We start from the raw sequence: 56,631 nt of genomic DNA on the forward strand, positions 1-56,631 counted from the left end.
TGCTGAGCATCAAAGGCGATACTATAGCCCCGAGCTAAAGTAGCCAGAGGGCTGACCGTATGCAGTTGTTTACTCAGTTGTATTAAATTGAATTTATGCTGTTTTAGTTGCTGCAACTGCGCCTGCTGTAAACGCTTTGCCAGCTGCTGTAACTGCAGTTGTTGCTGCTTAATGGCCTTGGCCGGCGATAAATGCTGCAAGCTTTGTTGTAAATAACTGTGTTGCCGCCGCGCGGTTTGCAGGTGTTGCTGCATCCGCCGTTGCAAACGCAGCTGCAATTCATCCAGCCGCTGCTGCTGTTGCTCCAGCCGCCGCTGTGGATGCAGTTGCTGCAGCCGTTGTTGGAGTTGCATTAAACGTGGTTGCTGCTGCGCCAGTTGCCGGCGTACAGCACGGCTAAGGCGTTGCTGCAGCTGTGTTAACGCCACCAGATACTGGCTTTGGTCCGGTGACACCAGCTCTGCCGCGGCCGATGGCGTGGCGGCCCGCACATCGGCGACAAAATCGGTTAGCGCAAAATCAATTTCATGGCCCACTGCACTGACAATCGGGATCGGACAGTCGGCCACGGCACGGGCCAGGGCTTCATCATTAAAACACCAGAGATCTTCAATCGAGCCACCGCCACGGCCGATAATTAAGACATCGACTTCGTTGCGTCTTATCGCGGTACTGAGCATATTTCGAAGCTGGGCAGCGGCGGTTTCCCCCTGCACCTGACAAGGATAAATAATCAGCTCAATGCCCGGCGCCCGGCGCGCCAGCACGGTAATAATATCGCGGACGGCGGCACCGGTAGGCGAGGTAATCACCCCTACACGCCGCGGATTGGCAGGTAACGGCCTTTTCCGTTCAGGGGCAAATAAGCCCTCGGCTGCCAGTTTGGCTTTAAGTTGTTCAAACTGTTGTTTTAACAGGCCAGCACCGGCCGGTTCAATAAATTCGGCCAGCAACTGATATTCACCACGCGGCTCATAAACACTAATCCGGGCCCGGATCAGCACTTGCTGACCATTTTGCGGCCTGACAGTGGCATAGCGGTTGGCTTGCTTAAACATCGCTACCTTAACCTGTGCCGCCTGATCTTTGAGGCTGAAATACCAGTGGCCGGAGGCGGCCGCGACAAAGTTTGATACTTCGCCAACCAGCCATAGTTGCTGAAACTGCAACTCCAGCGTCAGTCGTACTTCAGAATTCAGGCGTGATACCGTATAAATATCCGGGTTTTGCATAGCGTAATTCATTCAGGTAATCAGGCCCCTAGTGTACCCAGAGTGGCACCGTCTGACAAAAAGAAAAAAAGCCTTTGTCCTAAAGCCCGCTTTGCGCTAAAATTGCACCGCAACATTCCCTATCATTTCACCCAGAAAGCGAGATTGTTGCAATGCTCAGGATCATCAAAGAAGCCCTTACTTTTGACGACGTGTTATTAGTACCGGCACACTCTAGTGTTTTACCCCACACTGCGGACTTACGCACTAAACTTACCGCCTCAATCACGCTGAATATTCCGATGGTATCCGCTTCTATGGATACGGTTACCGAAGCCCGGCTGGCCATTGCGCTGGCGCAGGAAGGCGGTATCGGTTTTATTCATAAAAATATGACCATTGAAGAGCAGGCTGCCAACGTACGCAAAGTGAAAAAGTATGAAAGCGGTGTGGTATCTGATCCGGTAACAGCCTCAGCTGAGATGACGGTACGCGACGTGCAGGCACTGGCGCAGCAGCATGGTTTCTCCGGCTTTCCGGTACTGGATAAACAGGGTGAATTAGTCGGCATCGTTACCGGCCGGGATATGAGCTTTGAAGCCAATCTGCAGGCGAAAGTGACCGATGTCATGACGCCGCGTGAGCGTCTGGTGACGGTAAATGAAAATGCCCCACGCGAACAGGCACTGAAGCTGATGCATCAACACCGTATCGAGAAGGTACTGGTGGTGGATGATCACTTTAAACTGAAAGGCCTGATCACCGTGCGTGACTACTACAAAGCCGCCAGTAAGCCCAATGCCTGTAAAGATGAATTAGGCCGGTTACGGGTCGGTGCGGCAGTGGGTGTAGGCCCCGGCACTGACGAGCGCATCGCCGCCCTGGTGGAAGCCGGTGTTGATATTCTGCTGATTGATACCTCACATGGCCACTCGCAAGGTGTCATTGACCGCGTTAAACAAACCCGCGCCCAGTATCCGGATTTGCAAATTGTTGCCGGTAATGTGGCAACGGCAGAAGGCGCTAAGGCGCTGGCCGAAGCCGGTGCCAATGCGGTTAAAGTGGGTATCGGCCCGGGTTCAATCTGTACCACCCGTATTGTTACCGGCTGTGGTGTACCGCAAATTACGGCCATTTCTGATGCAGTAGAAGGTGTAAAAGGCACCGACGTTTGCATTATCGCCGATGGCGGCATCCGTTTCTCTGGTGACATTGCCAAAGCCTTAGTGGCTGGCGCTAACTGTGTAATGGTGGGCTCGATGTTTGCCGGTACTGAAGAAGCGCCGGGCGAAGTTGAACTCTATCAGGGCCGCTACTACAAATCTTACCGCGGTATGGGTTCGTTAGGTGCGATGGCGCAGCGTAACGGTTCCTCTGACCGCTATTTCCAGGGCAGCAACAACGCGGAAAAACTGGTACCGGAAGGCATTGAAGGCCGTGTTGCCTATAAAGGCCCGATTGAAACCATTATCCACCAGCAAATGGGTGGCCTGCGCTCTGCGATGGGCTTAACCGGTTCACCGGATATCGATACCCTGCGCACCAAGCCCAGCTTTGTCAAAGTGACGGCCGCCGGTATGGGCGAGTCGCATGTGCATGATGTGCAGATCACCAAAGAAGCACCGAACTACCGTTTGGGTTAAGTTGGCGGTTAGGTAAATTTAGCGTTTAGGCTAGCTTGGCGTTTTCGTTAAGCCAATACCCGAATCCGGCTGGCGCAAGCCAGCCGTCTGAGCATACAAGGTTACTATGAACAAAAATATTCATCATCATCGTATTCTGATCCTCGACTTTGGTTCGCAATATACCCAGCTGATTGCCCGGCGGGTGCGCGAAATCGGCGTTTACTGCGAGCTGTGGGCCTGGGATGTGACCGAAGCCCAAATCCGCGATTTTATTCCAACCGGTATTATCTTATCCGGCGGCCCGGAAAGCGTTACCGAGGCTGGCTCACCACGGGCACCGGCTTATGTATTCGAAGCGGGCGTACCGGTACTGGGCGTTTGCTACGGTATGCAAACCATGGCAGAGCAGCTGGGCGGTAAGGTGCAGGGCTCAGAGGAGCGTGAGTTTGGTTATGCCCAGGTTGAAGTGCTGGCGCCAAATGAACTGTTCGCCAAAATTGAAGACCATATCGGCGCCAACGGCAATGCCTTGTTAGATGTGTGGATGAGCCACGGCGATAAAGTGGTACAGATCCCAGCCGGTTTTACCACTATTGCCCAAACCCCAACCTGCCCGCATGCCGCCATGGCGGACGAAGCGCGGCAGTTCTACGGTGTGCAGTTCCACCCGGAAGTCACCCATACCCGCCAGGGTCTGCGGATGCTGGAGCATTTTGTGGTGGATATCTGTGGCTGTGACAAGCTGTGGACGCCAGCCTCGATTATTGAAGATGCCATCGTACGCTTAAAACAGCAAATCGGTGATGATCAGGTGATCCTGGGCTTATCCGGTGGTGTCGACAGCTCCGTGGTTGCCATGCTGCTGCACCGCGCTATCGGTAAAAACCTGACCTGTGTTTTTGTTGATAACGGCTTGCTGCGCCTTAACGAAGGCAAGCAGGTCATGGATATGTTTGGCGATCACTTTGGTTTAAATATTATCAAAGTCGATGCCGAACAGCGTTTTCTATCGGCTTTAGCCGGCGTGGATGAACCTGAAGCGAAGCGGAAAATTATCGGCCGCGTCTTTGTCGAAGTGTTCGACGAACAAGCGCAAAAGCTGAGCAATGCCAAATGGCTGGCACAGGGCACTATCTATCCGGATGTGATTGAATCAGCAGGTTCAGCAACCGGTAAAGCTCATGTGATTAAATCGCACCATAACGTCGGCGGCTTGCCGGAGCATATGAAGCTGGGCTTAGTCGAGCCACTGCGCGAACTGTTTAAAGACGAAGTGCGCAAGGTCGGTTTAGAGCTGGGCTTACCGTACGATATGCTGTACCGTCACCCGTTCCCGGGACCAGGTTTAGGGGTGCGGGTACTGGGCGAAATCAAAAAAGAATACTGCGACTTACTGCGCCGTGCCGATGCGATCTTTATCGAAGAGCTGCATAAAGCCGATCTTTACAATAAAGTCAGCCAGGCGTTCGCGGTGTTCCTGCCGGTTAAATCAGTGGGTGTAATGGGCGATGCCCGTAAGTACGACTGGGTGATCTCGCTACGCGCGGTAGAAACCATCGACTTTATGACCGCACACTGGGCACACCTGCCATATGAGTTACTGGGTAAGGTGTCAAACCGGATTATTAACGAGATTAATGGTATTAGCCGCGTAGTTTACGATATCTCAGGCAAGCCACCAGCGACCATCGAATGGGAATAATTTTGGCGTTGTCTTTGTCACTGTAGCGGCATTTTCTTCGCTGTTCACCCCGGTCACATACTGTATGTATGCTCCCGGGGCTGAACAGCTCGACGGCTTTGCTACAGCAACAAATCCTTAGCCAAAACCCGTGTAAATTAAGGCGTTATTTTTATTACTGTAGCGCCATTCTAAACGCTACTTCAACCCCAGGACTCCGGTATGCTTGTCGTACCGGAGTCCATCCTGCGATAGTGATAGCAGCACCAATCTAAACGCTACCCCAAACACAGGACTCCGGTACGCTCGCCGTACCGGAGTCCATTCTGCGATAGTAATAACAGCGCCAATCTCAACGCTACCGCAAACCTAGGACTCCGGTATGCTCGCCGTACCGGAGTCAATTCTGCGATAGTGATAGCAGCACTAATCTCAACGCTACCCCGATCCGGGACTCCGGTATGCTTGCCGTACCGGAGTCCATCCTGCGATAGTGGCAGCAGCACCAATCTCATCGTTACCGCAAATCCAGGACTCCGGTACGCTCGCCGTACCGGAGTCCATCCTGCGATAGTGGTAGCAGCACCAATCTCATCGTTACCTCAACCCTAGAACTCCGGTATGTTTGCCGTACCGGAGCCCACTCTGCGAAAAGCAGAAATTCACCCTATCACTATAACGCACATGCGAATGTCGGCTTTACTGCAAAACAGGGATTTTGTTCATCAGCTCACAGTTTTGTTAGCGGCTTACCCCTGACAAAACATTACAATTTTGCCCTTGCCATATAATAGTAATCGTTTAATGTATTAATTTAACAAGATAAACGGTCATCTCCCTACAGAGGGCTTAGACCTTATTAGTCATACCCATGCTGGGCGTAGACAAGGCCAAACTCGGCAACGGCTTGTCCGTTGGGGCTTTACCTTAACTACAAAAGCTACGATTGCTGACTGTTTTATTCAAAAGGTAATAGTTATATGCGGAGAATGAATTCTATATTTTTAATGGTCTCTCTTGCTTTGTCAGGTTGCGGTCAAGCCATAAATAAATTATCAATCGATGACGCAAAAGCGGCAGGATTTGAGAAAGACCAGCAGAAAATCTTCCAGATTGTTGGTGCAAATGACGGATGGAGTGGTGAGTGGGCTGGAGATAGAGTCGAATTATACTTGTTTAGTGACCAAGACTCCGTAAACCGTGAAGCCTTCCAAGCATCAGTGCAACCAAACAATATTTCCGGGTGGGTTGAAATGTGTGTGGAAAAAAATCTCTTGATGCTAAGCAAGGGTGAGAATGCTTGTCGAGAATTGAATAGGCTGGCTGAATGAAACGTGATTTCGAGCTTTTTCGAGAAATTCTGCTTTTGTTAGAAAAGCTGGAGAGTTTTGACGATCCTGTAATTCCAAATATACCTGATCGGACCAAGCACGAGGTTGTTTACCATATTAAGCTATTGTCCGAGGCTGGGCTTATAGAGGCACAGAATTGGTCAACAGATGATGGTCCAGAATGGGTGGCGACCTCATTGACATCCTCAGGGCACGACTTTCTGGATGCGGCAAGAAACAACACTATTTGGAAAAAGGCCATGAGTATTGTCGTAGCTCAAGGAGCTGCATTGACGATCGAGACACTAAAAGCCGCACTTTCGAAAGTGGTTCGGGATATGTTGCAGTAATCTTAGGCGTAACGATGTTTCATAGCCGACAGCGTTACCGCTGCTATCTGAAGGCAAGCATTAGGAATTAGTATTAAGCTCATGACCAAAAAGCGATCCCCACGAAAGAAAAAAGCTTTGCCTCCAGTATCATTGGGAGGGGTCTGCGTTGAAGAAGGGTTGCCTTATCCTATAGTCCATTACCCGAACCACTATGGCGCTTTTTTTGCATTTTCAGAATCATATGGAGCGGAAGCATGCCTTTGTGACTGTAGCCGTTCCGCATTCGAGAACCTTATAGAGCTAAACAAGAATTTTCGTTCTCATAGTAATTCAAACCCACTACGTGAAACTGTAGTTGATAGCTTCAATGCTCCAGATGTGTTGGCGAAGATCAGTTTAGAAGCTGACGGTGATGTCAACCTTCAAAACTTTCGCTTCAAGCCAAAGCTCTGTCACAGATGCAACTTAACACCACCAACGCAGAGATTCTGTCATGAGATGTACGGCGGGCAGTTTAAACAAAGCTTTGGCTGGTACATTCAACAAGCCTATTTACGCCTCGGTATCAGTACAACCAGCCTGGAATATTTGGAAGATACATGTCCACCAGAATACAAAGAACTCATTCATGAAATTGAGCAAGCGCAGCTAAAGTACCAGGAGGAGCATTCTCGAATAAACGAGATTGTATTCGGACCTGACCGCGAAGACATTGCTAGCAATGAAGTAACATATTGGCATAATGTCAGAAAAGAGGAAGCTGAGCCGCTATTAAAACTGAGAAAAGAGCATCAGAGACTTAGAACACAGCTGAAGAACAATGTTGAAGATATTGTTCGCCAAGAGTTTGGCTTTAAAAAAGTCGGAGAAGGCTGGGTGAGTGAAACTCTACTTTACCAAATTATTGTACTCATTTTTCCCGATCACGAAATTAGCAGGCACCAAAGACCAGACTGGCTTGAAGGGCTAGAGCTTGATATCTACATTCCAAGTCTAAAACTAGGTATCGAATATCAGGGTCAGCAACATTACCAGCCCACATCAATTTGGGGCGGAAAAGACGCTTTAATCGCATTGCAAGAGCGCGATGAAAGGAAAAGAAAACTATGCAAGGCGCTAGAAATTACCCTGATGGAGGTAGACTTTACTGAGCCACTTACTAACGAACACATAAGAAATCGCCTCAAAGAGCTCAAAATTTTATAGTGCAACCAAGAAATTACTTAAAAATCAAATGTATATCGCTATAGGTGTTCTGCTAATAACTAAAAGCTGACTTTGATTACAATGTAATGGTAGGTCGGCAATTGGCACAAATCGCAGATTGTGACTCCGGTACGACAAGCATACCGGAGTCAGGCGCAGTAGCGGCAAAGCCGGAACGAAAAAGCTGTCGCTATCCTTGGTCTTGTTAGGGCTCTTGACATATACTTGTACGGAAAGTCCGTACATCAAGGTGCCGTTATGGATACGATTAGCGTAAACAAATTTAGAGACAACATGAAAAGTGTTGTAGAAGAAGTGATTAACAGACACGAACCGCTCAAGGTAACAAGAAGGGCCGGAGATGCGTTCGTTGTGATTAGTGCCGATGACTGGGAGCGCGAGCAAGAAACGCTTTATATACTGCAGAACCAAAATCTGATGCAACAGATTGCTAGGTCCCTTGAAACTCACAACAGTGGTAAAGGCTATATTCCGACCGAAGAGCAAATGAATGAGATCACTGGTCTTTGAAGGCAACACTTGGGAAGCGTATGAAGCTATGCGCGAGAAAGATAAACAATTGCACAAGGCATTGTGCAAATTACTGAGGGAAATGCTGCGTTCAAACAATCCCGCTGCAGGTTTAGGAAAGCCAGAACCACTCAAGCATAATCTCTCCGGCCTCTGGTCAAAACGGATATCTCAGAAAGATCGTTTGGTATATCGGTTCGACGAAAAAGCTATTTATATCTTCGCTATTGGTGGTCACTACGATCAGACCTAGCCTAACGGCAAGCATACCGGAGTCAGGCGCAGTAGCCAGGGCTGTTGCAAAGGCTTGGTGCCATATCCCTAAAATAGATCCGCGCTCTACACCGCAGCACCAGCAAAACGACGACATTGGTTTTCTGCTCCAGATCGCAGGTGTGACTCCGGTACGACAAGCATACCGGAGTCAGGTGGAGTAGCGAGGGCTGTTGCAGAGGCTTGGTGCAATCTCCCCCTAAATCAAATCCGTGTTCCATACTGCGGCATCGGTAAAACGACGACAGTGGTTTTCTGCTCCAGATCGCAGGTGTGACTCCGGTACGGCAAGCATACCGGAGTCAGGCGCAGTAGCTGGGTTTGCGTAAGCCTACCGTTTCGCAGAGTACTCTGTGGTTGCGCCGTTAATCTTGCGCTAAGATTCCCATGCCGGTAGTGGTATGCTACTTTTACTGCTGACAATAATAACAACAGGAAGCTTTCTGCCATGCGCAACGTCAAAGTTATTCAGCATAGTATTGTGATCCAGGCGCCGGTGGCGCAGCTTTGGCAACGGATGTTTGACCCACAGCTTTATCGCGAGTGGATTTCGGCTTTTTGTGAGGGCTCTTACTATCAAGGGCATTGGCAGCAGGGTGAAACCATCCGCTTTCTGGATCCAAATGGCAATGGTATGGTGGCAAAGATTGTCGAGTACCGGCCGCTGGAGTTTATCTCGGTCAGCCATCTGGGTTTTGTTTATGCCGGCCAGGATGATTTGGATAGTGCCGAAGTAACAAGTTGGGCGCCAGCCTACGAGAACTTCTATTTTACCTCTCGCGGTGACAGTACCGAGCTGCGGATTGAGCAGGAAATTGCGCCAGCGTATGAGGAATATATGCAGCAAGCCTGGCCTAACGCTTTGCAGAAACTAAAGACTCTAGCTGAACGTTAATCGCGTTGTTATAAACGAAATGAATCAAGCCAAGTTAATCCTGCTTAAGCAGCAGCCTGAGCTGATCCCGATGCTGGCGCATTGGCATTATCTGGAGTGGGGCGCGCTGTTTCCGGAAAAAACCGAAGCCGACTTTGCCGCCGATCTGGCCGCCAGTTTAAATGAACAGCAATTGCCGATCAGTTGGGTGGTGGTGTATGAACATCAGGTGGTAGGCACCGCCTCGCTGTTACTGCACGATATGCAAACCAATCGTGAGTTATCGCCCTGGCTGGCCAATATTTATCTGGCACCTTCGGTAAGAGGTAAAGGGCTTGGCAAATGGCTGGTGCAGCAAGTGATGACAGAAGCCCGGCAGCTGGGACTGACGCAACTGTATTTATTTACCGAAGATCAGGCGGCGTTTTATCAACGCCTGGGCTGGCAGGTACTCAAGCAGGAGCTGTATCAGGGCAAGGTAGTGACCATTATGAGCTGGTGCTGTCAGGCAGTACCAGCTCAAGCTGAGGCCATCGCCGGTTAGCTTTGAAACACCGGCTCCAGCAGGCGGAAGGTGCCGGCGTCGGCATCCATTTCTGCCATAGCACCAACCGGCACAATAAACTGCTTTGGAATATGGCCAATCATGGCGCCGCGGTAAGCCGGAATACCAAGCGGTTTAATAAAGTCCGCAAAGATTTCATCTAAGGTTAAACTGCCCCAGCCGTTGCCCGGGGTACAGCGGTTACAGTCACCAAAAATAAAGCCCTTAATTTTATCCAGCGCGCCCATTAGCTTTAAAGTGCTCATCATGCGGTCGATACGGTATGGCTGCTCTTCAATATCTTCGAGGAATAAAATCTTATCCTGAAAATCCGGCAGATAAGGCGTGCCTGCCAGTGCCGTTAATACCGTCAGATTGCCACCGATCAGCTGGCCCTGTGCTTTGCCGCCGGTAATGACCCGGGTACGGTTTTCGCGCTGCACCAGCTCACCTTTCAGATCCTGCTCGTTCTGGTATTGCATCAGCTCTTGGTTAAAGAACAGCCGCTCAAACTGATCGACATTAAAGGCATTCCAGCTGCCAATGCCATTCGGGCCATGAAAACTGACCAGACCGCACTGTGCCAGCAAGGCATTATGCAGGGCGGTGATATCGGAATAACCGAGCAATGGCTTAGGATTACGGCGGATCATCTGATAATCCAGTAGCGGTAAAATTCGGGCTGCGCCAGAGCCACCCCGGGCACAGATCACGGCTTTAACCTCTGGATCGGCAAACATCGCGTTCAGATCCGCGGCGCGATCTTCATCTCTGCCGGCTAAATGGCCACGACGTTCGTTATAAAAGCGGCCGCTTTTTACGTTAAAACCCAGGGCTTGCAGGGTTTCGCGCGCGATGACCAGATCTTCAAGATCGGCGACGGCAGCCGATGAGGCGATTAAGCCCACGGTATCGCCCCTGCGCAGCGGTTTTGGCAGAATACGGCCAGTAGCTTGCGGCCTGGTCGTGGCTGCGCCAGCCGGTACAGCGCAGGCGGTAAGCGGAAGCAGGCTTAAGGCCAGCGCACTGTGTTTTAGAAATTGTCGTTTGTCCATCAGCGGCACCATGCTTATCAGTAATAATTTATTCCTATTGGTAGCATAACTTTGGAATAAATGCAGCAGCTATGGCGGAAAATCAGGCGTTTTTTCGAAGGGAAGCCCGGCGCAGAGCGCGGCCGGGCTGGATAATGGCAAGTGACAAAGCTTACTTTTTGGCTTTCGGTGCCAGCTTTTTCGCAGCAACCCGGCCCGGTTTTTTCTTTTTCTTGGTGACCTTGGCTTCTTTATGTTTTGGTCGCAGCTCGTCGATAACCCGGCGCTTTAGCGGCTGCTCGGTATAACGCTCAACCTTGCCAACCACCGCCATATCATGGGCTTCGACCAGCGAAATCGCGGTACCTTTTTTACCGGCGCGGCCGGTGCGGCCAATACGGTGCACATACACATCGGCGCTACGCGGCATATCATAGTTAATCACATGGCTGATATCGTCGATATCCAGCCCGCGCGCGGCGACGTCGGTAGCTACCAAAATCCGTACCTGATTATTGGTAAAACGTGCCAGCGCCTGTAAGCGTTTATCCTGCGGCATTTCGCCCTGCAGCCAGCAGCACTTAATACCGGCGGTTTCCAGCTGACCGGTTAGCGTTGCCAGGCGCTCGCGGGTTTTGACAAACACTATGGCTTTATTCACGTCGGGCTGTTTCAGAATATGGGTGAGCAGCGCCAGCTTATGGTTGGCATCATCGGCCAGATGGCACCACTGCAAAATTTTGGCTTTTTCTTTACGCGATGGGTTGGCTTCGACATGCTCCGGCTCTTTGAGTGCCTTCTCGGCAAAGCGCTCTAACGAAGCGCCTTCCAGCGTGGCAGAGAACAGGAACGTCTGGCGGCGACGGCGCGCTTCCAGCACAATACGGTTCATCTCACCGATAAAGCCCATATCCAGCATGCGGTCAGCTTCATCGAGGATCAGCAATTCTACTTCATCGGCCTGAAAGCTCTCGGCATCCAGATATTCAATTAAGCGGCCCGGGGTGGCAACCAGAATATCGTTGTTCTTTTCCAGCGTATCTTTATGGCTACCGTAATTGATACCGCCGGTGATCAAACCAACATTGAGCGTGGTGAACTGGCTGAATTGTTTAAAGGTATCGTAAACCTGATACGCCAGCTCGCGGGTCGGTGTCATCACCAGAACCCGGGCAAAGCCCGGATCGCGGCGCGGGAAATCCAGCAGATACTGAATCGCCGGTAACACAAAAGCCAGGGTTTTGCCGGTACCGGTGGGGGCACTGGCTAACAGATCACGGCCTTCCAGCGCCGGCGGAATCGCCAGTTGCTGTATTTGGGTAGGCTGATCAAAACCGGCACTTTCCAGCGCCTGATTTAAGGCGTCATCCAGTTGGAACTCGGCAAAACTCATGTTATTTCCTTAAGCTGTTATATTGTGACATTAGCGGCTGGCGCGTTACACTCCGCGCCGGAGGGCTTATGTCAGCAGGTTTTCAGTGTAAACAATTTTATATCGGCCATCAGCACTGCGCGATGAAAGTCGGCACCGATGCGCTGTTATTGGGCGCCTGGGCGGCTTTGCCCACCGCGTTACAGGCGACACCCGCCATGCTGGATATTGGCTGTGGCAGTGGCATTTTAAGTTTAATGCTGGCACAGCGCACCGGGGGCCAAATTCCGATCACGGCAGTGGAGCTGGATACCCATGCCGCTACCCAGGCTGCCGCTAATGTGGCAGCAAGCCCCTGGCCTGACGCTATTCGCGTGGTAAAGGGCGATATTCTAACCTATAGCACCGCCGAGCGTTACGCTTTAATTATTTCTAACCCGCCTTTTTTTCAGCATGCGCTGCCAAGTCAGGATGCCACGCGGCAACAGGCCAGGCATACCGATAGCTTGCCCTTTGCTGCGTTGTTACAGAAAGCGGCGCAATGTTTGGCGCCTGGCGGAGAGTTTTGTTTAATTTTACCGGCCAGCAGTCAGGCGGCTTTTGCGCAAGCCGCGCTAGAGCAAGGTTGGCAGTGTCGGGCCCGCTGCGCTGTACAAAGCAAGGCCGGCAAGCCGGTGAGTCGCTATTTACAAAGCTGGGTTAAAGCTGACACTGAACTTGACACTGAGATCAGTCAGCTGCTGATCCATGATAGCAGCGGCGGCTATTCGGCAGCGTACCGGCAACTGCTGCAGGCATTTTACCTAAACTTCTGAATCGGCAATTTCCAGCAAAATTTGCTCTACCCATTGCGCCAGCCGCGCATCGGTTTGCTCGTATTGGTTTTCATCATCCAGTGCCAGGCCATAAAACCACTCGCCATCCGGTGTGACGGCTTTTGAGGCGATAAAGTCATAGCCCTGATTTGGCCAAAAACCAACCCGTTTTACCTGCTGTTTGGCGATTTCATGATGCAGCATACCGAGTGCATCCTGAAACCATTCGGCATAGCCCAGCTGATCGCCCATGCCATACAGCGCGATGGTTTTACCGCTCAGATCCACCTGATTAATCTCGGGCCAGTGCGCTTCCCAGTCTTCCTGAATTTCACCAAAGTCCCAGGTCGACAAGCCGAGGATCAGAATGTCATAGTCGGCCATCGCAGTTAACGGCGTATCTTTTAAGTTATGCAGCGCCACATATTCCGGGCCAATCAGCGCCTGAATTTTTTCTGCCACCATTTCGGTGTAACAGGTGGTTGAGCCGTAAAACAAGCCAATCTTCATCTGGCAGACCTTTTTTATCGAGAGTGTTGTTGCATGCTAAAAACGGGCGGTAGTTTAGCATAGTGTGCGCCTTGCGCCCATCAGCAAGCTGGAGTAGTTGACGTCTGGCTGCAGATCAGCACCCTTGTTCCCCAAGGGGGGCCTCCGGTACACTAGTCGTACTCAGTTAAGAAAGAAGTGCCATGTCAACACCACCGCTGTCCGCCGAAAATCTGCAGCTGATCCAACAATTTCAGGAACAACTGGAACTGGAGCAGGCCGCCAGCGTGCATACGCTAAGTGCTTATGGCACGGATCTGAAACATTTCGCCCGTTTTTGTCAGCAGCAGGGGCAACCGCATCTTACGGCAGTGAGCAGCGATCTGATTAACCGCTATCTGGCGAAACGCTACGACGAGGGTTTTAACCCGCGCAGCACTTCGCGGCTACTAAGCAGCCTGCGCCGTTTTTATCGTTATCTGGTGCAACAACAGCAGCTTGCGCAAGACCCAACCACTGAGCTGATTAACCCGAAAATTGGTAGCAGCTTACCGAAAACGCTGTCGGAGCCGGATGTCGAAGCCCTGCTGGCCGCGCCGGATATCAGTGAACTGATCCAGTTTCGCGATAAAGCCATGTTGGAGCTGTTATATGCCACCGGCATCCGGGTAACCGAGCTGGTGACGCTATCGATGCAACAACTGTATTTGCAGCAGGGCATAGTGCGGGTAATCGGCAAAGGGCGTAAAGAGCGCCTGGTGCCAATGGGCGAGGAGGCGCAGTACTGGCTTAGTCGCTATTTAAAAGAAGCACGGCCGGCGCTGCAAAGCCAGCTTAGCGATGTGGTGTTTCCCAGTAGCCGGCAACAGCTGATGACACGGCAAACCTTCTGGCATCGGATTAAGTTTTATGCGAAAGTAGCCGGCATTCGGGCTACCTTGTCGCCCCATACGGTTCGGCATGCCTTTGCCACGCATTTGCTGAATCATGGTGCGGATTTACGGGTGGTGCAGATGTTGCTGGGGCACAGTGATCTCTCTACCACACAAATTTACACCCATGTCGCGCAGGCGCGCTTACAGCAATTGCATCAACAACATCATCCGCGTGGTTAGCGGAGAGGGAAGCATTATGAAAAAGTCAGTTAAAACCCTGTTATCGGTACTTGTTGCCAGCATGCTGCCACTCACGGCAGTGGCCAATGAGAAAATCAGCCAGGCGTTGTCAGAAGTCGGTTTGACGGTGCAGGAGGTTAAGGCCTCACCGATGACCGGTGTCTCTCAGGTGATCACGGACCAGGGGCTGTTTTTTATGTCGGATGATGGCCGTTATCTGATTGCCGGTAATGTGCTGGATCTGCAGCAATGGCAAACCATTCGTGGCCAAAAGGTGCCGACCAATTTAAAAGATCAGCTGATGGCGCCGATTATCGTGCAAAAACTGGCGGAGCAAAAAGATCAGGTTATCGAATACAAGTCGCCGAAAGAAAAGTATGTGGTGCATGTGTTTACTGACCCCAGTTGTGCCTATTGCCGCAAGTTACATCAGGAAATGAAAGATTATCTGAATGCGGGTATTACCGTGCGCTATCTGGCGTTTCCGCGGGCCGGTGTCGCGTCGGAAACCGGATTACAAATGCAGCATATCTGGTGCGCCAAAGATAAAAATGGCGCCATGGATAATGCTAAGGCTGATAAAACGGTAGCAAAAGCCATGTGTCAGAATCCGGTCGCCAGTCAGTATGCATTGGCGCAGTTCTTTGGCATTAATGGTACCCCAGCGGTGATACTGCCAGATGGCAGCCTGATCCCGGGCTATATGCCGGTAGCGGCGATGCTGCAACAACTGAACACCGGAGAGTAACACCTTGCAGGTAAAACAGATCAGCCGCCGGACACTGCCGGCGCAATCTGCATCAATACTGGATCCGGCACTGCACCCGGTGCTCAGTCGTCTGTATCTGAGCCGTGGCGTCAGCTGTGCCAGTGAGCTACAACGTCAGGCTTCAGCGTTACTGCCTTTTACGCAACTAAAAGATATCGACCGCGCCAGCGCCCTGCTGGTGGAGGCGTTGACCAGCCAGCAACGTATCGTGATTGTTGGCGACTTTGATGCCGATGGTGCGACCAGCACTACTGTGTTGATGAGTGGCTTAAAAGCCTTTGGCTTTAAGTATCTGGAATATCTGGTACCAAACCGCTTTGAATACGGCTATGGCTTAACGCCGGAGCTGGCCGAAATTGTCGTAGCGCAGGGCGCTGAGCTGATTATTACCGTCGATAACGGCATTTCCGCTATCGAAGGCGTGGCACTGGCAAAACGTGCCGGTGTCAAAGTGCTGGTCACTGACCATCACTTACCGGGCAATACGCTGCCGGATGCCGATGCTATCGTTAACCCGAATCAGCCTGGCTGTAACTTCCCAAGTAAGGCGCTGGCCGGTGTCGGTGTGGCGTTTTACTTATTGCTGGCATTACGTTCGACCTTACGTGACCAGGGCTATTTTGCCGCACAGGGGCTAACCGAGCCGAATGTGGCGGAATTGCTCGACCTGGTAGCCCTGGGTACCGTCGCCGATGTGGTGCCGCTGGATGCCAATAACCGCATCCTGGTACATCAGGGCTTAATGCGTATTCGCGCCGGTAAATGCCGGCCCGGTATTCAGGCGCTGATTGATGTCGCCAATCGGGATGCGGCCAAACTGACCGCCAGTGATTTTGGCTTTGCACTGGGGCCGCGACTGAATGCCGCTGGCCGGCTGGATGATATGTCGCTTGGCATCAGTTGTTTACTGGCGCCAAACTTAGGTTTAGCGCGCCAATATGCCGCCGAGCTGGATAACCTGAACGCCGAGCGGCGCAGTATCGAACAAAGTATGCAGCAGGAAGCGCAGGCACTGCTGAGCCAACTCTCTTTTGATGGCAGCAACTTACCGGAAACTCTGTGTTTATACCGGCACGACTGGCATCAGGGCGTAATTGGTATTCTGGCCGGTCGCATTAAAGAGCAGTTTCACCGGCCGACCATCGCTTTTGCCAAGGGCGATAACGGCGAGTTAAAAGGCTCTGCGCGTTCAATTACTGGCTTTCATATCCGCGATGTACTGGATGAAATCGCGACCCAATATCCGGGGTTGATTAAAAAATTTGGCGGCCATGCGATGGCGGCCGGCTTAACCATTAGTGAAGACAAGCTCGAGACCTTTGCGCTGGCATTTAACCTGACGGCAAAAAAATACCTGACAGCGGAGCAACTGACCGCCATGGTGTTAACCGACGGCGAGCTGGAAGCAGAGTGTTTTGAGCTCAGTTTTGCTCAGTTGCTGCAAAATGCCGGGCCCTGGGGGCAGGCCTTTCCGGAGCCGGTATTTGATGGCGAATTTCAGCTGTTAAGCCAGAAAATGCTGGCCGATCGGCATTTAAAAATGCTGCTAAAAGGCCCCGGCGGTAAGCTGGTAGATGCGATCTGGTTTAATGCCGATAACAAAGCCTGGCCCAATGTGAATATTCAGCGGGTACGGCTGGCCTATCAGCTGGATATTAACGAATATCGCGAACAGCAAAGCCTGCAACTGATTGTGCGTTATATGGAAGGCTTGTAAGCAAACCTCAACAAGCTCTGGTTGAAGATTGCTGTTAAAAACTGCCCGTAGCGGCAGTTTTTTTGTTATAATCCGCGCCAATTTTTTATCGCCCAACAGGTCGGTTTAACCCATGTTTGAAGTGAATCCGGTAAATAACAGCATCAAAGATCTGACTGAACGCACCAATGTGCTTCGGGGGTATCTTTGACTACGATGGCAAAAAAGAACGCTTAGAAGAAGTCTCGCGCGAGTTAGAAGACCCAGCGATCTGGAATACCCCTGATAAAGCCCAGGCGCTGGGTAAAGAGCGCTCGGCGCTGGAGCAGGTGGTGGGCACTATCGACAAGCTGGACCAGGGCCTGGAAGATGTGCAGGGCTTGCTGGAGCTGGCCGTCGAAGCTGAAGACGAAGCGACTTTTGAAGAAGCCAAAGCTGAGCTGGCCGATTTGGAAAAACAGCTGGCGCAGCTGGAATTCCGCCGTATGTTCTCGGGCAAACATGATCAAAACGACTGTTATCTGGATATACAGGCTGGCTCTGGCGGTACTGAAGCTCAGGACTGGGCCAGCATGCTGATGCGGATGTATCTGCGCTGGGGTGAAGCTAAAGGCTTTAAACCCGAGCTGTACGAAGTGACTGACGGTGATGTCGCCGGTATTAAAGGCTGTACCATTAAATTTACCGGCGAATACGCTTATGGCTGGTTACGCACCGAAACCGGTGTGCACCGTCTGGTGCGCAAGAGCCCGTTTGACTCCGGTAACCGCCGCCATACGTCTTTTTCATCCGTTTTTGTATCGCCGGAAATCGATGACGATATCGAAATCGAAATTAACCCGGCAGATTTGCGCATTGATACCTACCGCGCCTCGGGTGCTGGTGGTCAGCACGTTAACCGGACCGATTCAGCGGTGCGGATCACGCACTTACCAACCAACATCGTAGTGCAGTGTCAGAATGACCGCTCGCAGCATAAAAACCGCGACAATGCCTATAAGCAACTGCGCGCCAAGCTGTACGAGTTTGAGCTGCAAAAGCAAAATGCCGAAAAGCAGGCGCTGGAAGATACCAAGTCGGATATCGGCTGGGGCAGCCAGATCCGCTCTTATGTACTGGACGACTCGCGCATTAAAGACTTGCGTACCGGGGTAGAAACCCGCAATACCCAGTCGGTGCTGGATGGCGATCTGGACAAATTTATCGAAGCCAGCTTAAAAGCCGGTTTGTAATTTTTTAACTCACTCAGGAATCAACAAATGTCTGAACAGCATAACCAACATGAAGAAATTCAGGATGTTAACAAACTGATTGCTGAGCGAAAACATAAGCTGGCGGCGATTCGCGAGCAGGGCATTGCCTTCCCGAATGATTTTCGCCGGGCGCATATCTCTGATGAAATTCATGCCAAGTACGATGCGTTAAGCAAAGAAGAGCTGGAAGCCAACAAGGTAGAAGTGAGCCTGGGTGGCCGGATGATGACCCGCCGTATTATGGGTAAAGCCAGCTTCTGTACGCTGCAGGATATGGGCGGCAAGTTTCAGGTGTATGTGGCGCGCGACAGCCTGCCGGAAGGCCTGTATAACGACCAGTTTAAAAAATGGGACCTGGGCGATATCCTCGGCGTAAAGGGTTACTTGTTTAAAACCCAAACCGGTGAGCTGACGGTATGGGCGACGGAAATCCGCTTATTAACCAAAGCACTGCGCCCACTGCCAGACAAATTCCACGGTTTAACTGATAACGAAGCGCGTTACCGCCAGCGTTATCTGGATCTGATCTCAAACGAGCAATCTCGCAAAACCTTTTTGGTACGCAGCAAAACTGTGGCCTATATCCGCCGTTTCTTTAACGAGCATGGCTTTTTAGAAGTCGAAACGCCAATGCTGCAAGCCATTCCGGGCGGTGCCTCGGCACGGCCGTTTGAAACCCACCACAATGCGCTGGATATGCAAATGTTCCTGCGTATTGCCCCTGAGCTGTACTTAAAGCGGTTGGTGGTTGGCGGTTTCGAGAAGGTGTTTGAGTTAAACCGTAACTTTCGTAACGAAGGCGTCTCGACCCGGCATAACCCAGAATTCACTATGCTGGAATTCTACTGGGCCTATGCCGACTATAACGACTTAATGGACTTAACTGAAAAGTTATTCCGTGGCTTAGCGCTGGACGTACTGGGCAGCACGGAAGTGCCATATCAGGGCGAGGTGTTTGACTTCGGTAAGCCGTTTGCGCGGATGTCGGTGACAGAATCGATTCTGCATTACAACCCGTCGATCACCAAAGAGCAGCTGGCGACCCGTGAGTCGGTGGCTGAGCTGGCAAAATCACTGGGCATTGAAGTGAAAGCCAACTATGGCCATGGTCGTATTTTGATGGAAGTGTTTGACGAGCTGGTAGAAACCAAGCTGCGCCATCCGACCTTTATTACCGAGTACCCGGCTGAGGTATCACCGCTGGCGCGGCGTAACGACGATAACCCGGAGATCACCGACCGCTTTGAATTCTTTATCGGTGGCCGTGAACTCGGTAACGGTTTTAGCGAGCTGAACGATGCTGAAGATCAGGCCGAGCGCTTCCGCGAGCAGGTCGCGCAAAAAGACGCTGGTGATGATGAAGCCATGTTCTACGATGAAGACTTTGTTACCGCGCTGGAGCACGGTTTACCGCCAACAGCAGGTCAGGGTATCGGTATCGACCGCTTAGTGATGTTGCTGGCCGACGCGGCCTCGATCCGCGATGTGATCCTGTTCCCACATATGCGTTTGCATCACGATAAGTAAGCCTTAGGCGCCCAGGCGCGCTATCTGGTCTTCGGCACAGTGGCTGTCGAAGACCGTTCTCCTTCCTTGCAGCTTAGTTTTAATTAGTCTAATCTCAGTCAGTTAGCGTTCAGCAGCTTAGTGTAATGTTAGTTTTTGCTGTTGCAGATTCTGTTATTAACTACAAGGATATCGAAATGCAAAATAAGCTAATTACAGCGGCGTTACTCGCCAGCAGCCTGACGTTGGGTTTGGGTCAGGTATCGGCAGGTGTGGTCAGCTCTGAGCAAATGCTTGCCAGCCAGCAACACCACTACAACAAGCAGCAGGTATTGTCGTTTTTGGATACGGCCGAAGTGCAGCAAAAACTGGTGCAGCTGGGTGTTAGCCAGCAAGACGCAGAGCAACGTATCGCCAATATGACCGATGCGGAGTTGGCAGCGCTGAATAGCCAGTTACATGAAATGCCGGCGGGTGGTGTTGTGGGTACGATTGTCACCGTTTTAGTGGTGATCGCGGTGTTAGACCTACTGGGTGTCACGGACGTTTATCCGTTTATTCGGCCAATTCGATTTCAATAATGTTCGCTAAAGCGAAATCGGCCAACATTCTGGTTGGCCTTTTATTGCTGCTGTTGCTTACCGCTTGTCAAAGCCCACCGCAAAGCCGGCAACTGTTGGCTGAGCCACCGGCCATTAGCCGGCAGGCCTTGCTGAGCGCTGTACCATTTTATCCACAGCAAGAGTATTTTTGTGGCCCAACCACGCTCTCTGAAGTGGCTGCCTACTATGGGGTGGAGCACAGCGCTGAGAGTATTGCCGGTCTTACTTTTACGCCAGGGCTGCAGGGCAGCCTGCAAATTGAAATGGCCGCTGCCAGCCGCCAACTGGGCTTTGTGGCTTATGAACAACGCGGCAGTTTAAGCCAGCTATTGCAGCTGGTTGCTGAAGAAATTCCGGTTATTGTATTACAAAACAATGGTTTGAGCTGGTTGCCCAGATGGCACTATGCTGTGGTTATTGGCTATGATTTAGATCGGCGCGAGATGATTTTGCATAGCGGTCTCAGCGCCGAGTACCGGCTTCCGCTGGCGACCTTTGAGCGCACCTGGCACAGAGCCAATTATTGGCTACTGGCGATGTTGCCGCCCGCGCGCACCAGCGCACTGCTGGACCCCTTTCTTTATACCCGAGCCTGTCAGGATCTATTGCAAACCCGGCAAACTGAAGCTGGTGTTACGGCGCTAATCAGCGCCACCAAACAGTGGCCGGATTACTGGCTACCGTATTTTTTACTCGGTAATCACTTTTTAGCCCGAGCACCGGCCGAGGCCGCCATTTGGTTTGCGAAGGGATTGCCGCTGGCCAAACAGCAACCGGCCTATTTAAATAATTATGCTTTGGTATTGAGTGAGCTGGGCTGCAAAGCGCAGGCGCTGGAACTGATCAAAGCTGCGCGGCAGCTGGCGCCTGACGATGCCAATATTATGGATAGTGAGCAACAAATTAACGCTCAGACGACAACAACGAGCTGTAGTGTGACTCACTAGCTACCACATCATCGCGGTCAATTGCCATCGACCGCCGCCTGCAGGCTACTGGTCGCAGTAGGGCAGAGCAGATTGAACCGGCAGGCACAGTACTGCGATTATTGCGCTAATATTGCCTTACTATTGTGCACTAGCGAATAACCTATCCAGGGAAAGCTCTATGCCCCGTTTAACCGCCGCCGACTTTAGCCCGGAATTACTTGAGCTGTATGATTTTTATGTGCATGGCAAATTAAGCCGGCGTGATTTTTTAGAGCGGGCGGCTAAATTTGCTGTTGGCTCCATGACGGCGGTTGCGCTTTTGTCCGCACTAACCCCGAATTATGCACTGGCACAGCAGATCTCCTTTAACGATCCTGAGATTATTGCCAGCTATATCCGTTATCCATCACCCAATGGGCATGGTGAGGTGCGCGCCTACCTGGTGCGGCCGGCCAAGCTGGAGCAGCCTGCGCCAGCCGTGCTGGTGGTGCATGAAAACCGAGGTCTGAACCCTTATATCGAAGATGTGGCGCGGCGGGTAGCCAAAGCCGGCTATGTGGCGCTGGCGCCGGATGGTTTAAGCTCGGTCGGCGGTTATCCGGGCAATGATGACGAGGGCAGGGCCTTGCAGCGTCAGGTTGATCCACAAAAACTGTTAAACGATTTCTTTGCTGCGCTTGAATTTTTACTGGCCGGTGAGCTTACCACCGATAAAGTCGGCATGACCGGTTTTTGTTATGGCGGCGGTGTCTGTAATGCGGCGGCTGTTGCTTATCCGGAACTGGCCTGTGCGGTACCTTTTTATGGCCGGCAGGCCGATCCGGAGGCGGTAGCGCCAATCAAGGCGCCGTTGCAGTATCATTTTGCGGAGAACGACCCCAGAGTCAACGAAACCTGGCCGGCGGTAGAAGCAGTACTTAAAGCCGCTAATAAAACCTTCGAAGCCCATTTTTATCCCGGCACTTACCATGGCTTTCATAACGACTCGACACCCCGTTACGATGAAGCCGCTGCTAAACTCGCCTGGCAACGCACCCTGGATTGGTTTGCCCGCTATCTAAAAACCTAGCCCAGCACCACGACTCCGGTACGCTTGCCGTACCGGAGTCGGTCCTGCGATGGTAAGAAAACCCCCTAACCCAAAGCTACACCACACCACGACTCCGGTATGCTTGTCGTACCAGAGTCGGTCCTGCGATAGTAAGAAGAACCCCAAGCTCAAGGCTACACTGCACCACGACTCCGGTATGCTTGCCGTACCGGAGTCGATCCTGCGATAGTCAGAAAAACACCAAACCCAAAGCTACACCAGACCACGACTCCGGTATGCTTGTCGTACCGGAGTCGCTCCTGCGATAGTAAGAAGAACCCCAAACTCAAGGCTACACCACACCACGACTCCGGTATGCCTGTCGTACCGGAGTCGGTCCTGCGATAGCGAGAAAAACACCAAACGCAAGGCTACACCGCATCACGACTCCGGTATGCTTGTCGTACCGGAGTCGCTCCTGCGATAGTGACAGGAACACCAAACCTAAGGGGCAACACCCGAAGCGGTATAAGCCTCTGTCCCCCACAGTGGTACCGTTGATAAGCCATGCTTAAAGCTGCCCGAGGTTTCCTTGGTTGAATAAGACAGATACATCAGGGTTTGATTCTGCGCATCGTAGATGCGGCGGATTTTCATACTTTTAAAAAATACGCTTTTCGATTTAGTGAACAGCACTTCACCGTTTTTGCTTTTATCGATTTTAGCGATCATCTCAGCGGTAATGGGGCCGGTTTGCCGGCAAGAGATGGCGCTGTCAGAAGGATCCGAAAAATCCAGATTAGCCTCAATACTGGATACGTGGCAGGTTACGCCGCTAACGATAGGATCAGTAAAAGCATCCAGTTTGATATCCTTGGTGGTAAAGAGCCCCAACGATACATCTCCCACTTCATTTCTGTTACAACCCGTCAGGGTCAGTGTTAGTAGCAATAAAACGCAACCTGATATACGCATTCTGGACTCCTTGGTGTGATTTGCCGGCTGCTGCCAGCTGGGTGCTTTGTGGCAATAATAGCGCAATTGGTGGATTTGCAGCAGACCGCCCAGGCCCCTAGTGGCGACAACAGCCGTTTGTTATAGCTCGGCTATGTGTGACAACGTTTCTGGATGACGCTGTACTAACTTTAAAAGGGTAACAGCTTGACCATTTGGCACACTACGACCTTGTTCCCAGTTTTCTAATGTGCGCGAAGACGTATGAAGTAGCCTCGCGAAGACGCCACGGGACATATTAAACTGCTCTCGAATACTCACGATTTCATCTGGTGAGATATTCAACTCACCCGTATCATTCACATGATGTGTTTTTAGGGTCAACTTACCTTCTGAATGCTGTTTAGCCTCAACAAGAGCTGAGCTTAACTCTGCAAATAAATCACGAGTGCTCATTGCGCCACGCCTCCATAAAAGCCATTAATTGTTTTCTTTGAATTGCATTTAAATCGGACATTTCATTTTTGCCGTAAATGGTTAGCAAATAAAAACGCCTTTTTTCATCGAGAAAGTAATAGATAATCCGTGAACCACCGCGTTTTCCTTTACCTTTGCTGGCAACCCGAATTTTGCGCAAACCGCCAGTACCTTGAATCACATCACCCAAATGTGGGTTTAACATTAATTCAGCTTGAAAGAGCCTATACTCATCATCACTGAGGTATTCATCTCGGTGCTTTTCAAAAATTGTTGATTCGATAAATACACTTTTCATAAAAAAAGTGTACGCAAATAACGTACAGATGGCAAGTGTCAGGTTGCGACTCCGGTACGGCAAGCATACCGGAGTCGGGGGCCGAGCATAGCGGAGTTGGGGCCGGGAGTTGCATTGGATTCAGCGTATTAAGCTATCTGAAGATCCGTGCATCAAAACTAAATTCAAGTTTTTCGGCTTTGGCGAGGATAGCAGGTAGCAGCGGATGCCGTGGATTGATCAGGTAGTTACGATCTCGCGGCGAAATACTTGAGGGGACCTGGAGTGCGGCGAACTCGGGGTTTTCGGCGTTAAGAAATTGATCGCCAATCAGTTGCGTCTGTTCCGGCGCCGGTATTGCCCGCCAGTTAGGTGGCAGAACTGAATTGTCCAACGGGATAATCAGCTCGTCGGGTAACTCAATGCGGTAAAGATCGTATTGCTGAATCACCTCAGGGTCGTGATTAAGGTGTACAAAAACTTCCAGGATACAAAGCGATTCAGATGCAGCGAAATACAGCGCCGCTGTGCCTTTTGAGTTCCAGCGCCCGCCAAATAATTTTGCGCCTTGCGGATTGAAGGGCGCCTCGGCGAACTTTTTTTGGGTCAGCCGGTACAGTTGCATCAAGAAAACACGCCGTGTTCGAGCCGGCCGATTAACTCTTTAACCGTTTCAAAATCGACAGTGGTCGCAATCATATCTAAGGGCCGCTTGCCATTCAGGCCATACACACTTTCACGTAACCAGGCGAGAGCGCGTTGTTCATTGCCAAAAAGCTCGGTCGCTAGTTTGATCAGCAGCGCCAGGCGGTACATAACGTCACTCTCTTGAGTGTTGAAACGTTCTCCATTTTTCAGGCGGCGCTTAATCGTGCTGATTGGGATCAGGGTAACATGGTGAAACTCAGTTTGTGACAACCGGGCTTTCGCCAGAATGTTACGATAGACCTCTGGTTTAAAGCCTTGATGAATAGCGGCATTTTTTGATGTTGTCTCATCTTCTATACCAAGGCTATACCAAAAATTCGGTTGGTACAGCGGTGTGGGTTTAAAGCTTTTCACTGCGCTGACAGTCATCATTGAGCCCTTTTTGGTTCATATGGCCTATTAAAAATAGCCCATATGGGCCAGTAGTGCAATTTTTAATGATTATCCCCCTTGCTTTTATACTGTGCGCCACCTAGTATAAGTAGCTGTGTGGCGCACAGTATGCGATACACAGTATCAGGAGCAAAAGATGACGCAATCGCAACTGGACAAAATTCGGCTGGAACTGCGCCGCGGGGTGTTGGTTTTGGCGGTGCTGGCGTCGCTGAAAGAAGCGCATTATGGCTATTCGCTGCGCAAACAACTTAACGACAACGGTATTGAGATTGATGAAGGCACCCTGTATCCCCTGATCCGCCGTCTGGCAGAGCAGGGGTTACTTGACAGTGAATGGCAGCAAGGCGAAGGGCGGGAGCGGCGTTATTACCAGCTGTCTGCCAGCGGCCACAGCTTGCTTGGGCAATTAACCGATGAATGGCAACAGCTTAATGGCGCCCTGAGTAACTTACTGGGTGTAAAGCCAGAGGAGACAGCATAATGGATTTAGTCACACGTTATATTGCTGCGGTGCAGCGCGAGCTACCTGAGAATAAACGCGATGAAATTGGCCGTGAACTGAATGCCAATATCCGGGATCAGTTGGATGCGCTGACGGAGCAAAAAGGTGAGCTTAGCGACGACGACAGTGCTGCCGTGCTGCTACAAATGGGGCATCCACGTGATGTAGCCCAGCAATTTGTGCCGCCGCAGCCGTTAATCAGCTTAAGTTATATGCCGGTGTACCGCTATACCCTGTATATGGTGCTGGGGATTTTGTTTGTCCTGCAAATTATCGCCAGTACCAGCGCCTGGTTATACAGTCAGTTTGGTTTGCTGCTGTATCTGAAAAGCATTGCCAGTGGCTTTATCGGCGATGCCTGTCTGGCGTTTACTGCGATTACTGTGACCTATATGTTGTTATCGCGGGAGCCGACTGCAGCGGCTAAAGCAACACCGAACTGGCATCCGCGGCAGTTAGCGGCAGTGGAGCCGGGCTGGCAGACCATTTCGCTGCAGAATATTTTTACCGATCTTGGTACCTATGCCTTTTTATTAGTGCTGATCTGGTATCCGCTTTGGTTTACCCCAGAGCAGTTAGAGGCGCAGCGTATTAGTCTGGCTGAGCCAGCACGGCAGTTTCTCAGCTGGTGCACACCGGTGTTGCTGGCCGGCATAGTGCTGAATATCGGGCAACTAAAACAACGCTTCTGGAATCGCCCGCTGTTGATCGCGAATGTGGTGCTAAATAGCGCGCTGGTGCTGATTTTGCTGTATCTGGCTGTCAGTGGGCCGTTACTGGAGATCAACATGGCAGCCTTGCCCTATGTTTTTGAATGGGATTCTCTGCAGCGCACCATAGTGGTAACGCTGTTGATTACTGCCTGTTTTCCGGGATATGAATTGGTACGGGATCTGCTGCGGTTAAAGCGTCTGGCCAGAGCCTAAATATCCTGCGAGGAGCAGAGGCTGAATGCAGGTTCAGCCTCTGGCTTGTTAGTTAGTGCTACCGGTGTTGCTTAATACTGCCGGCTACGTTTGTTATCACGCACCAGCCACCAGACCAGATAACCCAGGATCACCAGGGGTAATACGGTGAATAACAAAGTCAGGCCGATACCAATGACCGCACCGACCAGACCAATTAATAAGCCAAAGATGGTTGCAGCAATGGCGATTAAGCTTGGTAAGCAGTAAATACCTACGGCGACTAATAAAATAATAACGATTGTTCTGTTCATACTAAGGTCCTTTTGTGCAAGCTATTGATTCAGGTTAGCTTAAGGTAATCAAACTGTATGCCAATAATATAGTTGTTAGATATCAATTACTTAAGTTGCACTGTTTATCGCTGTAGAGATTTTAGACCATCTGGCTTAGCGAAATTAACCAATTAGTAGCGAAAATCTTTATCAGAGCACGCAGTCAGCGGCAGGGCCAGCGTCTGGGCTTGTGACAGCGCTAAAGTCTGGGCTGTTACAGCAAAAAAACGGGCTGCAGTAAGCAGCCCGTTCCGGAGGTCTTAGGATGGTGTTGTCAGAGCTTGTTAATCTGCTCTTTTAGCTGATAGGACTTGTCGGTAACAATACTTTCCAGGGTGCCCACCCGTTCCTTCAGTTTGGCAATTTCTGCCTGTAAGGCTTCGATATCCGCCTTGCCGGCTTTGCCTTTGGTTTTCATATGCGTTTCGTAGGCTGCGTAACCCAGGCCACCAATAATGGCGATAGCGGCAATTTCAAATGGACCCATCTGTGTTCTCCCTGTTATAACCGGTTAATTTCTTCTTTTAACTGATATTTTTTATCTGTCACTATGCTTTCCAGTGTCGCCAGGCGCTCTTTTACTGCCAGCAGTTCCTGCTGCAGTTCATCAAAGCCTTTACCTGACGCCAGATGCCGGTATTTATAACGCATTTTCAGCGCATCATAGGCCACGCCACCGACGATTGCCACTACCACTATTACAACCACGCCAATATCCATTGTTATCTCCTTGCTGTTTTTTTGTAAGGAAAAGCAAGCACAATGCCATTATTTTAAGTTATTGATTAAAAGCAAATTGATTTAAAGGTGCGGCTTGTACTTAGCGTAAAATGCAAATATTTAGTCAGCTTTAACATAGTCTAGTGGTAAAATTGGCCAAAGAAAGTGAATTTTTGTAAGGCTTTATGACTGACGAACAGTGGATGCGCCATGCCATGCTGCTGGCACAGCGGGCGGAACAACTGGGTGAAGTACCGGTTGGGGCGATATTGGTCAAGGATCAGCAGATTATCGCCGAAGGCTGGAACCAGATGATTAGCCTGAATGATCCCTCAGCGCATGCCGAGATGCTGGCAATTCGCCAGGCTGGCCAAAAGTTAGCCAATTACCGGCTGTTAGATTGCACGCTCTATGTCACGCTGGAGCCCTGCAGTATGTGTGCCGGGGTATTAGTACATAGCCGGATCGCACGCTTGGTATTCGGTGCCAGTGATTACAAGACCGGGGCAGCTGGCTCAGTGTTGGATTTGGTGCGGTATCCGCAGTTTAATCATCAGCTTGACGTCACGTCAGGGGTGTTAGCAGAGGAATGTGCGGCCATGCTGTCGGCGTTTTTTCAGCGCCGGCGGGCAGAGAAAAAACAGCTCAAACAGCAGGGGATTCAGCCAGATGCCGAAAGTAAGTTAAAAAACACCGACGGCGGTGATGTACTTTTTTAATCTGCAAATTACGCTTAATGCGGCGGCGGCTGGATGCCACATCCAACATCCGGCGGCGACGTTTTAACGCCGGCTTTTTCTTTTTTAGCATAGATTTATCCTGTTGTTTACCATGTTGAGAATAATATGGGCAGGGCCGGCGGGCTGCAAGCACCCCGGATGAATTTATTGTGACAGGGGCGGCGCGTCAGCAACTTGCTCCGTCTGTTCGACCAGTCGTTGCCGTTGTTGTTCCAGCTTTTGTTCCAGTTGTTGCCGCTCGTCTACTCCTACCAGGGTATCGTAATAGCGACGGATATTTTCAACATAGAGCGCGGCTTCATCGCCACGGGCAAAACCAAAGCGGGTATGTTGATACACCGATTTTTTGCGTAGCAGCGGTAAGCGTTGTTTTACTTCCAGCCATTTATCCGGATCGGCACCATCACGCTGCGTCAGACGACGGGCATCTTCCAGATGGCCCCAGCCAATATTGTACGAGGCTAGCGCAAACCATAGCCGGTCCGGCATCGGGATCCGCTCCGGAATACGGGTTAACAGCATTTGCAGATAACGGCTACCACCGTCGATACTCTGCTCAGGGTCAATCCGGCTTTGTACGCCCATCTGCTGCGCCGTTGGCAGGGTTAACATCATCAGGCCGCGCACCCCGGTGGGGCTGCGGGCTTTCGGATTCCAGTGCGACTCCTGATAACTCAGGGCGGCCAGTAAACGCCAATCCAGCTCACCGGCATATTCCATAAACCAGGATTTAAATTTTGGCAGCGTATCGTCAATGGCGCGGATAAAACGGATGGTATCCACGTAATCGAACTGTTCTACATGGCCAAAATACCGATCCTCCAGTGTCACCAGATCGCCGTTTTGGTATACGTGGCCAAAGTATTCAATTAACACGCTAAACAGGCTGTCGTCCTGGGTTTTTGGTAGTAACCAGCCCACTGGTAAGTTTTCGCTGACAGTAAAGCCAATCGTCAGCTGTGGGAATAAACGGCGGTTAACTGCCAGCTGATTAGAGTCTGTCAGCGTATAGTTGATACTGCCATCGACCACTTTTTGCAGTAGCTCGTCGGCATCCAGCTCCGGATCTTCCTGATAGCTCAGCCCAGGAATCTCTGCACTGAGTCGTTTCAGGGTTTCCGCATGGCTACTGTGAGCGGATACAATCACTGGCTCAGTCAGGTCGGTTAATTGTTGCGGCCAGTTGTTGCCCTGGCGAAACACCAACAGTTCGTTAATCCAGCGGTAGGCCGGTGCCGCCCGGAATTTTTGGGTGCGCTCTGGGGTGAGTGTCAGGCCGCCGGCAATAAAATCAACCTGACCATTTTTCAGCTTGGTTTGTAAATCATCTAAATCGAAGCTGGGGAACAGTTGCAGTTCAACGCCTAAGCGATCGGCCAGCCCCTTAGCCAACTCATACTCAAAGCCGGTAGGGCCATCGACACCAATATAGTAACTGGTCGGGCCATGCAGGATGCCAACCCGTAATTGACCGCGCTGATAAATGTCAGCCAGCTGATTTGTTTGCTCTGGCAATGGCTTAGAGCAGGCCAGTAACAGCAAGCTCAGGCAAAGCACAGACCATAATCGCAGCATAATCAGTTCCGGTTTAGACGATTTTGCGATGTTACCGCAAACTTCTTAGTCGCAGCCAGCCTTTTCACATATCACTTAGCGCGAATTTTCTTTATAATGTGGCGCCTTTTTAGGTTCCACTGTCGTTCAACCAACGGAAAATAGCCTATGTTGATCCTGCGTGGTGCACCTGCACTGTCCGAATTCCGAATTCAAAAGTTACTCGATCTTTGTGCCCAGCAAAATTTACCGGTTAACGGTATCTATGCCGAATATATGCATTTTGCTGATTTATCGGCACCACTTAGCAGCGAACAGCAGCAGGTGCTGGATAAACTGTTAACCTATGGTCCGAGTATCGCCAGTCACCAGCCAACAGGCTTGTTGCTGTTAGTGACACCACGCCCCGGCACCATTTCGCCCTGGTCTTCTAAAGCCACCGACATTGCCCGCAACTGTAACCTGCCAACGGTAAAACGCTTAGAGCGTGGTATTGCCTATTATGTTGATGCGGTGGCGTTAACTGCGGCTCAGCAGCAACAACTGCCCAGCCTGTTACATGATCGGATGATGGAAGCGGTATTTACCGAGTTGGAGCAGGCAGCCGCGCTGTTTGCCAAGGCCGAACCGGGAACCTTAAGCTCGGTGGACATTCTGAGCGGTGGCCGTGCGGCACTGGAACAGGCTAACCAGACGATGGGTCTGGCCTTGGCCGATGATGAAATTGATTATCTGGTCAGCAATTTTCAGCAGCTGGGCCGCAACCCGAACGACATTGAACTCTATATGTTTGCGCAGGCCAACTCTGAGCACTGCCGGCACAAGATTTTTAACGCCGACTGGACCATCGATGGCGTAAAACAGCCTAAGTCGCTGTTTAAAATGATTAAAAATACCTTCGAGCAAACACCGGATTATGTGTTATCAGCCTATAAAGATAACGCTGCCGTGATGGTTGGCTCTGAAGCCGGTCGTTTCTTCCCGACGCCGGCTAGCCGCGAGTATCAGTATCACCATGAGCCGATCCATGTGCTGATGAAGGTAGAAACCCATAACCACCCCACGGCGATTTCACCTTATCCGGGGGCGGCAACCGGCTCGGGCGGCGAAATCCGTGACGAGGGTGCGACTGGCGTGGGCTCTAAGCCCAAAGCGGGCTTAGTGGGTTTCTCTGTGTCTAACCTGCGTATTCCAGGCTTTGTACAGCCGTGGGAAAGTGATTTTGGTAAGCCGGAGCGCATTGTTACCGCACTGGACATTATGCTGGAAGGCCCACTGGGTGGCGCCGCCTTTAACAACGAATTTGGTCGTCCGGCGATCAACGGTTATTTCCGTACTTATGAAGAAAAGGTACACAGCCATAACGGCGAAGAAGTTCGTGGTTACCATAAGCCGATTATGATTGCCGGTGGTCTGGGCAATATCCGCGCAGAGCACGTCCAAAAAGGCGATTTGCCAGTGGGTGCCAAGCTGGTGGTATTAGGCGGCCCGGCGATGAATATCGGTCTGGGTGGTGGTGCGGCGTCTTCGATGGCATCAGGCCAGTCGAATGAAGATCTGGACTTTGCTTCGGTACAGCGCGAGAACCCGGAAATTGAACGCCGTTGTCAGGAAGTGATTGACCGCTGCTGGCAGCTGGGCCAGGACAACCCTATCGTCTTTATTCATGACGTTGGTGCCGGCGGTTTATCCAATGCCTTCCCGGAGCTGGTAAACGACGGCGGTGTCGGTGGTAAGTTCGAGCTGCGTAATGTACCGAACGATGAGCCTGGCATGTCGCCGCTGCAAATCTGGTGTAACGAATCGCAGGAGCGCTATGTGATGGCGATCCCGGCCGACAAAATGCCGGTATTCGAAGCCATCTGTAAACGTGAACGTGCCCCTTATGCGGTAGTGGGTGAAGCCACCGCCGAACAGCATTTAACGCTGAGCGACAGCTACTTTGGCAATACGCCGATTGATCTGCCGTTAAACGTGTTACTGGGCAAGGCGCCAAAAATGCACCGCGAAGTGCAAAGCTTAAAAGCGCCGGCCAAACCGCTGGATCGCACTGATATTAGCATCGCCGATGCGGCTGAGCGTTTATTACGTTTGCCGACCATTGCCGAGAAAACCTTCCTGGTAACTATTGGTGATCGTACGGTAACGGGTTTAGTGGCGCGCGATCAGATGGTGGGCCCCTGGCAGGTGCCGGTGGCGAACTGTGGTGTCACTGCCGCCAGTTATGATACTTACCATGGCGAAGCCATGGCGATGGGTGAGCGGACGCCGGTTGCCTTGCTGGACTTTGCTGCCTCGGCCCGTCTGGCCGTAGCGGAAGCTATTACTAATATTGCTGCCACAGATATTGGCGACTTAAACCGGATTAAACTTTCTGCCAACTGGATGGCCGCCGCCGGTCACCCGGGCGAAGATGCCGGTTTATATGCGGCAGTAAAAGCGGTCGGCGAAGAGCTGTGTCCGGCACTAAAAGTGACGATCCCGGTGGGCAAAGACTCGATGTCAATGAAAACCCGCTGGCAACAGGATGGTGAAGATAAGGCCGTTACCGCGCCTATGTCGCTGATTATCACCGCCTTTGCCCGGGTAGAAGATATCCGTAAAACCGTGACGCCACAGCTGCGCACGGATAAAGGTGCCAGCTCCCTGTTGTTAATTGATCTGGGGCAGGGCGCTAACCGCTTAGGCGGCTCGTGTTTAGCTCAGGTGTATAAGCAACTGGGCGATCAGCCTGCTGATCTGGATAGCCCGCAGCTACTGATTAACTTCTTTAGTGCCATGCAGCAACTGACGCGCGAGCAGAAATTGCTGGCCTACCATGATCGCTCCGACGGTGGTTTATTTGTCACCCTGGCCGAGATGGCCTTTGCCGGTAAAGCCGGTATCGCCGCCGATATCAGCGCTCTGGGTAGCGATGCGCTGGCGGCGTTATTCAGCGAAGAGCTGGGTGCGGTGCTGCAGGTTGCCGACAGTGAACTGGCTTATGTCCAGCAGGTGCTGGCAACACATAACCTGGCAGACTTAAGCCATGTTGTAGGTAAAGTTGAACAAAGCGATCGTTTTGTGATCAGCCAGCAGGGCACAGTGGTATTTAACGATAGCCGCAGCCGTCTGCGCACCGTCTGGGCCGAAACGACTTATCAGATGCAGAGCCTGCGCGATAACCCGGCGGGCGCCAAGCAGGAGTTTGACGCCAAGGCCGATCAGCTGGATCCGGGCTTGCACGCCAAACTGACCTTTGATCCGAATGCCGATATTGCCGCGCCGATGATTTTAAAAGGTGCAGCACCCAGGATCGCGATTCTGCGCGAGCAGGGCGTTAACTCGCAGCTGGAAATGGCCGCTGCCTTTAACCGTGCCGGCTTTAGCGCCGTTGACGTGCATATGAGCGATATTCTGAGCGGTCAGGTGTCGTTAAAAGACTTTAACGGTTTAGCAGCCTGTGGTGGCTTCTCTTACGGTGACGTGTTAGGGGCCGGTGAAGGCTGGGCCAAGTCAGTGCTGTTTAACGAGCAGGCACGTAAAGAGTTCCAGACCTTCTTTGAACGGCAATCTACCTTTGCGCTGGGTGTTTGTAACGGTTGTCAGATGATGTCGAATCTGAAGAGTCTAATCCCGGGTGCTGATTTATGGCCACACTTTGTGCGCAATAAATCTGAGCGCTTTGAAGCCCGCTTCAGCCTGGTGGAAGTGCAGCAAAGCCCGTCGCTGTTCTTTAGCGGTATGGCTGGCTCGCGGATGCCGATTGCGGTATCGCACGGTGAAGGTCATGCCGAGTTTGCTTCTCAAGCTGCCTTTGCCGCTGCCAACCAGAGCGGCACTGTGGCACTGCGTTTTGTTGATAACTATGGTCAGGTTACCGAGCAGTATCCGGCAAACCCGAATGGCTCAGTGGCCGGTATTACCGCGCTGACAACTACCGATGGCCGGGTTACCATTATGATGCCACACCCGGAGCGGGTATTCCGCACCGTGGCCAACTCCTGGCATCCGGATGACTGGCAGGAAGACAGCCCCTGGATGCGGATGTTCCGCAATGCCCGGGTCTGGTTAGGGTGATTTTTAACCCGACGTCTTAAGCTCACCGAATAAAAAAACCTGCTGCGGCAGGTTTTTTTATTCGGTACTTTTCCTGTGGTCAGAAACTGGCTATCACAGCATCACTACTGGCTTTTTTCTTCCGCGAACAAGAAGCGGATCCAACCAAAACCGATATTGAGGATCCCCGCCAGGGTGTCTGCTTTTACCGAGGGTTCCGCCTGATTAATCGCAGTTGGCGACTGCGTCTGAGATTGCTTGGCATTGTTGAACGCGCCGTCAAAGAAATCATCGGCGCCTTGTTGGGTACTGTAAGTGCTACAGGCGCTAATCATTAAGCTAAAAGCAACGGCAGCTATAGTGGTGATTTTTTTGGTGTTGTGCAAACTTAATCCTTGCCAGTAAATAGTCGCGCGCATTTTTAAACTATTAAGGCTGTTTGTCTAGTTTAAAAACTGTTGCCGGGCCTGATTACGGCCCTGTTGCTTGGCTTGATAAAGCAGCTGATCGGCTTGGTGCATCAACTGACCACTCTGATAACCGCTGGCCGGGTAATTTAGGGTGATAATACCGATCGATGCGGTGACTACGCCAAAGGGTGAGTTTTTATGCGGGATCGCCATTGCCGCCAGCTTGTCTGGTAATTGTAGGAGTGAGGTGCTGATATCTGCATTATGTTGCTCAACCAGAATAAATTCCTCACCGCCAAACCGGACTACCAATAAAGTTGGATCGGCGGAGAGCAAACGCGACAATTGAACCAGCACCAGATCACCATCCAGATGACCATAGTGGTCGTTGTAGCGTTTAAAATAGTCGATATCTAACAAGCCGAGCGATAGCTGTTGGCCGGCTTGCAGGCTTTGCAGCTTTTCTTGCAAACGTTGTTCAAAGCTGCGCCGGTTAAGCAAACCGGTTAATTGATCGGTTTCAGCTTTTTGTTGTTCCAACCTGACGGTTTTAAACTGGCTACGCAATAACCGGTCGAACTGCCGTTGCCAGCTCAGGCAGAGCAAAATCGTTATTATGAGGTAAAAAACGGACCAGCCGGTATCAATAACAGTACAATATTTCAGGTATAACACTGCGGTGGTCAGTTGTAACCAGAGTAAGATTTTTTGTTGTAAATTAAAAATCGGAATGGCGGCAATCGCGAAGGCAACGACCATAGGGCCACCTTCACCCAATTTGCCGTAGTAGAGGGATGAGCCGTAGAAAGTAATACTCAGCAGTAAGATAACCAGGGCTGAGATACCAAGCCAGCCCTGTAACCACTGCTCAGCGTTAAGTGTTTTATTCGTCAGAGCATAAAGTAAAATCAGGCCGGCCGCTGTATAGCGTGACAGATTACCCAGGCTGTACCAGCTGTCGCCAACCAGAATATCTGTGATCGAAAACAATAGCATTAATGCCACACAGACTAATGCCAGCCGCTGCGCAATATGGCGGGTACTGGCAACCAGATACAGCCGGAATTCCGCCTCGCTGGCCGGGTCCAGATAGGATAAAGATGGAAAATAGTTTTTAATCAGCTGCATAAGCAAAAGTACCCTGAGTTGCACTAAGCTTAGCAGCTAAAATTGGACCTAGAGCAAACCTTTTAGAAAAGCCACTACGCTGCGTCCGAGCGCACTTAAGGCATAACCGCCTTCCAGCATGGCGACGATACGGCCCTGGCAGTGTTTGTCGGCCAGTTGCTTCAGTTCAGTGGCAATCCACTGGTAGTCTTCTTCGCGCAACATAAAATGCGCCATTTCATCTTCAGCATGACCGTCAAAGCCGGCGGAGATTAAAATCAACTGTGGTGCAAAACGATCAATAGCGGGTAGCCAGTGCTGTTTTACCTGTTCCCGCCAGGCGGTGCCGCGACAGCCACCGGCCAGTGGCAGATTGATAATATGTTCGTTAGTTGTCTCAGCGCCGGTGTACGGAAACAATGGATGTTCAAACGAGGAGCAAAATAGCACCCGTGGTTCATGTTGAAAGATATCCTCGGTACCGTTGCCATGATGTACGTCAAAATCGACGATGGCAATTCGGCTGAGCTGGTACTGGTTCAAGGCATGTTCGGCCGCGATCGCAATATTATTTAGCAGGCAAAAGCCCATTGCCTGCTCACGCGTTGCATGGTGGCCCGGCGGGCGTACCGCGCAAAAAGCCTGTTCATTAGTGCCCGCCATTACCTGATCGACGGCATTGATCCCGCTACCAGCAGCATGCAGGGCCGCGTTCAGGCTTTTCGGCCCCATCACGGTGTCAGGATCGAGCCAAATATGGCCTTCGCGTGGCGCTTTGGCAAACAGCTCGTCAACATAAAGCTTGCCATGCGCCAGATATAAGGCTTCTTTACTAGCCGGGCTGGCGTCGCGCTGCATCACCACATATTCCATACCAGAGCGGATCAGCTGATCGTTAATCGCTGATAAGCGCTCCGGACATTCCGGATGATCAACGCCATTTTCATGGTAGTAGCAGCTGGGGTGGCTGAAAATGGTAATGGGCATCAGCACTCTCCTGCCGGGGTTAAGTCCAGTTTTAAATAGGCTTCTGACGGATCGTCACTTGGCAGGCGCACAAAGCCGGCGTTTTCAAATACTCTGAGCATAGGTTTGTTTTCTGCCCGTACATAGGCCTGCATTGAGCTTAAACCCCGAATTCGGGCCACATTGATCATTTCTGCCAGCAGCCGTTTGGCCATGCCTTTGCCCTGAAATTTTTCGCGGGTGACAAAGGCGACTTCGCAGCTATTCTGGCTTTCAATCAGGTAATAACGGCCGACGGCCTGAATTTCCACCACTGAGCCTTTTTGCTTAACGATACACAGCGCCAGATCTTTCGATTGATCGACGCTAACCAAAGTACAGGACTTCTCGCGACTCATCTGCGTCGGCACGGAGTTGTAGCGCATTTGCAGTGTTTCTTTGGTGTGGGAGTAGAAAAACTCCTGCAAACGCCGTTCATCCGACGGATTAAGCGGGCGTAAATCAAAGCTTTCGCCGTTAACGGTCAGCTCTTTAAAGCCCACAGGTCCCAGCTCCGGCACTTCGACCGGGGTTTGTACCTGATAATGCGGTACCCAATAATGCTTGCGCACTTCAGCTAACAGCTGATTACGGAACTTTGGATGGGCGACCCGGATCAGTTCCAGCGCCCGCTCGCGGATACTTTTGCCGCGCAGTGAGGCGACGCCAAATTCAGTGACCACATAATGCACATGGGCGCGGCTGGTGACCACGCCGGCGCCTTCCCGGATATGCGGCACGATCCGGGAAATTGAGCCGCTTTTGGCGGTAGAGGGCAGGGCAATAATAGGTTTACCACCGTTACTCATTGAGGCGCCGCGGCTAAAGTCAACCTGACCACCGACGCCACTATAAAACTGATGACCGATTGAATCTGACACCACCTGCCCGGTCAAATCGACCTCGATAGCGCTGTTAATTGACACCATCCGCTCGTTGCGGGCAATGTTGCTGGGCGAATTGACATACTCACTGGGATAGAAGCCGATATGCGGGTTTTGATGCACAAAGTCGTACAGCTGTTTGGTTCCAATACAAAAACTGGTGACGCTTTTACCGGGATGAAAGGTTTTACGCCTGTTATTGATTACGCCTTTTTTAATCAGTTCCAGTACCCCGTCGGTCATCAGTTCAGTATGCAGCCCCAGATCTTTATGATTACTCAGGTAGCGGGTGACGGCTTCGCAAATTTTACCAACGCCGAGTTGGATGGTGGCGCCATCTTCAACCAGCAGAGAAACATACTGGCCGATCCGCTCGGTGCGCGGATCCAGCTCAGTCGGTTGCACTTCCGGCAGGGCCTGCTCGGCATAAAAAAAGGCGTCGATATCCTCTTTATGGATAAAAGACTGGCCGTAAGTGATGGGCATCGCCGGATTAACCTGCGCAATCACTGTTTTTGCAGCTTTGGCAGCGGCCGCAATCACATCGACGGCGACGCCCAACGAATGATAACCGTGCTCATCGGCCGGGCTGACCATAATCAGGGCGGCATCCAGCGGTAGCACGCCGTCGGTAAACAGCGCCGGAATATCGGTCATAAAGCAGGGCGTATAATCCGCACGACCTTCGGCGACGGCCTGACGCACAGTGTTGCCACCAATAAAAAAAGTATTCACTTTAAAGCGGTGTTGGAATTCCGGTCTGGCCCATTTGTTGTCAGACAGGGTGACCAGTTGCACGATTTCGATATCGTGCAAACTTTTGGCATTGGCAATCAGATCATCAATCAGCAGCGTTGGCACTGCGGCATGGGAACCGATAAAAATCCGGTTACCGGATTTTAGTAACTGTTGCCAGTTCAGATTGGAGACAGGGCTTGGCATAGCGGCTCCGGCTATTGAACATTCTTTGACACTCTAATCCAGAAGCCGGAGCGGGGAAAGCCCCGACTTTGGTCGGAGCGCCCTGGAAAATACCGTCAACACCGAAATGTTGACGGCAAAGGGCAAGATAAAACTTACAGTGTCCAGCGCAGGCCGATCATCGCCACCAGTGGGTCGATGGCGACATCGACGCTTTGCACCGTGTTGCCATTCACCCGGACATGCGCCTTGGTGTCGATATCGATTTTGCTGATCATCAGGTGGACACCCAGGTTATCAGCCAGTTTGATATTGACGCCGGCTTGCGCCGCCAGGCCCCAGGAGTTTTTCAGTTTAATACTAACCGGGTCATTAGCACCGGCTGCACCCAGTGCGACTAGCGTCGTTTTCAGTTCCTGGTCGGCTTCGGTATTAAAGAAGTTGGTATAGTTTACGCCCAGCCCCAGAAATGGCTGAAAATTGCTATTGCCGACATCAAAATAGTATTGGCCTAATAGCGTCGGGGGTAAATGTTTGGTTTTACCAATTTTCAGGCCGTCGATAGCGCCATCGCCACTGATTTTATGGCTAAAAGGCGTGGCCGCAATTAACTGTACACCCCAATTTTGCGTTAGCTTGTAGTCGAAAGTCAGGCCGAGCTGCGTATTGCTATTGACCTTAACGCCGGTCGAGCCGGCGGGTAAACCGGCAACGGTCTCTACCACGTTCAGGTTGCCGCTACTGTCGTCTGGCATCACGCTAATGGCACCAACGTTGACCGAAAATTCAGCCATGGCCGGTGCAGCCAATAAACCTAAACCCAGAGTAACTGCAGATAACATGGTTTTCATTTGATTCTCCCATTGAGTAGTTGCCGCCATTTTGCGCGTTGCAGCGACATTTACTTTGGGCTGGATCAAAAAAGCCCGCTCAGTTGCGGGCCTTTTGTCAGAAGTATTGTTCTATATCAACAAAGTGGTGTTACTGCATTTGCTCGCGCCGCGACTCAAACCTGGCTGAACGTTCCGAGACTGAGCGCTGTGCCTGGGCAGGGCGCTGCTCGGCTGCAGGTCTTGATACGGTCTGCGCCCGTTGTTCAGCCTGAGGGCGTTGGTATTGAACCCGTTGCGGCTCTGGCTGTGGCCGGCTGACGGGTTGTACCCGCTGCTCAGGTTGTTGACGCTGATACTGTACCCGCTGCTCAGGTTGCTGGCGCTGATACTGCACGCGTTGCGTCTCTGGCTGTGGCCGGCTGACAGGTTGTACCCGCTGCTCAGGTTGCTGGCGCTGATACTGCACACGCTCGGTTTCACGTTGTGGCCGGCTAATTGGCTGCACCCGTTGCTCTGATTGCTGGCGCTGATACTGTACGCGCTGGGTTTCCGGTTGCGGCCGGCTGACCGGCTGCACCTGTTGCTCAGGGCGTTGCCGCTGATACTGTACCCGCTCGGTTTCGCGTTGTGGCCGCTGCGGCCGTTGTGCTGTCTCCGCTGGCTGGATCGGCTGGATCCGTTGCTCGTTTTCTGCCCACTGCTCAGCTATCCGGCCGCGTGGTGCCGGTTCAGGCCGGTTGCTTTGTTCAAACCGCTGCTGATCGCGCTGTGGACGCTGTTCTGCGTTACGTTCAGTATATTGCTGCTGGCGGTTCGATGGCCGCAAATTGCTGTCTCTGGGAATAAAGCGATCTGACTGTGGCCGCTGTGCTTGTTGCCGCTCTGCCCGCCACTGTTCGCCGCTTCTTTGGTTATAGCGGTCATCATAGTTACGTGGCCGGTCAGGACGATGCTGATAGTCGGGTTTATCCCGCAGATAGCTGTGCCGGTAGTGCACACCGCGCCGGTGGTATTGGTCATGACTCCAGCGTGGTGCATCATGGAAGTGATGGCGTCTTGGATAATAACGCGGCGGTTTGTGATAGTAATGGTGATGTACTATGACATGATGGCGATGCCAGTCGAAGATACTGAAATAAAAAGACGGACGGATCCGGAAACCCGAGCTCCAGTAAAAACTGACCTGACTGCGATAGCCATGGGGCTCATACCAGTATACCGGTGGGTAGGCTGGCCACCACCAGTTACCATACACTACACGGGTGTCATAATAAGGTACATAAATGACTTCGCGACGGGCCGGCTCTATCACGATAACTTCGCGTTCCCGTTCGACCACCACATGCTCCATCTTATTTAGCGTACCCTGGGCATAGGCACGCTGGCGCAAGCGCTGAATACTGGCCATTAATCCTGGCTCATCGGCCAGAAAGGTTTCGCCCAGCCGTTGGGTCCAATCCAGGTCGTCATTTAATCGCTGGATTAATTGTGGAAACGCGACCAGTGCCTGCACGCTGGGATCCCAATCCTGACTCTGGGCAGCATCCACAGCATCCTCACCGGCTAAATTGGGATTTTGCTCTAACCAGCGTGCGGCCTGCACAATCTCCAATGGATAGGTTGAGGCAATTAACACATGGGTTAGCACTGAATCCGGATAGAGGGCAATCGGTGCCAGCATCTGGTCCAGCTCGGCCTCGGTATTGCTGCTGGTACGGCTTTGCGCCTGGCTGGCGCACGCCGTCAGTAACAGTAGCAGCGCCGCCAGCAGTAATTGCGAAATCTGACGTTGTATCGACATAGCGTACTCCTTACTACTGGCGGGATCTGGTGGTTTCCAGCTGCCCGCAGCGGTGTGGACATTAAGTATACAACTTATAGGCTGGTGGGGCTGAATCGCAGCTGAACTTTACCGGATCTTTACACGCGCTACCAGTGTCCGGCTTACTCGAGATAGCGGGCGCGCTTTTGCGCTTTAACCTGGGTTAAATCCACCAGCACCAGGCCATCAATACAATCGGCAAAATCCGGATCGGTACCAAAGGCCAGAAACTTTACACCACCCGGCTCGCACAGTTCGCTGTACTGTTTATAGAGGGTGGGTATACTCACGCCCATATTGGCCAGTAAATGTTTAAGCTGCACAAAGTCTGCCGCATAATCCTGACCGGTAAAATGTTGCTGCAGCTGTTGTAACATCGGCTGCGGCAGTTGATAGGGTTGATTGGACACCGCCCGTTGTTGCTCATCCTGAAAATACAGCGAGTAAAAATAAACCATCAGATCCCGCGCTGCCTGTGGGTAGCTATTCGATAAACTGACGCCGCCAAACAGATACCTGATATCCGGCGATTGTTTTAAGTAGGCACCGATACCAACCCAGAGATAGTCGAGGCTACGTTTGCCCCAGTAACGGGGTTGTACAAAGCTGCGGCCAAGTTCCAGCCCCTGTGCCAGATAAGGCTGCATTTGGCTGCTGAACTGAAACAACGAAGCGGTATAAAGTCCGGTCTGTCCATGTTCGGCGATGACCTTGGCAGTCTTAGCAAAGCGATAAGCCCCGACGATCTCCAGATCATCTTTATCCCATAAAATCAGATGCTCATAGTGACTATCAAAGCGGTCGATATCCCGGCGCAGGCCGCTGCCCTCGCCAACGGCACGAAAAGCCAGTTCCCGCAGCCGGCCAATTTCGCGCATGATGGGCGAACTTTGCTGATGCTGATAAAGGTATATTTTTTTGCTATCACTGGTGTCGCCCAACAGCTGACACTGTTCTATCGCTCTTTTTAATACTGCGCGCTCCTCCGGATGTGCAACGGCACTCTGGGTTTTAAACAGGGGGCTTTTGTCCTTTGCCAGCCGGTACAGATGCTTTTTGAATAGCTTGACCTTGGCCGGTAGCTCCAGCTGTAAACCATTGAAGCTTTCAAACGGAATTAATTCACCAATCCGCATCCCAATCGACTTGCGCCGCTGTTTAAACATTTCCTTGACCAGCAATGCGGTTGCCAGCGGCTTGTAAACTAATGACGCGCTATAAAACAAAGCAGAATTGCGACCATCGATATAGATCGGTAACACCGGTGCTTTATTCTGCGTCGCAAAACGTAAAAAGCCGCTATGCCATTTGCCATCGCGGATACCGTTTGGTTTCAGACGGGAAACTTCGCCGGCCGGAAATAAGATCAGCGCACCTTCCGCCGCCAGATGGGCACCGATAGCGTCTAAGCGTCGCCGCTCAGTGCCGCCACTCATATTATTAACCGGCAGCAGCAGTGAATGCAGTGGCGGTAATGCCATCAGTAACTGATTGGCCAGCACTTTCACGTCGGGCCGGATTTCGCTGACCAACTTCAACAGTGCCAGGCCATCAAGTGAGCCAATCGGATGGTTGGCGATAATCACCACCCGGCCACTGCTGGGGATCCGTTCCAGCTCGTTATCGCGTACGGCATAACTGAAGTTAAAGTAATCCAACACCTGTTCGACAAACTCTAATCCCTGCAAATGCGGGTAGCGCTCAGCAAAGCGCTGAAAATCCTGTTCATGTAACAGGTAGCTCAGCAGCGATTTCACCGGGCGATATAACCAGCTTTGCTGATCGACCTGTGGCAGTTGTTGTTGGATCATTTGTTCGACATTCAGCATGGCGTTAACTCCTGAAAACGGTTGCTGAAGACGAGCCTAAGCGCTTTGCATGACAGCTGTTTGGCAATTTTATGGTAGTTTAACGACAGCCACGCCGCGGCTGTTTTGTGCTAAGGTAAGCGCCTGCCACTACGTCGGAGTATGCCGTGACTATTGCCCTGATTATCCCTGACCGTAAACTTGAAGATTTACAACAACGCCTGCGTGCCGCGCTGCCAGGCGTAGCAATTGAGATCTGGCCGCAGCTGGCCGATCCGGCTGCGGTGACCTTTGCAGTACTTTGGAAACAACCGGCGGGAATACTGGCACAGTTACCTAATTTAAAGGCATTACAAAGTTACGGTGCCGGGATCGACAGCATAGTAACGGATCCGGATTTACCGGCTTTACCGCTGGCTCGGGTGGTTGATCCGGCTTTAACCGAGTCAATGCTGCGTTATCTGGCGGGTATCGAAAGCTATTATCGTTTACGCCTGGACCAATTTAACCGCCAACAGCAGCAAGCGTTGTGGAAGCCGAAAAGTCCACGCACGCTACAAACACTTTGCGTACTTGGGCTGGGGGAGCTGGGAGCCGCCACTGCGCGATATTTTCAGGCTCAGGGTTATCAGGTAACTGGCTGGTCACGAACCGTAAAAGATATTCCGGGTATCCGCTGCTTTGCGGGGGCAGATGGCCTGGCGCCAGCCTTGCAACAGGCTGATCTGGTGATCTGTTTATTACCTTTAACGCCGGCAACGACACAACTACTGGATCAGCAGGTGTTAGCGCTGATGAAACCTGGCGTGATTTTAATTAACGTGGCCCGTGGCGCTATTATTGATGATCAGGCGCTGCTGGCGGCGTTAGAGTCCGGGCAGCTACAGGCCGCTTGCCTGGATGTATTCAGACAGGAGCCGTTACCCGCAACGGATCCTTACTGGCATCATCCGGCAGTGACGATAACACCACATATCTCCGCGGTGACCCGGGTCGAGTCGGTCGTGGCACAAATTGCCGAGAATTATCGCCGGGCGGAGCAGGGCCTGCCTTTACTTAACCAGGTTGACCTGCAACAGGGATACTAACTGTTTAAAATTACAGCGTTGCCAGAGGGTTACGAACTGATTACACTATTTTTCGTCGCAGGTAGTTGACCGCTTATCTCATGGTAACCGGCAGCTGTGACAAATAATAACAAGAATAGTGTTGAGGTTGGTTTATGAGTAAAGCGTCCAATCGTGGTTTTGGCTTTACCACACTTGCTGTAGCAGTGCTGTTGTTGGCGTTGTCAGCATTTCTGACCCGGGCAGAGGCATTTTGCTGGGTATGCTAAAAACTAAGGGCCGCAGTTGCGGCCCTTAGTTTTTTATCGCTTAGTATGGCGTTCGCGATTTTCGCGTTTTTGTTCCGCATTCTTCTGCAGTAAAACATAGGTCGCGCTATAACCGCCGTGTTGCCGCTGTGCGGTATGTGCCGCCAGCACCACGCTAAACGCCGGTAACCACTTGAACACATAGCTGCGTAAAATAGCCGGGTGCGGCTTGCTGTCGCGGCCCATACCATGTTGGATCAACAGCGTTCGCACGCCGCGTTGATGACAGTCGGTGATAAATTGTTGCAGTGCGCTGCGTGCTTCAACCAGGGTTTTACCCAGTAAATTCAGCGTAGCGTCTAACTGATACTTGCCCAAGCGCAGATTGCGGTATACACCCTGTTGTACGCCATCTTTGCAATAGGCAAACACATCGTCGGGTTTCACCAACTCGACGTACTCCATACTCAGATAATGCGGATCGTACTCCATTTCCTGTTCAGCGGCTTTACGTCTGGCTTGTTGTGCAAGGGTAGGACTGAACTCACCGCTGGCTTGCAGCACAGCATCCTGAGATATTGGCTTTACATCAGCCATTTCAGAAAGAAACAGCTCGAGATCATCTTCCTGCATAGCGGTCTCCGCAACTTAAGCTGGTCTGGTTAGCTCTACGTTATGCAGAGCTAACTGGCTCAGACCTGAAGACCGCCAAGTATAACGGGAGTCAGGGTGGGACAAAAGTGCCTTATTCAGCTTGTGGTTTCAGGGCGGCCGGAGCTACGTCTGTGTTAGCGGCTTTTTTCCGGGCGGCAGCAAAGCGCAGCAAGTAGTAGGCATTAATCAGCAATACCAACAGGTTTGAGATCACACCTTGTGGAATGGCGATATGGCTATAGTAAACAAATAACAGGCTGCAACCTATTAATGTAGCTAATCTAAGCCAGAACACATCTTTAATAAAAAACGCGCCGATACAGATCGTCAGGCCAACCCAGCTGATAATGTCGTAAATCAAGTTTTCCATCTGCAGGCTCCATATTGCGGCAGGTTAATTGCGCGCATTATGAGCAGTGTGGAGTTTTTACTCAACTGAGGAATATTGTAAGTTTCAGATTAGATAAATTAATGGATGTAACCCTGCTGTCATAATGCTGACAGCAGGGGGAGGGGGAGGTTATTGACGTAAATCAACGCTGCTATTGGCGATAGCACGGGTCATAATCAGCCAGGCTTCCAGGTTTTGCCGTAGTGCCGTTGGATCAATTTTATCCAGCGTATCATTGGGTGTATGGTGATAATCAAAGTAATCGGTACCGTCCTGCATCAGTGTTGCTACCGGTACGCCCTGTGCTTTTAAAATTGAGACATCCGGGCCACCCGAGGCCGTATTCGGGCCCATGCTGATCCCAAGTGGCGCCAGTTTTTGCTGCACCTGGCGGGCAAAATTCAGTGCCTGTTCGCCCATACCGGTATCAAAACGCCAGATCCGGCCAGCGCCAAAGTCAGACTCTGAGGCAAACACATGCTTGTGTAATTCCTGATGATGGCGGGCGGCATAAGCACGGGCGCCAATCAACCCGCCTTCTTCGTTACCAAAGAGCACCACCCGAATAGTGCGTTCGGGCTTTTCCTGCTTTAATAGCGCCGCTGCGGCCATCACGATACCAACACCAGCACCATCGTCCAGCGCCCCTGTACCTTCGTCCCAGGAATCCAGGTGAGCACTAATCAGCACAATTTCATCTGGTCTTTTACTACCAGTGATTTCGGCAATGACGTTATGACTGGTGACTTTACCCGGCAGATTGTTATTCATCTGCAGATTCAGGCTGACTTCCGGGTTGCGGCTGAGGATCTTACTTAATTGCTGCGCGTCAGGTACCGAGATGGCGGCGGCAGGGATCCTTGGTACGCCCTCCTCGTAACGCATTTGGCCGGTATGGGCAAAGCGGTTATTGCTGCTGCCAACCGAGCGGATTAACAGGGCTTTCGCGCCCAGTTTCGCGGCTTCAACCGCACCCCGGGCGCGGCCACCGACCACCTGACCGTAAAAACCACCACGAATATCTTTTTCCAGCGCATGGTTAATAAAGACGATGCGATCTTTGACTTGAGCCGGGTCGGCTGCGATTAGCTCATCCAGCGTATTAAACATCACCACCTGAGCTGCGATACCATCAAAAGGCGTGCCGACTGAGCCACCCAGAGCGGTGAGGACCAGAGCCTGATTAAAAGGCGCGCCCACCCGCAGACTGGCAGCGCCGCGCTCCCAATGCAGCATATCAAAGGGCTCGCGCCAGACTTTATCAAAGCCTAACTGTTTAAAGTGTTGTTCCGCCCAGACCACCGAGCGCAAATCGGCTTCGCTGCCGGCTAGTCGCGGACCCACTTCCACCGTTAACGACTCGACCAGGTTATACGCCAGATCTTTATCCAGTGCTAAAGGGGCTGCCTGCACATTCAGGCTAAAAGCTGCTATGATAGTTGAGAACCACAGTTTCATTGTTATTGTTTGCCTTGTGATAATGGTTGTCAGGCAAATTTAACAGCTTTAACGGATTAAACCCAGCTTACGCGGCTAAACCCCATTTTAGCCCGATTAACGGATACAGGAGCTGCCATAGGGATGCAAGGGCTAGAACAAGGAACCATACCAACAGGCCTGACGGCGCTGGTGGTCGATGACACCTTAGCGAGCAGACATTATTTAAAGCAAATTTTACAGTCGCTTGGTGTGTCAGTTGTACATGAGGCCGCAGATGGCGCCAGTGCTGAAGCATTGTTTTTGCAGCAGCACCCGCAACTGGTATTTTTGGATATTCAGCTGCCAGACATCAACGGTAAGGTACTCTTACAACGTTTCCGGCGTGTCGATCAGCAATCGCACATTTTTATGGTATCCGCTTACTCAAGTGTCGATAACCTGAAAGCTGCGGTGGCCGGTGGTGCCAAGGCCTTTGTCGTAAAGCCATTTTCGGCAGAACGAATTTATAGTCTGGTGCAACCTTTGCTCTGATTATTGGTCAGAGTCTGGTCTGAAGCGCTAAGCACTTTGATTTTCAGATTTAACCAGTCAGGTAATGGTAACGACAAATGAATTTAGAGGATATGCTGAAAAATTCAGCGCAAGCTGTGAAGTTGCTAAAGGCAGTTTCGAATGAGCGGCGGCTGATTATTTTATGTCACCTGTTAGAAGGTGAAATGTCGGTAGGTGAGATTAACGAAAAGCTGGATTTAAGTCAGTCAGCCCTTTCGCAGCATTTGGCACTGTTACGAAAGCATAAACTGGTGAAAACCCGCAAAGAAGCACAAACCGTATTTTACCGCCTCAATAGCGCCGAGGCCGAGGCCTTGATTGCGTTGATGCACAAATTGTATTGTTCAGAATAAAGGTTGCTGCGGCAGCCTTTATTTTTGGGCGCTATCCACGCTTAGACGCCGCATGGGTACGATGCTGACTTTCTAAACAAAATAGCGCAAAACAAAAAAGCCAGCGGAAGCTGGCTTTTTTGTCGAACTCTGACAGTTAAGCGGCTTTTAACGCTTTAACATGTGCATTTAAGCGAGCTTTATGACGAGCTGCTTTGTTCTTATGGATCAGACCTTTGGCCGCCATGCGGTCAATTACCGGAACCATTTTGTTGAATGCTTCCTGAGAAGCAACTGCGTCAGCAGTTAACACCGCTGCGTAGGTTTTCTTGATGAAAGTACGCATCATAGAACGTTGACTGGCGTTTTGCTGACGACGTTTTTCTGATTGAATTGCGCGCTTCTTAGCAGACTTAATGTTAGCCAAGGTAACACTCCTAAAAACTAAACCGGACTCTTTAAAGGCCGCATAATATGCCTATTTACTGTGCCATTGTCAAATGCTTTCCGCGAAAAGGCCAGCAATTTAATTGGGATTACCGCTGGTAATTGGCGCCCCGAACAGGTGAAAATAGCGACGCATTATACACAGGAGTTTCAGGTGTCGGGAAAATTATTAAAGTCAGGGCTGATTGTGAGTTTTATGACCCTGATTTCACGAGTGTTGGGGCTGGTCCGCGATGTGGTTGTAGCCAACTTTGTCGGCGCCGGTGCGGCGGCCGACGTGTTCTTTTTTGCTAACCGCATTCCAAATTTCTTACGCCGTTTATTTGCCGAAGGCGCTTTCTCGCAGGCCTTTGTGCCGGTATTAAGTGAGGTGAAAGCCCAGCATGGCGATGATGCGGTGCGTGAGTTGGTGGCAAAAGTCGCCGGCACACTCGGCGTGATTGTCACACTGGTAACCCTATTTGGTGTTATTGCCTCACCGCTATTAGCCTTGCTGTTTGGTATGGGCTGGTTTATCGAATGGCTTAACGATGGCCCGGATGCGCATAAGTTTGAGCTGGCCTCGTTAATGCTGAAAATCACTTTTCCGTACTTGTGGTTTATCACCCTGGTTGCCTTGTCGGGCGCCATTCTAAATACCTATAACCGCTTTGCGGTGGCGGCCTTTACGCCGGTATTTTTAAATATTGCCATTATCGGCAGTGCGCTCTATCTGGCACCGACGCTGGATGAGCCGGCGCTGGCCCTGGCCTGGGGTGTGTTTATTGGTGGCGTGGTGCAGCTGTTGTTTCAACTGCCGTTTCTGGCCAAAGCCGGTTTGCTGGTGATGCCAAAATGGGGTTGGCGCGATCCGGGCGTGACGAAAATCCGCACCCTTATGTTGCCGGCACTTTTCGGGGTGTCAGTCAGTCAGATCAACCTGCTGTTGGATACCGTGATCGCGTCGTTTTTATTAACCGGTGCGGTCAGCTGGCTGTACTACTCAGATCGCTTAATTGAATTTCCACTGGGTTTATTCGGTATTGCAATTGCCACTGTTATTTTGCCGAACCTGTCACGCCATCATGCCACTGCCAATGCGGAGCGTTTTTCGCATACGCTGGATTGGGCGATCCGTTTTGTGGTGATGTTTGGTTTGCCGGCGATGCTGGCGCTGATGGTACTGGGCCAGCCCATTATTAGTGTGCTCTTTATGCGCGGCGAATTTACCCAGCAAGATGTACTGATGGTGTCTTACAGTCTGGTGGCCTATAGCTGTGGTTTGCTGAGCTATATGCTGATCAAGGTATTGGCGCCCGGGTATTATGCGCGGCAGGATATTAAAACCCCGGTAAAAATTGGCATTATTGCCATGGTCGCTAATATGGTGTTTAACCTGATGCTGGCACCGTTTTTAAGTTATGTTGGCTTGGCGCTGGCGACCGCCATGTCGGCCAGTTTAAATGCGTTTTTACTGTATCGGGGTTTAAAGCTGGCCGGAATTTATCAGCTTAGCCGGCAGAACTGTTGGTTTTTGGCCAAGTTTAGCCTGGCCGCGATCTTAATGGCGGCAACCTTGTGGTGGTTAAGTCCAGAATTGAATGACTGGATTGCCCGGCCACTGGCAGCACAAATTCTGTTGTTAAGTAGCCTTTGTGTCGGCGCGGTGCTGTTGTACTTCGCCTTGCTGTTGCTTTTCGGGGTACGTTTGGCTGATTTTAAAGCGAAATCTGTTGCTGAAAGCCGTCACTAATCCGGTTATAATCCGGCGTTTACAGGCACCAGAGGCATTATTGCAGGCATGGAGTTAATCCGCGGTATCCATAATATTCTGCCGCAGCATCAAGGCTGTGTACTGACTATTGGCAATTTTGATGGTGTGCATCTGGGGCATCAGGCGGTGCTGGCAAAGGTGCAGCAGTTAGCGCAGTCACTTCAGCTGCCATCCTGCGTTCTGGTATTTGAGCCGCAGCCGCTGGAGCTGTTTGCCGGTAATGCCGCGCCAGCGCGTTTAAGCCGCTTTCGCGAAAAATATCAGGCGCTGGCCGCCGTCGGGATTGACCGCATGCTGTGTGTGAATTTTAATCGCAGCTTTGCCGCTCAGGATCCGCAGCAGTTTATCAAAACCCTGTTGCTGGATAAGCTGGGCGTGCGGCATCTGATTGTCGGCGATGATTTTCATTTTGGCAAAAACCGCAGTGGTAATTATGCCTTACTGGCCCAGGCCGCGGCGCAATATGGCTTTGGTTTAAACAGTACCTCCAGTTTAAAACTGGGCGAGCAGCGGGTCAGCAGCACTTTGATTCGCGAAGCGCTGCAACAAGACCAACTGGACAAAGCCGCCGCCATGCTGGGGCGCCCTTTTACACTAAGCGGCCGGGTGCGCCATGGCCGTAAGCTGGGGCGGGATCTGGGTTTTCCGACTGCCAATGTCTGGCTTTACCGGCGTAAGCTACCGGTGTCGGGCGTGTACGCTATTACAGCGCATACTTGTTATGGTGTTTTTAACGGTGTCGCCAATATTGGCAACCGACCGACAGTGCAGGGCAGTCGTGAGCAGTTAGAAGCCCATTTATTTGATTTTAATCAGGATTTATATGGCAGCCAGATCCGGGTAGAGCTACGGCATAAACTTCGAGCCGAGCAACGTTTTGCCAGTCTGGATGCATTGCAACAACAAATTGCCGCCGATGTTGCGGCAGCACAACAGTATTTTAGTGAGGCCGCGTCCGCGCAGGCCCCGACAACCTAACGGAACCGAAACGGATGAGCGATTACAAGCATACCCTTAACTTACCGGAAACGGCCTTTGCCATGCGCGGTAATCTGGCGCAGCGGGAACCGCAAATGCTGGCCAAGTGGACGCAGGATGATCTCTATGGTCAGATCCGCAGTGCAAAACAAGGCAAGAAAACCTTTATCCTGCACGATGGCCCGCCCTATGCCAATGGCAATATCCATATCGGTCATGCCGTTAACAAAATTCTGAAAGATATTATTGTTAAAGCCAAAACCCTGTCTGATTTTGATGCGCCCTATGTCCCGGGCTGGGATTGCCATGGCCTGCCGATTGAGCTGGTGGTGGAGAAAAAATATGGCAAGCCGGGTACCAAGCTGACACCGGCGGAGTTTCGTGACAAATGCCGCGAGTATGCGTTAACGCAAATTGATGCGCAGCGTACTGATTTTATCCGTTTAGGTGTATTAGGCGATTGGTATAAGCCGTATCGCACTATGGATTATGCTACCGAAGCCAATATTATCCGCAGCTTGGGTAAAATTATCGGTAATGGCCACTTGCAACAGGGTTTTAAGCCGGTGCACTGGTGTACCGACTGTGGTTCGGCCTTGGCCGAAGCCGAGGTGGAATATCAGGACAAGGTCTCCCCTGCGATTGATGTGCGCTTTAAGGTGTTGGATGACAGCGTCGCTGCTAAGTTTGATCATCCGGCTGGTCATGCCGGGCAGGGCCCGATTTCGGTGGTGATCTGGACCACTACTCCCTGGACTATTCCGGCGAACCGCGCTGTGGCATTTAACGCTGATTTACAGTATTCACTGGTGCAGGTTGAGCAAGGTCCAAATGGCGCAGAGCGCTTAATTCTGGCCACCGATCTGGTTAAAGACGTGATGGCGCGCGCCAATATTGAGCATTACCATGCGCTGGGTTTCTGTCAGGGCGCAGCACTGGATTTAGTGCAGCTGCAGCATCCGCTGTATGACTTTAGCGTGCCGGTGGTGTTAGGCGAACACGTTACCACGGATTCGGGTACCGGCTGTGTACATACGGCACCGGGCCATGGTCAGGAAGACTTTGTAGTTGGTCAGAAATATGGTCTGGAAGTCGCTAACCCGGTGGGTGCCAACGGTGTCTATCTGCCGGATACGCCGCTCTTTGCCGGGCAACATGTGTTTAAAGCCAATGAAACGGTAGTTGAAGCGCTGAAAGCGGCCGGTGCCTTATTGGTACATAAAGCCTATAAGCACAGTTATCCGCATTGCTGGCGCCATAAAACGCCGATTATCTTCCGTGCTACGCCGCAGTGGTTTATCAGCATGGAGCAACAAGGCCTGCGCCAGACATCATTAGCAGAAATTGAGCAAACCCGCTGGATCCCGGATTGGGGTCAGCAGCGGATTGAAAATATGGTCGCCGGCCGGCCGGACTGGTGTATTTCACGTCAGCGTACCTGGGGCGTACCGATTGCGCTCTTTGTGCGCAAAGACAACAGCGCCTTGCATCCACGTACGGCCGAACTGATTGAGCAGGTGGCGCAGAAAGTTGAGCAGGCGGGTATTCAGGCCTGGTTTGATCTGGATGCTGCTGAGCTGTTGGGCGCGGATGCTGCCGATTACGTTAAGGTTACCGATACCCTGGATGTCTGGTTTGACTCTGGCGTGACCCATGCTGCAGTCGTAGATGCGCGGCCGGAATTTCATGGTGCCGAAATTGACCTGTATTTAGAAGGTTCGGATCAGCACCGTGGCTGGTTTATGTCGTCACTGATGACAGGCGTCAGTATTAAAGGCAAGGCGCCGTATAAACAGGTACTGACACATGGCTTTACCGTCGACGGTGAAGGCCGCAAGATGTCGAAATCACTGGGTAATGTGGTGTCACCGCAGGATGTGATGAACAAACTGGGTGCCGATATTCTGCGCTTATGGGTGGCGACCACGGACTACACCTCGGAGATGACGGTATCGGATGAAATTCTGAACCGAGCTGCAGATAAATACCGTCGTATTAGGAATACCGCGCGCTTCCTGCTGGCCAACCTGAATGGTTTTAACCCGAAAACCGATACACTGCCATTTAATGAACTGGTGGAGCTGGATCTGTGGGTCGTAAACCGGGCGGCGAAGTTACAACAAGAAATTATCGATGCGTACGATAATTATCAGTTCCATCAGGTAAGTCAGAAACTGATGAATTTCTGTACCGTAGAGCTTGGCAGTTTCTATCTGGATGTGATTAAAGATCGCCAGTATACGGCGCACACCGAGTCCAAAGCCCGCCGCTCCTGCCAGACTGCGCTGTATCATATCGCCCAGGCGATGGTACGCTGGATGGCACCGATAATGAGCTTTACCGCGCAGGAAATCTGGGAAGCCTTACCAGGCCAGAGCACGCCTTATGTGTTTACCGATGTCTGGTATCCGGGTTTTGCCAATTTACCGGCTGGCAAATTCAGTGACACCTTCTGGCAACAGCTGTTAGAAGTTCGCGATGAAGTCAACAAGGTGCTGGAAGCAGCGCGCCGCGAAGAAAAACTCGGCGCCTCTTTACAGGCCGAAGTGACCTTGTTCGCCGGTGCTGAACTGGCGCAAGCGCTGTCACAGCTGGGCGACGAGCTGCGTTTTGTGCTGATTACGTCAACCGCTAAGGTGAGTGCGGAGCAACCGGCTGCCGCTGCGGTGGCCACCGCCATTAAAGGCTTAAGTGTGCTGGTGGAAGCCTCTACCGCCGCCAAGTGCGAGCGCTGCTGGCACCACCGTCACGATGTCGGCGCCGATGCCGCCCATCCGGGCATTTGTTTACGTTGCGTCAGTAACGTAGAAGGTAGCGGTGAACAGCGGGAATTTGCCTGATGCAGTTGTTTAATAATACCGCCTGGCGCTGGTGGTGGCTGATCCTGCTGTTAATCGGTCTGGATCAGCTGACCAAGCAGCTGGTACATCAGAATATGGCCCTGTACGATTCGATTGAATTACTGCCATTTTTTAATCTGACCTATGTGCGTAACTATGGCGCGGCCTTTTCGTTCTTAAGTGACGCCGGTGGCTGGCAGCGCTGGTTCTTTACTGTTCTGGCGGTGGTGATCAGCACTGTGATTGCGGTCTGGATGAGCCGGTTACCACGGCAGCAGATTAAGCTGGGGTTGGCATTAAGCCTGGTGTTTGCCGGCGCTATCGGTAATTTAATTGATCGCAGTATCTATGGTTACGTAATAGACTTTTTCCATCTGTATTACCAGACCTGGCATTATCCGGCCTTTAATATTGCCGATTCGGCGATCTGTATTGGCGCCGCCCTGATTATCTGGGACAGTTTTAGCAGTGATTCTGAGGCAAAAAAATGAGCGAAATTCAGGCCAAAAGTACGGTAATCTTCCACTTTGATATCACGCTGGCCGATGGCAGTGCCGCCGAGAGTACCCGGGTGCACAACAAGCCGGCAAAATTACAGATGGGCGATGGCAGCTTATCACCGGCATTTGAAGCCCAGTTATTAGGCATGACGGCCGGAGAGAAAAAAAGCTTTACCCTGGCCCCACAAGACGCCTATGGTATGCCGAACCCGGATAATATTTATTACGTTGACCGCAGTAAATTCTCGGCTGATGCGCCGGCTAAAGTTGGTGCCATTATTGGCTTTGCGATGCCGGATGGCTCGGAATTGCCGGGCTTAGTGCGGGACGTGGTAGGCGATTCGGTCACCGTTGATTTTAATCATCCGCTGGCGGGTCAGACTCTGACCTTCAATGTCGAAATTGTGCAGGTAAGCTAAAGATGGATATTTTACTCGCTAACCCGCGGGGCTTTTGTGCCGGTGTTGACCGGGCGATCAGTATCGTAGAGCGGGCGCTGGAGCTGTTTCCGCATCCAATCTATGTGCGGCATGAAGTGGTGCACAATAAATTTGTGGTCGATGGTTTACGCCGACGCGGCGCGGTGTTTGTGGATGAACTGGACGAAGTGCCGGATAGCCATATCGTGATTTTCAGCGCCCACGGTGTGTCGCAGGCGGTGCGTGAAAATGCACGGCAGCGCGGCTTAAAGGTGTTTGATGCCACCTGTCCACTGGTAACTAAGGTACATATGGAAGTCACCCGCGCGAGCCGCAAAGGTACCGAATGTATCCTGATTGGTCATGCTGGTCACCCTGAGGTAGAAGGCACCATGGGCCAGTATGATAATGCTGCAGGTGGTATCTATCTGGTGGAGTCGGTCGAGGATGTCGAAAAACTGCAGGTTAAAAATCCGGCACAGCTGTGCTACAGCAGTCAGACTACCTTGTCGGTAGACGACACCGCTGATGTGATTGATGCGCTGCGCGCTCGTTTTCCGGATATTGAAGGGCCGCGCAAAGATGATATTTGCTATGCCACCCAGAATCGCCAGGATGCGGTGCGCGAGTTGGCCGCCAAGGCTGAACTGATGCTGGTGGTCGGTGCCAAAAACAGCAGTAACTCCAACCGCTTACGCGAGCTGGCGGAGAAGCTTGGTTGCAAAGCCTATTTAATTGATACCGCCAATGATATTCAGCAAAGCTGGCTCGATGGTATCAGCCGGGTTGCCGTGACCGCCGGTGCTTCTGCACCGGAAATTCTGGTGCAGGATGTGATTAGCCAGCTGAAAATGTGGGGCGGTAAAACGGTGACCGAAACGACCGGCCGCGAAGAGAATGTAGTGTTCGCCATTCCGGCAGAGCTAAGATAACGTCTTCAGACAGGGAGGTCAGCTGATGTTAAACCAGCCAACTCAGGTTAACAGACGCCTCCCTGATTTTCGTAGCCCGGTGCAGTTATTACGGGTGATTGTGTTCACTCAAGGCCTGGCGTTATTGTTAGCCTTCGCGCCATTTTCTATCGACTCTTCGCCTTGGTATCGCCTGGGTTTTATCAGTCTGTTTTTACAGTGGATCGCTTTAATTAGTTGTCTGACATTTAGCTGGTTCACGCCACTGTTAAGCCGGGCGAGTTTTTGGCAGTTGGCGCTGTTGATCCAGGGGATTCTGCTGACTATTACCGCCGGCTGCACGATAATTAGTTTTTGGTATTTTCAGCAATTAGCCCCTACTCTTGAATTACCCGCGTTACTCATTAATAACCTGCTGATTTGTTTTGTGGTGGCCTTACTGGTGATCCAGCTACTGATCATGTCGGATGAACAAAGCAAAAGTATCACCGCGCAAAGCCGGGCTGAACTGATAGCACTGCAGGCCAGGATCCGGCCCCACTTTTTATTTAACACCTTAAATTCTACTGCTGAGCTGGTACACCAGAATGCCGCTGCTGCAGAGCAGGCATTGCTGGATTTAGCGGCATTATTTCGTGCGGCGATGCAAACAGCGGAAACCATCTCTTTGACAGAAGAGTTGGCGCTCTGCCGGCGTTATTTATCGTTAGAGCAATGGCGGTTAGGCGAGCGATTAAAGGTGAATTGGCAGCTGCCAGAGCCAATGCCTGAGTTACAGTTGCCGGCCTTAACCTTGCAACCCCTGCTGGAGAATGCGGTGCTACACGGCATTGAGCCGGCAGCTGCGGGTGGTGAGATCCTGATTAAGATGACGCAGACGGCCCAACAGTTGCAAATCGTCATAACAAACCCTTATCCGCTGCAGGGTAGTCGTCAGCCACACAATGGTATGGCGCTGCAGAATATTCAACAGCGATTGGCCTATGTATTTGCCGAGCAAGCACAAATGGTGATCAAAGACCAAAATCAGCAGTTTAGTGTTACCTTGGTATTGCCGCTGGTCTGGGAACAAAGATGATGAATATTTTAATCGTTGATGATGAGCCGCTGGCCCGCAGCCGGTTGCGGCGCTTACTCGCCGAATGCGCAGTTAATGCAGTGGTAACGGAAGCAGCATCAGCAGAGCAGGCCAGGCAGCTGGCAGCTAGCTTGCAACCGGATCTGGTGCTACTCGACATCTCGATGCCCGGTGAAAGTGGTTTGCAATTGGCAGAGGCCTTTGCCAGTAGCGCGTTGCCACCGGCGTTGATTTTTGTTACCGCTTATCCTGAACATGCCCTGGCGGCGTTTAATGTGCACCCGGTTGATTATTTACTTAAGCCGATAAGCCTAAGCCAGTTGCAACGTAGCTTGCAGCGTGCGGGGCAACTAAACCGTTTGCAGAAAAACCCGCCAGATTTGCCGCAGGTAAGTTATCAGCAAGCT

Annotated in this window: 57 protein-coding genes (2 of these 57 only partly in view); 33 read left to right on the forward strand and 24 right to left on the reverse strand. The window is 51.5% G+C overall.

Annotation, left to right across the window (positions count from 1 at the left end; all coding sequences use genetic code 11):
• Positions 1-1,232, reverse strand: partial view of an exodeoxyribonuclease VII large subunit gene (xseA, locus tag AAY72_RS11655; protein WP_057787776.1) — the 5' portion only. It extends 106 nt beyond the left edge of the window; the window shows 1,232 of its 1,338 coding nt (coding positions 1-1,232); its start codon is at positions 1,230-1,232; its stop codon lies off the left edge, out of view.
• Positions 1,233-1,384: 152 nt separating this feature from the next.
• On the opposite strand from xseA, the gene guaB reads away from it, so the two are divergent.
• The 9 genes from guaB (at position 1,385) to AAY72_RS11700 (ending at position 9,608) form a co-directional block, all read left to right on the forward strand.
• Positions 1,385-2,854: an IMP dehydrogenase gene (guaB, locus tag AAY72_RS11660; protein WP_008950022.1), complete on the forward strand. Its 1,470-nt coding sequence runs from the start codon at positions 1,385-1,387 to the stop codon at positions 2,852-2,854.
• A 106-nt stretch (positions 2,855-2,960) separates the two neighbouring features.
• Positions 2,961-4,538 (forward strand): glutamine-hydrolyzing GMP synthase, encoded by a 1,578-nt coding sequence (gene guaA, locus AAY72_RS11665; protein WP_057787654.1) that lies wholly within the window; start codon positions 2,961-2,963, stop codon positions 4,536-4,538.
• 959 nt (positions 4,539-5,497) lie between these two features.
• The gene (locus tag AAY72_RS11670; protein WP_057787656.1) at positions 5,498-5,848 is read left to right on the forward strand and encodes a hypothetical protein; all 351 of its coding nucleotides are present in this window, start codon (positions 5,498-5,500) and stop codon (positions 5,846-5,848) included.
• Positions 5,845-6,198, forward strand: a complete 354-nt coding sequence (locus AAY72_RS11675) for a DUF2513 domain-containing protein (protein WP_057787658.1) — start codon at positions 5,845-5,847, stop codon at positions 6,196-6,198. Before AAY72_RS11670 ends, AAY72_RS11675 begins: the two co-directional genes overlap by 4 nt.
• An 81-nt stretch (positions 6,199-6,279) precedes the next feature.
• On the forward strand, positions 6,280-7,386 hold the full coding sequence (locus AAY72_RS16750; RefSeq protein ID WP_156411324.1) for a hypothetical protein: 1,107 nt from the start codon (positions 6,280-6,282) through the stop codon (positions 7,384-7,386).
• Between the two features lie 258 nt (positions 7,387-7,644).
• Positions 7,645-7,917 carry a type II toxin-antitoxin system Phd/YefM family antitoxin gene (locus AAY72_RS11685; protein ID WP_008950019.1) on the forward strand — a complete coding sequence of 91 codons (273 nt, stop codon included), beginning with the start codon at positions 7,645-7,647 and terminating at the stop codon, positions 7,915-7,917.
• Complete coding sequence (locus AAY72_RS11690) at positions 7,898-8,170, forward strand: Txe/YoeB family addiction module toxin (RefSeq protein WP_008950018.1); 273 nt, start codon at positions 7,898-7,900, stop codon at positions 8,168-8,170. The genes AAY72_RS11685 and AAY72_RS11690 overlap by 20 nt, the downstream gene beginning before the upstream one ends.
• A gap of 468 nt (positions 8,171-8,638) precedes the next feature.
• The gene (locus AAY72_RS11695; protein ID WP_057787662.1) at positions 8,639-9,085 is read left to right on the forward strand and encodes an SRPBCC domain-containing protein; all 447 of its coding nucleotides are present in this window, start codon (positions 8,639-8,641) and stop codon (positions 9,083-9,085) included.
• 19 nt (positions 9,086-9,104) lie between these two features.
• Positions 9,105-9,608 carry a GNAT family N-acetyltransferase gene (locus tag AAY72_RS11700; RefSeq protein WP_057787664.1) on the forward strand — a complete coding sequence of 168 codons (504 nt, stop codon included), beginning with the start codon at positions 9,105-9,107 and terminating at the stop codon, positions 9,606-9,608.
• Here AAY72_RS11700 and AAY72_RS11705 read toward each other — a convergent pair.
• Both AAY72_RS11705 and srmB read right to left on the reverse strand, forming a co-directional pair.
• Positions 9,605-10,663: an LD-carboxypeptidase gene (locus AAY72_RS11705; protein WP_231728958.1), complete on the reverse strand. Its 1,059-nt coding sequence runs from the start codon at positions 10,661-10,663 to the stop codon at positions 9,605-9,607. The genes AAY72_RS11700 and AAY72_RS11705 overlap by 4 nt on opposite strands.
• Positions 10,664-10,814: 151 nt before the next feature.
• The gene (gene srmB / locus AAY72_RS11710; protein WP_008950012.1) at positions 10,815-12,035 is read right to left on the reverse strand and encodes an ATP-dependent RNA helicase SrmB; all 1,221 of its coding nucleotides are present in this window, start codon (positions 12,033-12,035) and stop codon (positions 10,815-10,817) included.
• A 68-nt stretch (positions 12,036-12,103) separates the two neighbouring features.
• On the opposite strand from srmB, the gene AAY72_RS11715 reads away from it, so the two are divergent.
• Positions 12,104-12,829 (forward strand): tRNA1(Val) (adenine(37)-N6)-methyltransferase, encoded by a 726-nt coding sequence (locus tag AAY72_RS11715; RefSeq protein WP_057787668.1) that lies wholly within the window; start codon positions 12,104-12,106, stop codon positions 12,827-12,829.
• On the opposite strand, the gene fldB is transcribed toward AAY72_RS11715, so the two are convergent.
• The gene (gene fldB / locus AAY72_RS11720; protein ID WP_008608945.1) at positions 12,818-13,339 is read right to left on the reverse strand and encodes a flavodoxin FldB; all 522 of its coding nucleotides are present in this window, start codon (positions 13,337-13,339) and stop codon (positions 12,818-12,820) included. The genes AAY72_RS11715 and fldB overlap by 12 nt on opposite strands.
• Before the next feature lie 197 nt (positions 13,340-13,536).
• On the opposite strand from fldB, the gene xerD reads away from it, so the two are divergent.
• The 8 genes from xerD to yghX all read left to right on the forward strand — a co-directional run bounded on the left by xerD (position 13,537) and on the right by yghX (position 22,257).
• Positions 13,537-14,433, forward strand: coding sequence for a site-specific tyrosine recombinase XerD (gene xerD / locus AAY72_RS11725; protein WP_369815364.1), 897 nt, complete (start codon positions 13,537-13,539; stop codon positions 14,431-14,433).
• Positions 14,434-14,449: 16 nt separating this feature from the next.
• On the forward strand, positions 14,450-15,181 hold the full coding sequence (gene dsbC / locus AAY72_RS11730; protein WP_057787672.1) for a bifunctional protein-disulfide isomerase/oxidoreductase DsbC: 732 nt from the start codon (positions 14,450-14,452) through the stop codon (positions 15,179-15,181).
• A gap of 4 nt (positions 15,182-15,185) precedes the next feature.
• Complete coding sequence (gene recJ / locus AAY72_RS11735) at positions 15,186-16,919, forward strand: single-stranded-DNA-specific exonuclease RecJ (RefSeq protein WP_057787674.1); 1,734 nt, start codon at positions 15,186-15,188, stop codon at positions 16,917-16,919.
• A gap of 112 nt (positions 16,920-17,031) precedes the next feature.
• Positions 17,032-18,130, forward strand: a protein-coding gene (prfB, locus tag AAY72_RS11740; RefSeq protein WP_156411325.1) for a peptide chain release factor 2 whose coding sequence is annotated in 2 segments (ribosomal slippage) — positions 17,032-17,106 and positions 17,108-18,130 — 1,098 coding nt in all. Because the reading frame shifts where the segments join, the coding sequence is not laid out codon by codon here.
• A gap of 27 nt (positions 18,131-18,157) precedes the next feature.
• The gene (gene lysS, locus AAY72_RS11745; RefSeq protein WP_008608940.1) at positions 18,158-19,678 is read left to right on the forward strand and encodes a lysine--tRNA ligase; all 1,521 of its coding nucleotides are present in this window, start codon (positions 18,158-18,160) and stop codon (positions 19,676-19,678) included.
• 176 nt (positions 19,679-19,854) lie between these two features.
• Positions 19,855-20,238, forward strand: a complete 384-nt coding sequence (locus tag AAY72_RS11750; RefSeq protein ID WP_057787777.1) for a PA2779 family protein — start codon at positions 19,855-19,857, stop codon at positions 20,236-20,238.
• Positions 20,238-21,206 (forward strand): PA2778 family cysteine peptidase, encoded by a 969-nt coding sequence (locus AAY72_RS11755; RefSeq protein WP_057787678.1) that lies wholly within the window; start codon positions 20,238-20,240, stop codon positions 21,204-21,206. The genes AAY72_RS11750 and AAY72_RS11755 overlap by 1 nt, the downstream gene beginning before the upstream one ends.
• A gap of 160 nt (positions 21,207-21,366) precedes the next feature.
• Positions 21,367-22,257: a YghX family hydrolase gene (gene yghX, locus AAY72_RS11760; RefSeq protein WP_057787680.1), complete on the forward strand. Its 891-nt coding sequence runs from the start codon at positions 21,367-21,369 to the stop codon at positions 22,255-22,257.
• Positions 22,258-22,722: 465 nt separating this feature from the next.
• Here yghX and AAY72_RS11765 read toward each other — a convergent pair whose 3' ends face one another.
• From AAY72_RS11765 to AAY72_RS11785, 5 genes are all read right to left on the reverse strand, one after another.
• Positions 22,723-23,193 carry a CreA family protein gene (locus AAY72_RS11765; protein WP_008985672.1) on the reverse strand — a complete coding sequence of 157 codons (471 nt, stop codon included), beginning with the start codon at positions 23,191-23,193 and terminating at the stop codon, positions 22,723-22,725.
• Positions 23,194-23,313: 120 nt separating this feature from the next.
• Positions 23,314-23,628: a DNA-binding transcriptional regulator gene (locus AAY72_RS11770; RefSeq protein WP_057787682.1), complete on the reverse strand. Its 315-nt coding sequence runs from the start codon at positions 23,626-23,628 to the stop codon at positions 23,314-23,316.
• A complete protein-coding gene (locus tag AAY72_RS11775; RefSeq protein WP_008985674.1) occupies positions 23,615-23,947 on the reverse strand; it encodes a type II toxin-antitoxin system RelE/ParE family toxin in 333 nt (110 codons plus the stop codon). The genes AAY72_RS11770 and AAY72_RS11775 overlap by 14 nt, the downstream gene beginning before the upstream one ends.
• 133 nt (positions 23,948-24,080) lie before the next feature.
• Positions 24,081-24,551: an RES family NAD+ phosphorylase gene (locus tag AAY72_RS11780; protein ID WP_008985675.1), complete on the reverse strand. Its 471-nt coding sequence runs from the start codon at positions 24,549-24,551 to the stop codon at positions 24,081-24,083.
• On the reverse strand, positions 24,551-25,003 hold the full coding sequence (locus tag AAY72_RS11785) for an antitoxin Xre/MbcA/ParS toxin-binding domain-containing protein (RefSeq protein WP_057787684.1): 453 nt from the start codon (positions 25,001-25,003) through the stop codon (positions 24,551-24,553). Before AAY72_RS11785 ends, AAY72_RS11780 begins: the two co-directional genes overlap by 1 nt.
• Before the next feature lie 160 nt (positions 25,004-25,163).
• Here AAY72_RS11785 and AAY72_RS11790 point away from each other — a divergent pair, with 160 nt between their 5' ends.
• Both AAY72_RS11790 and AAY72_RS11795 read left to right on the forward strand, forming a co-directional pair.
• Positions 25,164-25,511 (forward strand): PadR family transcriptional regulator, encoded by a 348-nt coding sequence (locus tag AAY72_RS11790; RefSeq protein ID WP_008608924.1) that lies wholly within the window; start codon positions 25,164-25,166, stop codon positions 25,509-25,511.
• Entirely contained in the window at positions 25,511-26,458 is a 948-nt protein-coding gene (locus AAY72_RS11795) for a hypothetical protein (protein ID WP_057787686.1), read from the forward strand. The genes AAY72_RS11790 and AAY72_RS11795 overlap by 1 nt, the downstream gene beginning before the upstream one ends.
• A 71-nt stretch (positions 26,459-26,529) precedes the next feature.
• Here AAY72_RS11795 and AAY72_RS11800 read toward each other — a convergent pair whose 3' ends face one another.
• The 3 genes from AAY72_RS11800 to AAY72_RS11810 form a co-directional block, all read right to left on the reverse strand.
• Positions 26,530-26,751 (reverse strand): hypothetical protein, encoded by a 222-nt coding sequence (locus AAY72_RS11800; protein WP_008608922.1) that lies wholly within the window; start codon positions 26,749-26,751, stop codon positions 26,530-26,532.
• A gap of 295 nt (positions 26,752-27,046) precedes the next feature.
• The gene (locus AAY72_RS11805) at positions 27,047-27,259 is read right to left on the reverse strand and encodes a hypothetical protein (RefSeq protein ID WP_008608921.1); all 213 of its coding nucleotides are present in this window, start codon (positions 27,257-27,259) and stop codon (positions 27,047-27,049) included.
• Positions 27,260-27,273: 14 nt separating this feature from the next.
• Positions 27,274-27,492: a hypothetical protein gene (locus tag AAY72_RS11810; protein ID WP_008608920.1), complete on the reverse strand. Its 219-nt coding sequence runs from the start codon at positions 27,490-27,492 to the stop codon at positions 27,274-27,276.
• A gap of 185 nt (positions 27,493-27,677) precedes the next feature.
• Between AAY72_RS11810 and tadA the strand changes: the two genes are divergently transcribed.
• On the forward strand, positions 27,678-28,211 hold the full coding sequence (tadA, locus tag AAY72_RS11815; protein ID WP_057787688.1) for a tRNA adenosine(34) deaminase TadA: 534 nt from the start codon (positions 27,678-27,680) through the stop codon (positions 28,209-28,211).
• 165 nt (positions 28,212-28,376) lie between these two features.
• Here the strand turns inward: tadA and mltF are convergent, their stop codons facing one another.
• On the reverse strand, positions 28,377-29,807 hold the full coding sequence (gene mltF, locus AAY72_RS11820; protein ID WP_057787690.1) for a membrane-bound lytic murein transglycosylase MltF: 1,431 nt from the start codon (positions 29,805-29,807) through the stop codon (positions 28,377-28,379).
• Positions 29,808-29,954: 147 nt separating this feature from the next.
• On the opposite strand from mltF, the gene purL reads away from it, so the two are divergent.
• Entirely contained in the window at positions 29,955-33,845 is a 3,891-nt protein-coding gene (gene purL, locus AAY72_RS11825) for a phosphoribosylformylglycinamidine synthase (protein ID WP_057787692.1), read from the forward strand.
• 104 nt (positions 33,846-33,949) lie between these two features.
• Here the strand turns inward: purL and AAY72_RS11830 are convergent, their stop codons facing one another.
• The 7 genes from AAY72_RS11830 to AAY72_RS11860 all read right to left on the reverse strand — a co-directional run bounded on the left by AAY72_RS11830 (position 33,950) and on the right by AAY72_RS11860 (position 42,635).
• Positions 33,950-34,210: a hypothetical protein gene (locus AAY72_RS11830; protein ID WP_057787779.1), complete on the reverse strand. Its 261-nt coding sequence runs from the start codon at positions 34,208-34,210 to the stop codon at positions 33,950-33,952.
• Between the two features lie 57 nt (positions 34,211-34,267).
• The gene (locus tag AAY72_RS11835; protein WP_057787694.1) at positions 34,268-35,362 is read right to left on the reverse strand and encodes a diguanylate cyclase; all 1,095 of its coding nucleotides are present in this window, start codon (positions 35,360-35,362) and stop codon (positions 34,268-34,270) included.
• A 48-nt stretch (positions 35,363-35,410) separates the two neighbouring features.
• Positions 35,411-36,328 (reverse strand): histone deacetylase family protein, encoded by a 918-nt coding sequence (locus tag AAY72_RS11840; protein ID WP_057787696.1) that lies wholly within the window; start codon positions 36,326-36,328, stop codon positions 35,411-35,413.
• Complete coding sequence (locus AAY72_RS11845) at positions 36,328-38,172, reverse strand: bifunctional acetyl-CoA hydrolase/transferase family protein/GNAT family N-acetyltransferase (RefSeq protein ID WP_057787698.1); 1,845 nt, start codon at positions 38,170-38,172, stop codon at positions 36,328-36,330. The genes AAY72_RS11840 and AAY72_RS11845 overlap by 1 nt, the downstream gene beginning before the upstream one ends.
• 134 nt (positions 38,173-38,306) lie before the next feature.
• Positions 38,307-39,002, reverse strand: coding sequence for an OmpW family protein (locus tag AAY72_RS11850; RefSeq protein ID WP_057787781.1), 696 nt, complete (start codon positions 39,000-39,002; stop codon positions 38,307-38,309).
• 130 nt (positions 39,003-39,132) lie between these two features.
• Positions 39,133-40,785 carry a DUF3300 domain-containing protein gene (locus AAY72_RS11855; protein WP_057787700.1) on the reverse strand — a complete coding sequence of 551 codons (1,653 nt, stop codon included), beginning with the start codon at positions 40,783-40,785 and terminating at the stop codon, positions 39,133-39,135.
• Between the two features lie 143 nt (positions 40,786-40,928).
• Positions 40,929-42,635: a lysophospholipid acyltransferase family protein gene (locus tag AAY72_RS11860; protein WP_057787702.1), complete on the reverse strand. Its 1,707-nt coding sequence runs from the start codon at positions 42,633-42,635 to the stop codon at positions 40,929-40,931.
• Between the two features lie 146 nt (positions 42,636-42,781).
• Here AAY72_RS11860 and AAY72_RS11865 point away from each other — a divergent pair, with 146 nt between their 5' ends.
• Positions 42,782-43,702: a glyoxylate/hydroxypyruvate reductase A gene (locus AAY72_RS11865; protein ID WP_057787704.1), complete on the forward strand. Its 921-nt coding sequence runs from the start codon at positions 42,782-42,784 to the stop codon at positions 43,700-43,702.
• Positions 43,703-43,983: 281 nt separating this feature from the next.
• Here AAY72_RS11865 and smrA read toward each other — a convergent pair whose 3' ends face one another.
• The 3 genes from smrA to AAY72_RS11880 all read right to left on the reverse strand — a co-directional run bounded on the left by smrA (position 43,984) and on the right by AAY72_RS11880 (position 46,432).
• On the reverse strand, positions 43,984-44,562 hold the full coding sequence (smrA, locus tag AAY72_RS11870) for a DNA endonuclease SmrA (RefSeq protein ID WP_057787706.1): 579 nt from the start codon (positions 44,560-44,562) through the stop codon (positions 43,984-43,986).
• 112 nt (positions 44,563-44,674) lie between these two features.
• On the reverse strand, positions 44,675-44,953 hold the full coding sequence (locus AAY72_RS11875) for a hypothetical protein (RefSeq protein WP_008985692.1): 279 nt from the start codon (positions 44,951-44,953) through the stop codon (positions 44,675-44,677).
• 150 nt (positions 44,954-45,103) lie between these two features.
• Positions 45,104-46,432 (reverse strand): M20/M25/M40 family metallo-hydrolase, encoded by a 1,329-nt coding sequence (locus AAY72_RS11880; protein WP_057787708.1) that lies wholly within the window; start codon positions 46,430-46,432, stop codon positions 45,104-45,106.
• A gap of 123 nt (positions 46,433-46,555) precedes the next feature.
• Between AAY72_RS11880 and AAY72_RS11885 the strand changes: the two genes are divergently transcribed.
• Both AAY72_RS11885 and AAY72_RS11890 read left to right on the forward strand, forming a co-directional pair.
• Complete coding sequence (locus AAY72_RS11885) at positions 46,556-46,945, forward strand: response regulator (protein WP_008985694.1); 390 nt, start codon at positions 46,556-46,558, stop codon at positions 46,943-46,945.
• A gap of 77 nt (positions 46,946-47,022) precedes the next feature.
• A complete protein-coding gene (locus AAY72_RS11890) occupies positions 47,023-47,319 on the forward strand; it encodes a helix-turn-helix transcriptional regulator (RefSeq protein WP_008949981.1) in 297 nt (98 codons plus the stop codon).
• 136 nt (positions 47,320-47,455) lie between these two features.
• Here AAY72_RS11890 and rpsT read toward each other — a convergent pair whose 3' ends face one another.
• Positions 47,456-47,725, reverse strand: coding sequence for a 30S ribosomal protein S20 (gene rpsT / locus AAY72_RS11895; protein WP_008608893.1), 270 nt, complete (start codon positions 47,723-47,725; stop codon positions 47,456-47,458).
• Between the two features lie 174 nt (positions 47,726-47,899).
• Here rpsT and murJ point away from each other — a divergent pair, with 174 nt between their 5' ends.
• The 8 genes in view from murJ to AAY72_RS11935 are tightly spaced (at most 48 nt apart) and all read left to right on the forward strand, a layout consistent with a single transcriptional unit that may run on beyond the window.
• Complete coding sequence (gene murJ / locus AAY72_RS11900; protein WP_369815361.1) at positions 47,900-49,477, forward strand: murein biosynthesis integral membrane protein MurJ; 1,578 nt, start codon at positions 47,900-47,902, stop codon at positions 49,475-49,477.
• A gap of 48 nt (positions 49,478-49,525) precedes the next feature.
• Complete coding sequence (gene ribF, locus AAY72_RS11905) at positions 49,526-50,476, forward strand: bifunctional riboflavin kinase/FAD synthetase (protein ID WP_057787712.1); 951 nt, start codon at positions 49,526-49,528, stop codon at positions 50,474-50,476.
• 14 nt (positions 50,477-50,490) lie between these two features.
• Positions 50,491-53,316, forward strand: a complete 2,826-nt coding sequence (gene ileS / locus AAY72_RS11910) for an isoleucine--tRNA ligase (RefSeq protein WP_057787714.1) — start codon at positions 50,491-50,493, stop codon at positions 53,314-53,316.
• Positions 53,316-53,807, forward strand: coding sequence for a signal peptidase II (gene lspA, locus AAY72_RS11915; RefSeq protein WP_057787715.1), 492 nt, complete (start codon positions 53,316-53,318; stop codon positions 53,805-53,807). The genes ileS and lspA overlap by 1 nt, the downstream gene beginning before the upstream one ends.
• Positions 53,804-54,235: an FKBP-type peptidyl-prolyl cis-trans isomerase gene (gene fkpB, locus AAY72_RS11920; RefSeq protein ID WP_057787717.1), complete on the forward strand. Its 432-nt coding sequence runs from the start codon at positions 53,804-53,806 to the stop codon at positions 54,233-54,235. The genes lspA and fkpB overlap by 4 nt, the downstream gene beginning before the upstream one ends.
• A 2-nt stretch (positions 54,236-54,237) precedes the next feature.
• The gene (gene ispH / locus AAY72_RS11925; RefSeq protein ID WP_057787719.1) at positions 54,238-55,167 is read left to right on the forward strand and encodes a 4-hydroxy-3-methylbut-2-enyl diphosphate reductase; all 930 of its coding nucleotides are present in this window, start codon (positions 54,238-54,240) and stop codon (positions 55,165-55,167) included.
• A gap of 25 nt (positions 55,168-55,192) precedes the next feature.
• Entirely contained in the window at positions 55,193-56,224 is a 1,032-nt protein-coding gene (locus tag AAY72_RS11930) for a sensor histidine kinase (RefSeq protein ID WP_008985700.1), read from the forward strand.
• Positions 56,221-56,631 carry the 5' portion of a LytTR family DNA-binding domain-containing protein gene (locus tag AAY72_RS11935; RefSeq protein WP_231728959.1) on the forward strand. It continues 315 nt past the right edge of the window, so 411 of the gene's 726 nt are visible here — the first part of the coding sequence; the start codon lies at positions 56,221-56,223; its stop codon lies beyond the right edge, outside the window. The genes AAY72_RS11930 and AAY72_RS11935 overlap by 4 nt, the downstream gene beginning before the upstream one ends.

Source organism: Alishewanella sp. WH16-1 (genome assembly GCF_001441695.1).
GTDB classification, from domain to species: domain Bacteria; phylum Pseudomonadota; class Gammaproteobacteria; order Enterobacterales; family Alteromonadaceae; genus Alishewanella; species Alishewanella agri.

Excerpts from the sequence above, each read along its gene's own strand:
- ispH (WP_057787719.1), top strand. The coding sequence starts at position 54,238 with ATGGATATTTTACTCGCTAACCCGCGGGGCTTTTGTGCCGGTGTTGAC.
- AAY72_RS11840 (WP_057787696.1), bottom strand. The coding sequence starts at position 36,328 with ATGCCCATTACCATTTTCAGCCACCCCAGCTGCTACTACCATGAAAAT.
- AAY72_RS11770 (WP_057787682.1), bottom strand. The coding sequence starts at position 23,628 with ATGAGCACTCGTGATTTATTTGCAGAGTTAAGCTCAGCTCTTGTTGAG.
- lspA (WP_057787715.1), top strand. The coding sequence starts at position 53,316 with ATGCAGTTGTTTAATAATACCGCCTGGCGCTGGTGGTGGCTGATCCTG.
- tadA (WP_057787688.1), top strand. The coding sequence starts at position 27,678 with ATGACTGACGAACAGTGGATGCGCCATGCCATGCTGCTGGCACAGCGG.
- AAY72_RS11875 (WP_008985692.1), bottom strand. The coding sequence starts at position 44,953 with ATGGAAAACTTGATTTACGACATTATCAGCTGGGTTGGCCTGACGATC.
- fkpB (WP_057787717.1), top strand. The coding sequence starts at position 53,804 with ATGAGCGAAATTCAGGCCAAAAGTACGGTAATCTTCCACTTTGATATC.
- AAY72_RS11780 (WP_008985675.1), bottom strand. The coding sequence starts at position 24,551 with ATGCAACTGTACCGGCTGACCCAAAAAAAGTTCGCCGAGGCGCCCTTC.
- AAY72_RS11765 (WP_008985672.1), bottom strand. The coding sequence starts at position 23,193 with ATGCGTATATCAGGTTGCGTTTTATTGCTACTAACACTGACCCTGACG.
- AAY72_RS11700 (WP_057787664.1), top strand. The coding sequence starts at position 9,105 with ATGAATCAAGCCAAGTTAATCCTGCTTAAGCAGCAGCCTGAGCTGATC.
- AAY72_RS11845 (WP_057787698.1), bottom strand. The coding sequence starts at position 38,172 with ATGCCAAGCCCTGTCTCCAATCTGAACTGGCAACAGTTACTAAAATCC.
- AAY72_RS11715 (WP_057787668.1), top strand. The coding sequence starts at position 12,104 with ATGTCAGCAGGTTTTCAGTGTAAACAATTTTATATCGGCCATCAGCAC.
- ileS (WP_057787714.1), top strand. The coding sequence starts at position 50,491 with ATGAGCGATTACAAGCATACCCTTAACTTACCGGAAACGGCCTTTGCC.
- srmB (WP_008950012.1), bottom strand. The coding sequence starts at position 12,035 with ATGAGTTTTGCCGAGTTCCAACTGGATGACGCCTTAAATCAGGCGCTG.
- AAY72_RS11695 (WP_057787662.1), top strand. The coding sequence starts at position 8,639 with ATGCGCAACGTCAAAGTTATTCAGCATAGTATTGTGATCCAGGCGCCG.
- AAY72_RS11775 (WP_008985674.1), bottom strand. The coding sequence starts at position 23,947 with ATGAAAAGTGTATTTATCGAATCAACAATTTTTGAAAAGCACCGAGAT.
- AAY72_RS11930 (WP_008985700.1), top strand. The coding sequence starts at position 55,193 with ATGTTAAACCAGCCAACTCAGGTTAACAGACGCCTCCCTGATTTTCGT.
- AAY72_RS11670 (WP_057787656.1), top strand. The coding sequence starts at position 5,498 with ATGCGGAGAATGAATTCTATATTTTTAATGGTCTCTCTTGCTTTGTCA.
- AAY72_RS11850 (WP_057787781.1), bottom strand. The coding sequence starts at position 39,002 with ATGAAAACCATGTTATCTGCAGTTACTCTGGGTTTAGGTTTATTGGCT.
- AAY72_RS11750 (WP_057787777.1), top strand. The coding sequence starts at position 19,855 with ATGCAAAATAAGCTAATTACAGCGGCGTTACTCGCCAGCAGCCTGACG.
- mltF (WP_057787690.1), bottom strand. The coding sequence starts at position 29,807 with ATGCTGCGATTATGGTCTGTGCTTTGCCTGAGCTTGCTGTTACTGGCC.
- AAY72_RS11690 (WP_008950018.1), top strand. The coding sequence starts at position 7,898 with ATGAGATCACTGGTCTTTGAAGGCAACACTTGGGAAGCGTATGAAGCT.
- AAY72_RS11885 (WP_008985694.1), top strand. The coding sequence starts at position 46,556 with ATGCAAGGGCTAGAACAAGGAACCATACCAACAGGCCTGACGGCGCTG.
- guaB (WP_008950022.1), top strand. The coding sequence starts at position 1,385 with ATGCTCAGGATCATCAAAGAAGCCCTTACTTTTGACGACGTGTTATTA.
- AAY72_RS11685 (WP_008950019.1), top strand. The coding sequence starts at position 7,645 with ATGGATACGATTAGCGTAAACAAATTTAGAGACAACATGAAAAGTGTT.
- AAY72_RS11890 (WP_008949981.1), top strand. The coding sequence starts at position 47,023 with ATGAATTTAGAGGATATGCTGAAAAATTCAGCGCAAGCTGTGAAGTTG.
- guaA (WP_057787654.1), top strand. The coding sequence starts at position 2,961 with ATGAACAAAAATATTCATCATCATCGTATTCTGATCCTCGACTTTGGT.
- AAY72_RS11795 (WP_057787686.1), top strand. The coding sequence starts at position 25,511 with ATGGATTTAGTCACACGTTATATTGCTGCGGTGCAGCGCGAGCTACCT.
- yghX (WP_057787680.1), top strand. The coding sequence starts at position 21,367 with ATGCCCCGTTTAACCGCCGCCGACTTTAGCCCGGAATTACTTGAGCTG.
- AAY72_RS11880 (WP_057787708.1), bottom strand. The coding sequence starts at position 46,432 with ATGAAACTGTGGTTCTCAACTATCATAGCAGCTTTTAGCCTGAATGTG.
- AAY72_RS11790 (WP_008608924.1), top strand. The coding sequence starts at position 25,164 with ATGACGCAATCGCAACTGGACAAAATTCGGCTGGAACTGCGCCGCGGG.
- AAY72_RS11755 (WP_057787678.1), top strand. The coding sequence starts at position 20,238 with ATGTTCGCTAAAGCGAAATCGGCCAACATTCTGGTTGGCCTTTTATTG.
- lysS (WP_008608940.1), top strand. The coding sequence starts at position 18,158 with ATGTCTGAACAGCATAACCAACATGAAGAAATTCAGGATGTTAACAAA.
- dsbC (WP_057787672.1), top strand. The coding sequence starts at position 14,450 with ATGAAAAAGTCAGTTAAAACCCTGTTATCGGTACTTGTTGCCAGCATG.
- AAY72_RS11785 (WP_057787684.1), bottom strand. The coding sequence starts at position 25,003 with ATGACTGTCAGCGCAGTGAAAAGCTTTAAACCCACACCGCTGTACCAA.
- AAY72_RS11835 (WP_057787694.1), bottom strand. The coding sequence starts at position 35,362 with ATGCAGCTGATTAAAAACTATTTTCCATCTTTATCCTATCTGGACCCG.
- fldB (WP_008608945.1), bottom strand. The coding sequence starts at position 13,339 with ATGAAGATTGGCTTGTTTTACGGCTCAACCACCTGTTACACCGAAATG.
- smrA (WP_057787706.1), bottom strand. The coding sequence starts at position 44,562 with ATGCAGGAAGATGATCTCGAGCTGTTTCTTTCTGAAATGGCTGATGTA.
- AAY72_RS11705 (WP_231728958.1), bottom strand. The coding sequence starts at position 10,663 with ATGGACAAACGACAATTTCTAAAACACAGTGCGCTGGCCTTAAGCCTG.
- AAY72_RS16750 (WP_156411324.1), top strand. The coding sequence starts at position 6,280 with ATGACCAAAAAGCGATCCCCACGAAAGAAAAAAGCTTTGCCTCCAGTA.
- purL (WP_057787692.1), top strand. The coding sequence starts at position 29,955 with ATGTTGATCCTGCGTGGTGCACCTGCACTGTCCGAATTCCGAATTCAA.
- AAY72_RS11800 (WP_008608922.1), bottom strand. The coding sequence starts at position 26,751 with ATGAACAGAACAATCGTTATTATTTTATTAGTCGCCGTAGGTATTTAC.
- ribF (WP_057787712.1), top strand. The coding sequence starts at position 49,526 with ATGGAGTTAATCCGCGGTATCCATAATATTCTGCCGCAGCATCAAGGC.
- AAY72_RS11675 (WP_057787658.1), top strand. The coding sequence starts at position 5,845 with ATGAAACGTGATTTCGAGCTTTTTCGAGAAATTCTGCTTTTGTTAGAA.
- AAY72_RS11805 (WP_008608921.1), bottom strand. The coding sequence starts at position 27,259 with ATGGGTCCATTTGAAATTGCCGCTATCGCCATTATTGGTGGCCTGGGT.
- AAY72_RS11810 (WP_008608920.1), bottom strand. The coding sequence starts at position 27,492 with ATGGATATTGGCGTGGTTGTAATAGTGGTAGTGGCAATCGTCGGTGGC.
- AAY72_RS11860 (WP_057787702.1), bottom strand. The coding sequence starts at position 42,635 with ATGCTGAATGTCGAACAAATGATCCAACAACAACTGCCACAGGTCGAT.
- AAY72_RS11855 (WP_057787700.1), bottom strand. The coding sequence starts at position 40,785 with ATGTCGATACAACGTCAGATTTCGCAATTACTGCTGGCGGCGCTGCTA.